Origin of the sequence: Massilia sp. Root133, from assembly GCF_001426525.1 — a bacterium.
Taxonomy (GTDB): domain Bacteria; phylum Pseudomonadota; class Gammaproteobacteria; order Burkholderiales; family Burkholderiaceae_D; genus Telluria; species Telluria orientalis.
Genome location: NZ_LMEW01000012.1, coordinates 172,497 through 229,346, shown reverse-complemented (window position 1 = coordinate 229,346; position 56,850 = coordinate 172,497). Strand labels below are relative to the sequence as shown.

Here is a 56,850-nt window from a genome sequence, read left to right as displayed (position 1 = left end):
CGCGGCTGCACGAGGCGCGGCAGGTCGGAGTGGTAGAACGCGACGGCCGGGATGCCGTAGCGCCGGCGCATGCGCAGCGCGGCCCAGGCGCAGTGGCCGGCATCGCCCGCCTCGACGACGTCGGGGTGGACCGATTCCAGCAGACGGGCCGGGCCTTCGACGGACAGCGGCATGCGGAAGCCGTGGAAACCCGGCAGGCCGGCCGACGGTATCTTGACGAGCGCGGGTACCGTGTCGTCACATGTCTCCACATTGGAGCTCATGATGGTGTGCCGGACGCGGCTGCGCCGTGCCAGCCAATGGGCCTTGGCATTCAGATAGGTGCTGACGCCGCCTCCTTCGGCCGCGTAGAACATCGTGATGTCGACGAGATGCATGCTTGGGGTCCGGTCAAAGTATCCCCACGATAGCAGCGTAGACGGTGCGCCGGGTTTGCGCACTGTCAAGCGAACACCGCCTGCTGCCGGGAGCCGACCTGGCCGCGCAGGCGCCGTCGGGCGCCGCTACGATGCCGTCACTGTTGCGTGACGGTGCAAGGGCTCCCCGTTGTGGGGAGGCCCATTATGCACTGCGCCTGTCGAGCATGGCGCGCGCGATGGTGCCCGCGTCCACGTACTCGAGCTCGCCCCCGACGGGAACGCCGCGCGCGAGGCGGCTGACCTTGAGTCCGCGCGCCTTCAGCATTTCGCTGATGTAATGGGCGGTCGCTTCGCCCTCGTTGGTGAAATTGGTGGCGAGTACGACTTCCTTCACGTCGCCATCGGCCGCGCGACTGATCAGTTTTTCCAGGTGCAGGTCCTTGGGACCGATGCCGTCCAGCGGCGACAGCCGGCCCATCAGCACGAAGTACAGGCCCTTGTACGTGAGGGTCTGCTCGATCATCATCTGGTCGGCCGGCGTCTCGACGATGCACAGGAGTGTCCGGTCGCGCTGCTCGTCGGCGCACAGGTCGCAGACCTCGGTCTCCGAGAACGTATTGCACATCGCGCAGTGATGCACCGCATCGACGGCCTGGTACAGCGCGCGCGACAGCATCGCGGCGCCTTCGCGGTCGTGCTGCAGCAGGTGGAAAGCCATGCGCTGCGCCGACTTCGGCCCGACGCCCGGCAGGCGGCGCAGTGCCTCGGTGAGGAAGTCGAGCGATTTGGACATAATTGACTCCTGGACCCCGGGGACTCCGAGCCTCCGCCGGTGCTTACTGTGCGCGCCAGGCGGACAGCGCCTCGGCGGTCATGGTGGGAATGAACTCGGTCACCGCATAGGTCGCGAGGCCCGCCTGCGCGAACGGATCGTCGCGCAACGCGGCGTCGAGCGCGGCGCGGTCGGCCGCATGGGCGACGAGAATGCCGCCGTCGCGCGGCTCCTTGCGGCCCGCCATCAGGAGCAATCCGCGCGCAGTGTGCTCCTGCAGCCAGGCGCGGTGCGCCGGCAGGTAGGCGTCGATGCGATCGAGCGGCGCCGTATAGTTCAACGTGACGATAAACATCAGAACGGCATCTTGAAGCCCGGCGGCAGCGGCAGGCCGGCGGTCAGGCCGCTCATCTTTTCCTGGGCGGTGGTTTCGGCCTTGCGCACGGCGTCGTTGAACGCGGCGGCCACCAGGTCTTCCAGCATGTCACGGTCGTCGCCCAGCAGCGACGGGTCGATCGACACGCGCTTGACGTCGTTCTTGCACGTCATGACGACCTTCACGAGGCCGGCACCCGACTGCCCTTCGACTTCGATCTGGGCCAGCTGGTCCTGCGCCTTCTTCATGTTGTCCTGCATGGCTTGCGCCTGCTTCATCAGGCCCGCGAGCTGGTTTTTCATCATGATGTGTTCTCCAAAAAAGTCGGATGGGTAAATCGTTTATACAGTTTATACCGGCGCGGGCACGAGCCCGGCTCAGGACGCGATCGGCCGCACGGAACCGGGCACGACGAACGCATCGAACGTGCGCACCATGTCCTGCACGAACGGATCGGCATCGACGGTGGCCTCGGCCTCGCGCTGCAGCCGCTCGCGCCGCGCCTTGGCTTCGGCGCTGGCCGTGTACCAGGTCGGCGCGATTTCGGTCTCGACGTTCACGCGCACGGCCGGGAAGCGTTCCTGCAGCGCCGCGCACAGTTTTTCGCTGTTGCCGCTGGCGCGCAGCGTGTCGACGGGGACGCGCAGGCGGAACGTCGCGGCGGCGCCATCGGCCACGCACTCGACCAGCTCGGTCTGGAAGGCGAGCTGCTGCGCCACGCCGCGCAGCGGCAGCGAGGCGGCCAGCGCGGGCCAGTTGCCGTCCCAGTCGATGGCCGGCACGGGCGTGACGACGTAGGCGTACGGCGGCGCGGACGGTGTCGCGACGCGGGCCGGGGTGGGCGGCGCCTGGACTGCCGGGGCGTCCATGGCCACGGCGCTGTCGTCGGAAAATTCGGTGACCCAGGCCGGCGGCTCGTCGTCGGCGACGGCCTGCTCGTCGGCTTGCCCCTGGGCGGCCTGGCGCATCATCGCCGGCTGCGGCTGGGCGGCGGCCTGGGGCTGCGTCCGCGCGGCAGCCGCGGCGGCGCCATTCGGCGCGCCCTGGTCCCACGGTGCCGGCGCGGCAGGAGGCGCGGCAGCGGGCGCCGGATCCGCGGCCGGTGCCGGACGGCGTGGCACGCCACCCATGCGGGAGCCGGCGCGCGCCGCTTCCAGCGCGGCATCGAGGGCTGCACGGGCCGACGTCATGGCGCGGCCGGCACCCTGTGCGGATGGCGCGGAAGCCGGTGCAGATGCGGGTGCCGCGGAAGCCGCCGGGCCGGCCGGACGCGCCGCGGCGGCCGGCGCAGCGGCGGCGGCGGCAGCGGGACGCGCCGGTGCCGCCTGCGGCATCGTGCGCGCCAGCGCGGCCGGCGCGGGCGATGCGGCCTGCTCCGCGCCCCCCTGTCCGGGGCGGAACGCCAGCATGCGCAGCAAGGTCATCGTGAAGCCCGCGTACTCGTCCGGCGCGAGGCCGATCTCGTTGCGGCCGATCACGGCGATCTGGTAATACAGCTGCACTTCCTGCGGATCGAATTGCGTGGCGAGACGCTGGATGTCGGCCAGTTCCGGCAGGTCGTCCGGCAGTGCGGCCGGCACGGTCTGCGCCAGCGCGATCCGGTGCAGCAGGGTGCCCAGGTCCTGCAGCGCGCCGTTGTACGACAGGCTGCGGCTGGCCATCTCGTCGGCGACGGCCATCAGGTCGGCGCCATCCTGGTTCGCGAGCGCATCGAGCAGGCGGACCAGATAAGACTGGTCGAGCGCGCCCAGCATGCCCTGCACGGCGTCGAGCGTGACGGCGCCGGCCGCATAGGCGATGGCCTGGTCGGTCAGCGACAGCGCGTCGCGCATCGACCCGTGCGCGCCCTGCGCGAGCAGGCGCAGCGCGGGCTGTTCGAACGTCACGCCTTCCTGGCCGAGGATGTTTTCCAGGTGGCCCACGATGTGGCCGGGCGGCATCTGCTTCAGGTTGAACTGCAGGCAGCGCGACAGCACGGTCACGGGAATCTTTTGCGGGTCGGTCGTCGCGAGAATGAATTTCACGTGCTCGGGCGGTTCTTCCAGCGTCTTCAGCATCGCGTTGAAGGCGTGGTTCGTGAGCATGTGCACCTCGTCGATCATATAGACCTTGAAGCGTGCATTGCTCGGCGCGTAGACCGCCTGCTCCAGCAGCTGGGCCATCTCGTCGACGCCGCGGTTCGACGCGGCGTCCATCTCGACGTAGTCGACGAAGCGGCCGGCGTCGATCGCGCGGCACGGTTCGCACTGGCCGCACGGTTCGGCCGTGATCGACCCGTTGCCGTCCGGCCCGACGCAGTTGAGCGACTTGGCCAGGATGCGCGACAGCGTGGTCTTGCCCACCCCGCGCGTGCCGGTGAACAGATAGGCGTGGTGCAGCCGTCCGGTACGCAAGGCATGGGTCAGCGCACGGACGACGTGCTCCTGGCCAACCAGCGTTTCAAAGTTCCGGGGACGGTATTTGCGGGCGAGGACTTGATAGGACATACCGCGATTTTACCGTAGACCGGGCGAGGCGCGGCAACATTAGACGCTCATCGGGAATTCCCCAGCACTGATATTTTTCTTTCAACAAGGCACTCTCGCCGCTCGATGCCGGCGGCGACAAGCGCCATGCCAGGCTCAAGCTCGACGAGGACATGCTGAAGGAAAACCCGCTGGTGGAGGTATCGATGCGCCCGCTGGAAGCGGAGATCGATGAATAAGGAAGGTAGTAGGCGAGCCTGATCTGCGGCACTTGCGGTGAACGGCTTTGGCTGCTTCGTTCCCGACCTGACCAGGTAAACCATGCCACAATGCGCAGGGGCCCGCCAGCTCGCATTATAACCGGTTACGGGCATACCGGCAAACCACCGCCGGGATGCGCCGCGCATACCTATATAGAGTGCCCCGCATCAAGCGGACGTCACAGCCCCAGCTGCTGCCAGATCCCATCCACGCGCGCCTTGACTTCCGGCGTCATGACGATGGGTGTGCCCCACTCCCGGTTCGTTTCGCCCGGCCATTTATTAGTGGCATCAATACCCATCTTGCTGCCCAGGCCGCTGATCGGCGACGCGAAGTCGAGGTAGTCGATCGGCGTATTGTCGACCATGACGGTGTCGCGGGTCGGGTCCACGCGGGTCGTGATGGCCCAGATCACTTCCTTCCAGTCGCGCACGTCGACGTCTTCGTCCACGACGACGATGAACTTCGTATACATGAACTGGCGCAGGAAGCTCCACACGCCGAACATCACGCGCTTGGCGTGGCCGGCGTACTGCTTCTTCATCTGCACGACGGCCATGCGGTAGCTGCAGCCTTCCGGCGGCAGGTAAAAATCCGTGATCTCGGTGAACTGTTTTTGCAGCAGCGGAACGAACACTTCGTTCAGCGCGACGCCCAGCACGGCCGGCTCGTCGGGCGGTTTGCCCGTGTAGGTCGAGTGATAGATCGGGTCGCGGCGCATCGTGATGCGGTCGATGGTGAACACCGGGAACCAGTCCTGCTCGTTGTAATAGCCGGTGTGGTCGCCATACGGTCCTTCCAGGGCGTGCTCGAAACCGGACGGGTGGTTCTCGTCCGGATAGATATGACCTTCCAGCACGATCTCGGCCGACGCCGGCACGCGCAGCTCGCTGCCGATCGCCTTCGTCAGGACGGTGCGCTGGCCGCGCAGCAGGCCGGCGAACTGGTATTCGGACAGCGTGTCCGGCACGGGCGTCACCGCGCCCAGGATCGTGGCCGGGTCGGCGCCCAGCGCCACCGCCACAGGATACGGCTTGCCCGGATTGGCGATGCAGTGTTCGCGGAAGTCGAGCGCGCCGCCGCGGTGCGCGAGCCAGCGCATGATGACCTTGTTCGGCCCCAGCACCTGCTGGCGGTAGATGCCCAGGTTCTGGCGCTTCTTGTTCGGCCCTTTCGTGATCACGAGGCCCCAGGTAATCAGGGGCGCGACGTCGCCCGGCCAGCAATGCTGGATCGGCAGGCGGGACAGGTCGACGTCGGCGCCTTCCCAGACGATTTCCTGGCACGGCGCGCCCTTCACTTCCTTCGGCGCCATGTCCCACACGGCCTTGACGAGCGAACCCAGGTCCATGATGTCCCGAAAACCCTTGGGCGGCTCGGGCTCCTTCAGGCGCGCCAGCACGTGGCCAATCTTGCGCAGCTCGCCGACGTCGTCCGCGCCCATGCCCAGCGCTACCCGCTGCGGCGTGCCGAACAGGTTGGCCAGCACGGGGATCGGATAGCGCTTGCCGGCGGCATCGACCGGGTTCTCGAACAGCAGCGCCGGCCCGCCGGCACGCAACGTCCGGTCGCACACCTCCGTCATTTCAAGATTCGGTGAAATAGGCGCGGATACGCGCTTGAAGTCGCCGTTTTCTTGCAACTTAGCAATAAAATCCCGCAGATCAGAATAGTTCATTGAATTTTTAATTCTTTTTTACATCTTTTGAGGTGTGCTAACAATCGTTGGCAAGTGGTTGATTTGCCAAAGAATTGATGAGCGCCTGTACGTTCTTTAGATCTAAAAGTAATAGAACGCGTGAGTGCTAGTATTGACTTGATATAAACGAGCTTCTACAATCCGCCGTATCAAGTGAGGCAGGCCCGTCCAAGACGTGATTCTAGCCGGTCTCATTCTTTCACGGGGTCGGGGCCCCAGCGACATTTTAGGAGTGTTTTCACTGGGCGTCTGCCCAACCAACCCCGAGACAGTTGTTAGCTACTGGGCGCCTCCACTGCAGCGCGGCCCAGCTGAAGCAAGCAATGACGGCGTTCCTCGACCGCTACAGGCGGCGACGGACGGTTTTCTGATGCACGGCATGAGTTCGTTCGAACGCTGCGCTTCCAGCGCGGTGACGGGATGGCTTTTTCCGCGACAAAGGAGAGACGATGATCCATCGCTTCATCGGCACGAGCGCAAGGCTCGTCCAACAGATGGCCAGCCAGCCAGTCACGTGGTCTTCCGTGATCAAAGCGGCACGCGGTGTTTTGACCACCGCACAACATACCTTGACCGTTTTCGGTCTTTCCGCAGTAGCAATGATTGCCCTGCTGTACAGCCGCCCCGATTTTGCAAAACGGGTGTCGGATTTCCTGAGCCCGCAACACGCCATGCCGGCGCAGGTTGCCACCGCCAATCCTGCGGTCCAGCTCGTCGCAGCGCGCGCGGACGCCGTCGAGATCGCGAACGACGACAAGGCGGCGAACCGCCCCACCCGTCAGCAGAAGTATGTGACGGACTGGCTGTCGCGCCGCTACCGCGTGGCCGGCGACGCCGCCAACATGCTCGTCACGACCGCGTACAGCACGGCGCACGAGATCAAGCTGGATCCCCTGCTGATCCTGGCCGTGATGGCCATCGAATCGGGCCTGAATCCGTTCGCGGAAAGCCCGATGGGCGCGCAGGGCCTGATGCAGGTGATGTCCAAGGTCCACAGCGACAAGTTCGAGGAAGTCGGCGGCTCGCAGGCTGCCCTGAATCCGGTTGCCAACATCCGTGTCGGCGCCCTGATCCTGAAGGATTACGTGAAGCGCACGGGCTCCGTCGAAGGCGCCCTCAAGAGCTACGTCGGCGCCGCGGCGGCCGACGACGACTCCGGCTACGGTTCCAAGGTCCTGACCGAATACAAGCGCCTGAAACAGGTCGCGAGCGGCAAGAACGTCCCGATCTACTTCCCGCCGGCACCGGCCGCGGCCCCGAGCACGACCCTGGCCCAGAAAGCGGCCAGCGCGCCGGCCAAGCCGGACACCGCGGCGGCCGATACGGCCCACGGCAGCACCCAGACCGGCGAGACCGTCGCCGGACTCTGAGTCCTCACCCTTACACTCCTTTCCTGGTCGAAAGCCACCGTCGGCGCAAGCTGCGGTGGCTTTCATTTTTTACCTGTACCGCTCCCTGACCGTCGCCCCTGCGGCGGCAGGGGCCCAGTTTGTTCGATCTGCCGAGTGAGCAACCGATTCGACTGCCGGTCACTTCGCCTTGGGTTCCCGCCTGCGCGGAACGACGTTCCGGCGCAGCCACATAAAAAAAGCCGCCCTGGTTTCCCAGGGCGGCTTTCTCACTATATATATGTAGCGGGGGCAACGAATCAGCGTCGTGCGTCCGCGTTCACCTCGTCCGGACGCAGCTTGCCGGCCAGGCGGTCGAGCACGCCGTTCACGTACTTGTGGCCGTCGATACCGCCGAACGACTTGGCCAGTTCCACGGCTTCGTTGATCACGACGCGGTACGGGATCTCGATCTGGTTCTTCAGCTCGTACGCGCCGAGCAGCAGTACGGCGTGCTCGATCGGCGACACTTCCGCGATCGGGCGGTCGACGGTCGGCGCGATCACTTCGCGCAGCTCGACCGACTGGGCGATCGCGCCGTTCAGCAGCTCCGTGAAGTATTCGCCGTCGGCCTTGTCGAAGCCGTGCGCGGTGCGGATGTTGGTGACGACCGTGGAGGCCGGTTCATTGTTCAGCAGCCATTGATACAGCCCCTGCAGTGCGAACTCGCGCGCGCGGTGGCGCGGCGTGCGGTTCTTGTTGGGATTGGCGTGCGATGTCTTGTCAGTCATGGTTGTACTCGATTTACTCTTCTTCGGCCTGCAGTTCTTCGAGGCCCAGCAGCAGATTGGCCATCTCGACCGCAACGCGTGCCGCATCGGTGCCCTTCTCGGCCATGCGGGCTTCCGCCTGCTCGTCGTTTTCCGTCGTCAGCACGGCGTTGGCGATCGGCATGCCGTAATCCAGGCCGATGCGGGTGATGCCGGCGCCCGACTCGTTCGACACGAGCTCGAAATGGTAGGTTTCACCGCGGATGACGGCGCCCAGCGCGATCAGCGAGTCGAATTGCTGCGTCTCGGCCATCTTTTGCAGGGCCAGCGGGATTTCCAGCGCGCCCGGCACGGTCACGTGCAGGATGTCCTCGTCGGCCACGCCCAGGTGCTTCAGTTCTGCCAGGCAGGCCGACAGCAGGCCATGGCCGACATCGGCATTGAAACGTGCCTGCACGATACCGATGCGCAGGCCTTCACCTGCCAGATTGCTTTCAAAAGTTCCTACCGTCATGGCTATGCCTCTTGTTCTTTCGTTGATTAATAGTTCAATGGTACCGCGTTATGCCGAGACGTCGCATCCGGGCTTGGCCAGGTAGCCGGTGACTTCGAGGTCGAAACCGGCCATCGACGGCATCTTGCGCGGGTTGGCCAGCAGCTTCATCTTGCGCACGCCGAGCTGGCGCAGGATCTGCGCGCCGATACCGTAGGTGCGCAGGTCCAGGTTGGCCGCGCGGCCGACCGGGCGCGTCGGCTTGTCCTGGAACTGGGCGAACAATTCGTCGGCCGTTTCGGCGCAGTCGAGCAGGACGATGACGCCCGCCGCCGCCTGCTTCACGGCCTGCATCGCGGCGGCGAGATTCCACGAGTGCGACGTCGAGGCGCTGTCCAGCAGGTCGAGGATCGACACCGGCTGGTGCACGCGCACGAGCGTCTCGCGGTCTTCCTGCGGGTCGCCGTGGACGAGCGCCAGGTGCGCCGAGCCGCTCGGCTTGTCGCGGAAGGCCACCAGCTTGAACTCGCCGTGCACGGTGGCCAGCGAACGCTCCGCCACGCGCTCGACGAGCGTCTCGTTCTGGCTGCGGTAATGGATCAGGTCGGCGATGGTGCCGATCTTGAGGTTGTGCTCCTGCGCGAATTCCAGCAGGTCCGGCAGGCGTGCCATCGTGCCGTCTTCCTTGATGATCTCGCAGATGACGGACGCCGGGGTCAGGCCCGCCATTTCCGTGAGGTCGCAGCCCGCCTCCGTATGGCCGGCGCGCATCAGCACGCCGCCCTTGACGGCACGCAGCGGGAAGATGTGGCCCGGCTGGACGAGGTCTTCCGGCTTCGCATCCTTCGCCACCGCCACCTGGATGGTGCGGGCGCGGTCCGCCGCGGAGATGCCCGTCGTGACACCTTCCGCCGCCTCGATCGAGACGGTGAAGTTGGTGCCGAACGACGTGCCGTTGCGGGTCGTCATCATCGGCAGTTCGAGGCGGTCGCAAATCTCCTCGGACAGGGTCAGGCAGACGAGGCCGCGCGCATGGCGGATCATGAAATTGATCGCCTCCGGCGTGACGTGCTCGGCGGCGAGCACCAGGTCGCCCTCGTTCTCGCGGTCTTCCTCGTCGACCAAAATGACCATGCGCCCGGCGCGCAGTTCGTCAACGATTTCCTGGGTGGTGGAGATGGGCATGTGGATTCCTCGAGAGTACGGACCGGCTGGTGCGGAAATCCGCTATTTTAAAGGATTTGCCAGTCCTCGGCCGTATCCCCGTCGGGGGCCGCGCACTCTAGAGTCCCGCTACCACTGTCGCGGCATTGTTTCGTTGCATAATGACAACGACCCGCTTTGTTCGGCCTGCATTACATCATGCTCATTTACAAGTGTGGCCTAAGTCGGGCAAGGTAGAATGATTTTTTTCCGTGCCGAGGACGTCGTCGCATGCTCATCCGTATCGCCCGCATCACTTTTCTCGTCGCCGCCCTGCTCGTGCAGGGCGTGGCGCCGGGCGCATCCCTCAAGCTCGACGATCCGCTGCCGGTCGGGGCCCAGGTCAAGGTCGGCAAGCTCGACAATGGCCTGACCTACTATATCCAGCGCAACCGCATGCCCGAGCACAAGCTGGAACTGCGCCTCGTCGTCAAGGCCGGCTCCATCCTCGAGGACGAGGACCAGCAGGGCCTGGCCCACTTCACCGAGCACATGGCCTTCAACGGCTCGCGCCATTTCAAGAAGCACGAGCTCGTCTCGTACCTGCAGTCGATCGGCGTGAAGTTCGGCGCCGACCTGAACGCCTACACCTCGTTCGACGAAACCGTCTACATCCTGCCCGTGCCGTCTGACCGCAAGGACGACCTCGACAAGGCCTTCCTCGTGCTGGAAGACTGGGCCCACGGCCTCACGCTGACGGACGCCGACATCGACAAGGAACGCGACATCGTCCTCGAGGAAGCCCGCCTCGGCAAGGGCGCCGGCGACCGCATGCAGAAGGTCTTGATGCCGAAGATCTACAACGGCTCGCGCTATGCCGACCGCCTGCCGATCGGCCAGGAAGACGTCATCCGCACGTTCAAGCCGGACACGCTGCGCCGCTTCTACAAGGACTGGTATCGCCCCGACCTGATGGCGGTCGTCGCCGTGGGCGACATCGATCCCGCCCAGGCCGAGAAATTGATCCGCCGTCATTTCGCCGGCCTGAAGAATCCCGCTCACGCGCGTCCGCGCGACTACGCGAAGATCCCGGCACGCACGGACAACGAGGCGCTCGTCGTCACCGACAAGGAAGCGGGCCCGGCGTCGATCCTGATCCGCTACCCGCTGCAACCGTTCCATGAGCGCGCCACCCTGCGCGGCTACCGCGAGCAACTGGTCGAAGCGCTGTTCGCGGGCATGCTGAACCAGCGCTTGCAGGAATTGTCGGCGCTGCCCTCCCCGCCGTTCATCGGCGCGAGCAGCGCCCTGTCGCGCCTGACGCCGCGCTACCGCTCGTACAACGCGATGGCCGCGCTGGGCATGAACGGCGCCACCGTCGCCATCGACGCGCTCGTGCAGGAAAACGAGCGGGCCCGCCGCTTCGGCTTCACGGCGAGCGAACTCGAGCGCATGAAGAAGACGATGATGCGCACCTACGAGCGCGCCTGGAACGAGCGCGACAAGACGGATTCCGCCGTCCACGCCGCCGAACTGATGCGTAACTTCCTCGAAGGCGAATCGATTCCCGGCATCGATGCGGAGTACCGCTACGTCAAGGAACTGGCACCCGGGATCACGCTCGCGGAGATCAATGCCTACGCCGCCAGGACCATCCCGGCCGACTCCGGCAAGCTCGTGATCTACACGGGGTCGACCAAGACGGAAGGCGACGCCCCGATTCCCACCGGCGCGCAATTGCTGGCGGCCGTCACGAACGCGGAGAAGCGCGACGTGAAGGCGCACGACGAAAAGGCCGTCGCCGCGCACCTGATGGACCAGCCGCCCGCGCCTGGCAAGATCGTCGAGGAAAGCCGCGATGGGAGCCTCGGCCTCACGCGGCTGACGCTGTCGAACGGCGTCAAGGTGATCCTCAAGCCGACGACGTTCCGCAACGACCAGGTCCTGATGAGCGCCGCGCGGTTCGGCGGCCAGAGCCTGTTCGACGACAAGGACATGTTCAACGCCCGCTACGCCGACACGATCGTCGCCGCGATGGGCCTGAAGGATTTCTCGCCGCTGGACATGCGCAAGATTCTGGCCGGCAAGGCCGCCTCCGTGAGCGCGGGCCTGGGCAACAACACCGACGTCGTCGCGGGCACGGCGGGCGCCACCGACGTCGAGACGATGCTGCAGATGGTGTGGCTGAAGTTCGCCGGCGTGCGCCGCGACGAAGACCTGTACAAATCGTTCATCGGCAAGCAGATGGAACTGGCGCGCAACCGCCTGTCGCAGCCGGGCGCCCTGTTCGGCGACACCGTGCTGGCCACGCTCTACAACAATAATCCGCGTGCCCCGCGCGCCCTGCGTCCCGAGGACATCGGCAAGATCGACCTCGACCGCGCGATCGCCATCTACCGCCAGCGCTTTTCCAGCGCCAAGGACCTGACGTTCATCTTCGTGGGCAGTTTCGACGTCGCCGCCATCAAGCCGCTGATCGCGACCTACCTCGGCAGCCTGCCCACGCCGGACATCCCGACCGCCTTCCGCGACCTCGGCATCCGTCCCGTGACGGGCGTCGTCAAGCGCGAAATCAAGAGCGGCTCGGAAGACCGCAGCAACGTGTCGCTGACGTTCACGGGCCCGAGCGAGGTGACGGAACTGGAAGAACTGCGCCTGTCCGCGCTGACGGAAGTGATGAACATCCGCATCATCGACATCCTGCGCGAAAAGCTGGGCCTGATCTATGGCGGCGGCATGGAAGCCTCGATGACGCGCATCCCGTACAGCCACTATACGATCGGCGTCCAGTTGCCGACGGGCCCGGACAACGTCGACAAGGTGCTGGAGGCAACGTTCGCGGAGATCGATCACATGCGCAAGGATGGTCCGACGCAGGAAGACCTGGACAAGGTCAAGACGAACTGGCTGCAGACCTACCGCAAGTCGCTGCAGGAAAACGCGTACTGGCTGGCCGCCCTGCAAACGTCGCTGACGGAAGGCACCGATCCGGGCACCATCCTCACGTTCGACAAGGACATCCAGAACCTCACCGTGGACGACGTCAAGCGGGCGGCGCAGCGCTACCTGAACAAGGAGAACTACGTGCAGGTGGTGCTGAATCCGGAGGCCAAGGCCGCCGCGGCCCAGGCGCGGAATGACACCGGGAAGAAACCCGGCGAATCCTGATCACTTCAAGTATTTGTTGAACCACGCGATCTCGCGCGCCCGCAGGTCGCGCTGGTTCTCCGGCTTGCGGAACGCGTGTCCTTCGCCTTCATACACGAGCAAGGTGGTCGGCACGCCCATCGCCTTCAGGCCGTGCCAGAACTCGAACGATTGCGCCGGCGGACACTCGACGTCGCGCTCGCCCACGTAGACGAAGGTCGGCGTGCGCGCCGCCTTGATCGATTCGATCGGCGACGCGGCGCGGTAGACGGCGGGATCGTCGTACATTGTCGCGCCGAAGTACGGCACCATCCACTGGTCGATGCCGTTCTGGCCGTAGTAGCTGATCCAGTTGGCGATGCCGGCGCCGGCCACCGCGGCCTTGAAGCGCTGGCTGTGCGTGACGCCCCACATCGTCATGAAGCCGCCGTAGGAATGCCCCATCAGCCCGAGGCGGCTACCGTCGATGGGCGCGCGCGCGATGACCGCGTCGACGCCGGCCAGGATGTCGCGCCAGTCGCCGCCGCCGAAGTCGCGCCGGTTCGCGCGCGTAAACGCCGCGCCCTGGCCATAGCTGCCGCGCGGGTTCGGCATGAAGACGAAATACCCTTCCTTCACGAGGTCGCGCGCGAGCGGGTTGCCGTTGTCGCCGGCCGCCACGTAGCGCGGCGACGCGGCCGCCGCCGGGCCGCCATGCACCTGCACGATCATCGGGTAGGTGCGGCCCGCCTCGACGCTGCGCGGGCCCAGCAGCCAGCCCTGCACGTTGAACCCGTCGTTGGTCCAGCCGATGCTGCGCGCGGCGACCTGCGGCAGGAACCCGTCGTTGTCGCGGGTGATGGGCACCAGTTCCGGCAGGCGTCCGGCGACGATGCGCGGCGCGTGCTCGAAGTCTTCCGTCACCGACGCGGCCACGCGGCCGTCCGCGCTGAACACGACCCGCCCGTCGCGTCCCGCCGAGACGCCCACGGGCGCCTGCCACAGCATGCGCGCGCTGCGTGCCCCGGGATCGATCGCGGCGATGCCGGCGTCGCTGCCGGCCAGCACGGACGCGAGCAACTCCTTGCCGCGCCACGTGATGCCGTTGAACGTGCCTTTGTAATCCGGCGTGACGTCGACCGGTTCCCCGCCTTCCAGCGGCACCGTGTACACGTCGCCGCCGACGGAGCCGAAGTCGCTCATCAGGCCACCGATGAACGCGACCGTGCGCCCGTCCGGCGACACGTGGGGCATGTTCATCTGCATCTTCGGCGCCGCGATGATGCGCAGGCGGCCGCTCGCCGCATCGACGTGGCCGAGCGTTGCGATCCACCAGTTGTTGTCGCCATTGCCCCGCGCGCTCGTGACGACGAAGCCCTTGCCGTCCGGCGTCCAGTCGTATTCGTAGATAAAGGTATCGCCTGGCGACACGAGGCGGTAGTCGCCGCCTGCCGCGGGCACGATCGCGATGCGCTGCTCGTCCTCTTCCTGCGCGAGACCGATCTCGCCGACCTGGCGCACTCCCGCCTCGACGGCACCCGTGAGCTTCTTCGCGCCGACCGTCGCGAGGAAGGCGACCTGGCGGCCGTCCGGCGACCAGCGCACCGTGCCGGCAACGCCCCCGATCGTGGCCAGCGGCGTCACGCGGCCGTCGCGCACCAGCACGACGCTGGCGGTGCCGGCCCTCGGATCGGCGACGATGGCGGCCAATGTCTTCTGGTCCGGCGACCACGCGAGGGACTCCAGGCGGCATGGCGCGCAATCGGATTTCTGCCACGTCGACGCGATGCGGCCGGTGGCCGTGTCGCGCACGACGATGCGCGGCCCCGTCTTCGGTTCACCCTCCACCGCTTCCACCGCCGCGATGCGCTCGCCGCTTGCCGTCATCGCGAGCGTGCGGTAGGTGCGCATGCCGGCAGGATCGGCATGTGCCAACGCGGCCGCCGCCAGCAGCACGGTCAATGCCGCGCCGCGCGCGACGGTCTTGCCATCGAGAGAAAGGTCCCGGGTCATGTCTCGTCCTTGTTATCGTTGCGATGCCAACGTAAAGACGGACAGGCCGGCTACGCTGGCACGAAGGCCAGCAGGCAGTCTACGCCATTCGCTCAGGCCTTGGCGGCGCTGAGCATGCGCTCCACGTAGCGCGCGATGAGGTCGATCTCGAGATTGACCTTCTTGCCGGCGCGCAGGTGCTTCAGCGTCGTGACGGCGATCGTGTGCGGGATCAGGTTGATCGAGAAGCGGCAGCACTGGCTGCCGGCGGCGTCGATGTCCTCGACGCTGTTGACGGTCAGCGACACGCCGTTCACGACGACGGAACCTTTATAGGCCAGGTACTTGCCCAGGTCGCGAGGCGCGTCGACGACGAGCTTCCACGACTCGCCCACCTGCTCGAAGCTGTGCACGTCGCCGAGGCCGTCGACATGGCCCGAGACGAGGTGGCCGCCCAGGCGCTCGGCCAGGGTCAGCGCCTTTTCCAGGTTCACTTCGCCCGGCTGGTCGAGGCCCACGGTGCGATTGAGGCTCTCGCGCGAGACGTCGACCGCGAAGGCGCTGTCCGTCTTTTCGACGACGGTCATGCAGGCGCCGTTGATGGCGATCGAGTCGCCCAGCGCGACGTCGGCCAGCGGCAAGCCGCCCGCGTCGATGTCCAGGCGCACGCCGGCATCCGCGCCGTCCGCCAGCGGGGTAACCGATTTGATGCTGCCGACGGCAGCGACGATTCCGGTGAACATGATCTCTTCCTTTGTTTTGACAGTATCGGTATTACGCGTGGCGCTTCGGATCCTCGTCCCGCTTGAAACGCGCCAGGATGCGCAGGTCCGGCCCGACCTGGGCCACGCCGTGGAAATGCAGCGGCAGCTTGTCGGCGAGGTGCGCGAGCGGCGGCAGCGCGAACATCCCCTGTCCCGGGCCGACGAGGCTGGGCGCGAGGTAGACGAGCAGCTCGTCCACGCAGCCCTCGCGCACGAGCGAGGCGTTCAGCTTGGAACCGGCCTCGACGTGCAGCTCGTTGATCTCGCGCCGCCCCAGCTCGCGCATCAGCGCGGGCAGGTCGACCTTGCCGGACGCATTCGGCAACATGAGGATCTCGTGTCCCAGCGCCTGCAGCGCCGCTTCCTTCTCCGCGTCCGGCACGGCGGCCACGATCCAGCACGGCTCGCCCTGCAGGATGCATGCGTCGAGGTCGATGTCGAGGCGGCTGTCGACGATCACGCGGCGCGGCTGCAGCGGCGTGTCGATGCCGCGCACCGTCAGCTGCGGGTTGTCGACCTTGATCGTGCCGATGCCGGTCAGGATCGCGCTCGCGCGCGCGCGCCACGCGTGGCCGTCCGCGCGCGCCTGGGGGCTCGTGATCCACTGGCTCTCGCCGTTGTCCAGCGCCGTGACGCCGTCCAGGCTGGCCGCCGTCTTCAGGCGCACCCACGGCCGCCCGTGGCGCATGCGCGTGAAAAAGCCGATGTTCAATTCATGGGCCGGTTCGGCCAGCAGGCCCGCGCTGACCTCGATCCCGGCCGCTTCCAGCTGCGCGAGGCCGCGGCCGGCGACGAGCGGATTCGGATCGACCATCGCCGCCACGACGCGGCCGACGCCCGCCTGGATCAGCGCGTTCGAGCACGGCGGCGTGCGGCCGTAATGGCTGCACGGCTCCAGCGTCACGTAGGCGGTGGCGCCGCGCACGTCGTTGCCGCGCGCCTGCGCATCGCGCAGCGCCTGGATCTCGGCATGGGCCTGGCCCGCGGCCTGCGTGTGGCCCGCGCCGATGACGGTGCCGTCGCGCACGATCACGCAGCCGATGCGCGGGTTGGGCGCGGTGATGTACATGCCCTTCGCCGCCCATTCCAGGGCCAGCGCCATGCCGTCGGTATCGCTCTGTATCTGCACTCTCGTTTCCGGTCTCGCTACGTTGTGTTGCCAGGTTCGCACTGGCGGCGTCCCGCCGCTTGAAGGTTCACGCTGGCGGCGACTCGCCGCCCAATTGTCATGGCGCCGGTGCGCCGTCGCAACCCGCATCGCGCGCCGGATCGCACACGCGCGCCCGGCCCAGCATGTTGATTTTAATACGGCGGATGTGCCCGCCATGAAACAGCGACACCGTTCCCCAGCGCGCCGCCGCGCTGTTACCGTCGGCGCAACTGCGTCCCGCGCCATTGTAGGCGATATAGTACGGCCGTGCGACATTCGTGAAAGCGAAGTCGATGGCAATGCCCGGCGCCAGCGGCACGTGCTCCGCGATCAGCTCGCCCTCCCCCGGCTGGCCGCCACCGTCGCGGTCTCGGTCGGGGTCACTGAGCACTTGCCAGCCCTGGCGCCAGTCGGCCCCGAGCGGATCGCGCGGCACCACCTTGACGTGCCGCCCGCGCGCGAGCGCCTGCGCCCGCGCGAGGTCGATGGCCGCGAACAGGTCGCCGGTGGCGGCCTTCAGCTGCTGCGTCCGCACGAGGTCGCGCAGGTCGGGCACGGCGATGGCCAGCACGATCGCGGACACGGCGAGGACGATGCACAGTTCGGGCAGCGTCACCCCGGCCGGCCGCCGGGCGCGCCTGGGAATGGATGTCACGGCCAACATCGCGCCTCCGGGTGTTCCGCGCCCTGGTGCCCGGTACTGTCGAGCGTCAGCGCGCCGCAATCGGGATCGCGGAAGCGCATGTCGACGCGGGCCGTGCCGGGACGGGCGCGGATCTCGACGCAGTCCCCGATCTCGCGGCCGGGACAGGCATGCGCGTCGAGCTCGTAGGCGCTGGCGGACGCGCTGGAGCCGGACCACCACGCGAAGCCGTCCGCGCCGGGCTCGCTCGCCGAGAACTCGACATACGTCTGATGCTGGAGGCGGTAGCGCTCCTGGCGCTGCATGGCGTCGACCAGCGCCACCTGGCCCTCGACGCGCCTGACGCGCACGGTGTAGCCGGCGTAGGACGGATACGCGAGCGCGCCGAGGATGCAGAGGATGGTCAGGACGATCATCAATTCGACGAGCGTGAATCCCGCGTCATGGCCGGGTACGGGCGTGCAGCTCGTCCCAGTTCGCGATCTCGCGCCAGCCGATACGGCCTGCCGGAAGCCGGCGTTCCGGCGGCCGATCGCCGTCGCCGCCGCAGCGTGCGTCCTCGTTGCCATTGTCATGTCCTTCATCATCGTCGTTTCCATGTCCGTGATCGCCTCCGGCGCCGCTCGCCGGCGGCGGCAGCCGGACCAGCGACTGCAATACGACCCGCGTCGACGTGCGCATCCCGAAGCCGATGGCCGTGACGCGATAAAAGCTGCCCTGTTGCGCCGCCGCCCCCGCCGGCGCGATCCTTTCGATGACGTAGGCCGGCAGCCGCGCGGTCAAGCCCCCACGGCCGACCGCCAGCACGGCGCCCGTGAACCGGCCATAGGGCACGAGCGCCGGGTTGCCGGCGTCCGCCAGGTCGAGCACCTGCCACGCGGGCGGCGACCGCTCGCGGCACAGCCCGACGTCATCCGCACCGCGGCCGCAGTCCTCCGCGAACGCGTCGCCGCCCACCGGACCGAAGTGCGCGGTGCGCTCCGCGGGCACGCCCGCCGCGCCGGCGACGTCGTGCTCGGCGTCGCGCAGGGCCGCCTCGGCCGCCGCCTGCGCCACGTCGCGGTCGCGCTCGTTGCGCGCGGACGCCAGCAGGACGAACGCCCCGCGCGCGACGGCCACGCCGATCACCATCGTCGCCAGCATCAAGGTCAGCGCGCAGACGAGGGCCAGTCCGCGTTCGCGTGCGAACGTCCTCATGATGGCGGCGCCGGCACCGCGGCCGTGAACGTGAACAGCCGCCGCTCGCGCCGGCGCAGGTCCGGCGTCATACGCGCTTCGTCGAGCGAGCTGCCGGGGTCGTCAAAGCCCGCCGCGGACGCATATCCGGCACCCAGCAGGTCGTAGCGCGCGCTACCGGGTTCGCCACGCGTGGGACGGCTGCCGTGCAGCAGCAGGCCCACGCGTACGCCGACGACGCGTTTCCAGTGCGTCCGCCGGTTGAACTCCGCCGGAGGCAGGGCGGCGAAGCCGGCATCGAGCGCGTCGATCCCCGTCGCGTTCACATAGAGGTTGGGCGTGCCGTCCGGCGGGTCGTCCGTATCGACGCCGTACAGCACCTGGAAGCCGTCCACGCCGCCGACCACCGCGTCCGCGCTCCAGTGCGCGGCGCCGCGGTATTTGCAGTGCAGCTCGGCCTCGCCTTCACGGTTGCGCGCCACGTAGAAGATGCTCCAGCCCTCCTCGCCCGCCGCGACCGGGAAGCCGGCGCAATCGACGGCGCTGGCGTCGCCGGGAAAGCGGACGGCCAGCACGTCGCTGCCGTTGATGGCGGCCGGCAGCGGATCGTCGATGGCGGCCGCGGCACGGGACAAGGTGCGTGCATCCAGTCCCGCGAGGCGTGCCGGGGCATTGTCCGCGGCGGGGTCGGCCAGCATGTCGGGATCGGCGGCGCCGGCCTGGCGTATGGCGCGGCCGATGAGGTCGATGGCGAAGCGTCCGCCGTCCTCCACGCCGCCCGACTCGGCCTGGGCCGCGTATGCGCCGTTCGCGAGCACGAGCAGGCGTCCGGCCATCAGCACGATGCCGAGGCCGATCGTCAGCGCCACCATCAGTTCGACCAGCGTCAGGCCACGCTGATGGATCCACGCGTTCATGGCGCCGCTCCCGCCAGCGGCATCATCAGCTTTGGGGCACCGGTCTCGCTGTCGCCTTGCGCGCGCCAGCCGAGCTTGACGACAACGGGCGCGCCGTCTTCCCCGTCGCAGGTCCAGGGCAGTACGCCGGCGGCATCGGGCCGGCCCGCATCGCGGCACACGCGGATGCGTCCCCCGGGGAAACCGGCCGCCACGGTCTCGGCCACTTCGAACACGTCGAAGCGCGCCAGGTCGTCCGCGTCGCAATCCGTGTCCGCATAGCACAGCGCCGGTGCGGCCGGCGCACCACCGGCGTTGGCGTCATAATCGAGGTGGAGATAGGGGTTGTCGGACTGCGCCAGCGCACCGGGATTGGTGCGCATGCGCTCGGCCAGCGAGCGCGCCAGGCGGGTGCCGTCGGACAGGCGGGCCGCGTCGCGCGCAGAGCGCACGGCCAGCGTCTGCAGCGCGGCCGCGCCGGCGATGCCGAGCGCGACGACGAACAGGGCGACGAGCACTTCGACCAGTGTAAAGCCCGCGCGCACGCTCAGTGGCGAACCCGACAGCGACCGCATCGACGACCTCCAGCATTGCGTTGAACAGAGCTGAAAAGGTAACAGTCGAGCTCCGGCAAGCCGTGTGACGACTCAAGCGTGAGGAGGGAACTAAAAACCGGGAAAAGTGACGCGCTTATTTGCGCGGCTGGCCCACTTCGGCGATGGCTTCCTGGAACTCGGCCAGGTCTTCGAAGTTCTTGTAGACGGAGGCGAAGCGGATGTAGGCGATCTTGTCGAGACGCTTGAGTTCCTGCATCACCAGCTCGCCGACATGGCCCGTGTCGACCTCGCGCCGGCCGCTGGTAAGAAGTTTTTCTTCGATGGAGGCGACGGCGCGGTCGATGGCTTCGGCCGCCACGGGACGCTTGCGCAGCGCGAGCATCAGGCTGCCGCGCAGCTTGGAGGATTCGTATTCGGTACGGCTGCCGTTCTTCTTGACGATGAACGGCATCGAGAGCTCGATCCGTTCGTACGTGGTGAACCGCTTGTCGCACGCGACGCAGCGGCGCCGGCGGCGGATGGCGTCACCTTCCTCGGATACGCGGGTATCGAGGACCTGGGTGTCTTCATGCTGACAGAACGGACATTTCATGGGGCTCGTAGAGGGCGCCGCAAGGGCGCCCTCCCTATCGCTTTACGCTTCGTAGACCGGGTACTTGTCGGTCAGTTGCTTGACTTCCGCCTTGACGCGCTCGATGGTCGCGGCGTCGTGCGGGTTGTCCAGCACGTCGGCGATCAGGTGGCCGACCTTGACGGCGTCTTCTTCCTTGAAGCCGCGGGTCGTGAAGGCCGGGCTGCCCAGGCGGATGCCCGACGTCACGAACGGCTTCTGCGGGTCGTTCGGGATGCCGTTCTTGTTGCAGGTCATGTGCGCCTGGCCCAGGATGGCTTCCGCTTCCTTGCCGGTCAGGCCTTTCGCACGCAGGTCGACGAGCATCACGTGCGACTCGGTACGGCCCGAGACGATGCGCAGGCCGCGCGAGATCAGCGTCTCGGCCAGTGCCTTGGCGTTCTTGACGACCTGCTGCTGGTAGGCCTTGAATTCCGGCGACAGCGCTTCCTTGAAGGCGACCGCTTTACCGGCGATCACGTGCATCAGCGGACCACCCTGGATGCCCGGGAAGATCGCGGAGTTGATGGCCTTCTCGTGCTCGGCCTTCATCAGGATGATGCCGCCGCGCGGGCCGCGCAGCGACTTGTGCGTCGTCGACGTGACGAAGTCGGCGTGCGGGACCGGGTTCGGGTATTCGCCGGCGGCGATCAGGCCGGCGTAGTGGGCCATGTCGACCATGAAGTAGGCGCCGACTTCCTTCGCCACGCGGGCGAAGCGCTCGAAGTCGATGCGCAGGGCGAAGGCGGAGGCGCCGGCGATGATCAGCTTCGGCTTGTGCTCGCGCGCCAGACGTTCCATCTGCTCGTAGTCGATGTCTTCCTGCTCGGTCAGGCCGTAGGAGATGACGTTGAACCACTTGCCCGACATGTTCAGCGCCATGCCGTGGGTCAGGTGGCCGCCTTCGGCCAGCGACATGCCCATGATGGTGTCGCCCGGCTTCAGCATCGCGAAGAACACGCCCTGGTTCGCCTGCGAACCCGAGTTCGGCTGGACGTTCGCGGCTTCGGCGCCGAACAGTTCCTTCACGCGGTCGATCGCCAGCTGCTCGGCGACGTCGACGTATTCGCAGCCGCCGTAGTAGCGCTTGCCCGGATAGCCTTCGGCGTACTTGTTGGTCAGTTGCGAGCCCTGGGCCTGCATCACGGCCGGCGACGTGTAGTTCTCGGATGCGATCAGCTCGATGTGGTCCTGCTGGCGCTTGTTTTCCTTCTGGATGGCATCAAACAGTTCCGGGTCAACCTTGGCGAGCGTGTGATCTTTTGCAAACATGAAAAAACTCCAATCGATAAGAGAACCAGGCAACGGTCAGCGCTGAACAGGCGGGAGCCGAAACACATGCGGGGCAGCCGCGATACCAACGCGTACCAGTCGGTGGCTGCCCAGGCGAACGGCAAGTTTGGAATCTCACGTTCCCCGGTGGGTGCCCACCTTCGCCACGCGCCGGCAGGCCGATCGCTCCTGATCGGACGGCAGCGCACGGTTTTCGCCAGTCACGTGAGATGTAAATGGAACCTCAGATTGTACGGGATTGTGCGGCTGCCAGGCAAGGAAACCGATGCCGACCTGTCAACCCGGCCTCGGGCGCTGCCCCGCGTGGTCATTTCAGCTACAATCTCACGGTTACAACCTGCCAGGCAAAAACCAAAATGATCGTTTTCATCACCGGCGCATCGGCCGGATTCGGCGCCGCCATGGCGCGCACTTTCGTCAAGAACGGCCACCAGGTAGTGCTGGCGGCGCGTCGCAAGGACCGTCTGGATGCGTTGGCCAAGGAACTGGGCGAATCCGCCCTGCCGATCGCGATGGACGTCACCGACAAGAATTCGATCGAGGAAGCGCTGTCGATGCTGCCGCAATCCTGGCGCCAGATCGACGTCCTGATCAACAATGCCGGCCTGGCCCTGAACACGAAGCCGGCGTACGAGGTGCCGCTGGAAGACTGGGAAACAATGATCGCCACGAACATCAAGGGCCTCGTCACGATGACGCACGCCCTGCTGCCCGCGATGGTCGAGCGCGGCAATGGCCTGGTCATCAACATCGGCTCCGTGGCCGGCCGCACCCCCTATCCGGGCGGGAACGTGTACGGCGCCACCAAGGCGTTCGTCGAGCAGTTCACGCTGAACCTGCGCGCCGACCTCGCCGGCACCGGCGTGCGCGCGACGAACATCGCGCCGGGCCTGTGCGGCGGTACCGAGTTCTCGAACGTGCGCCTGCGCGACGACGCGGCCGCGGCCAAGGTCTACGAAGGCACGCAGCCGCTGACAGCCGAAGACATCGCCGAGACCGCCTACTGGATCGCCTCCCTGCCGCCGCACGTCAACATCAACCAGATCGAGATGATGCCGACCTGCCAGGGCTACGGTCCGCTCAACATCAAGCGCAACCTGGGCTGAGGCGTCAAGCACAAAAATCGGCCGACCGGCGAACGAATTGTTTTCGCTTTGTAACAGCGGCGCCGGCCAAAATGAAAAAGTGCTACAGTTGCTGGCTTGGCATGAGCCTCTCACATTCTCACGCCGGCCACTCATACCCAAGTATATGTACCCTGGCGCACGTATAACGGGTATAAATGGCGTAAAATGTTTCCCATTTTCATTTATGGCAGCTGAAATGCCTTCAGTTTTCACCTGGACAGTTCGCGTCTATTACGAGGATACGGACGCCGGCGGCATCGTGTACTACGCCAATTACCTGAAGTTCTTCGAACGTGCGCGCACCGAATGGCTGCGTTCGCTCGGCATCGATCAGCAAACCCTGCGCGACGAGGACGGCGCGCTGTTCGTCGTGCGCAATGCCAGCGTCGACTACGTCGCGTCCGCGCGCCTGGACGATGAAGTGAAACTGACCCTGAACGTGGAAAAGCTCGGCCGCGCGTCCGTCGAGTTCGACCAGCAAGCCTGGCGCGGCGATACGCTGCTCGCCAGCGCCGATGTCCGGGTCGGCTGCATCGATGCCGTCACGATGCGTCCACGTTCCCTCCCCGACCTTGCCGCTGCTAAAATGCGTGCCGCCTGATCATCCATTTGACCAAATATATATCCAATGAACGCAGTCCAAGACCTCTCATTCATTGAACTGATCCGCCATGCCCACGTGCTGGTACAGTTGCTGATGGCCCTGCTGTTCGCGATTTCCCTGATGAGCTGGACATATATTTTCCGCAAGCTGTTCGCGATCCGCGCGGCACGCCGCCAGACGGAACAGTTCGAGCGCAGCTTCTGGGCCGGCGGCAACCTGCACACCCTGCACCAGAGCGCCAGCAGCCAGCGCGACCAGAGCGGTCCGCTGGCCCGCATCTTCGAAGCGGGCATGGGCGAGTTCATCAAGGGCAAGCAGGCGTCGCGCGACGCGCTCGACATGGGCGCGGTGCTGGACGGCGCCCGCCGTGCGATGCGCGCCGCGTTCCACCGCGAACTGGACCAGATGGACACGCACCTGAACTTCCTGGCGTCGGTCGGTTCGGTCTCGCCGTACATCGGCCTGCTCGGTACCGTGTGGGGCATCATGAACGCGTTCCGCGGCCTCGCGAACGTGCAGCAGGCCACGCTGGCCACGGTTGCACCGGGCATCGCCGAAGCGCTGATCGCGACCGCCATCGGCCTGTTCGCGGCCATTCCAGCCGTGGTCGCGTACAACCGCTTCACCCACGACATCGACCGCCTCGCGATCCGCTTCGAAAGCTTCGTCGAGGAATTCTCGAACATCCTGCAGCGCCAGTCGCGCTGATCGCCGTCACGAGGAACCGACATGGCCTTCAACAGCAGCCTGCGGGGCAGCCGTCGCAAGCTCAAGTCCGAGATCAACGTCGTGCCGTACATCGACGTGATGCTGGTGCTGCTCATCATCTTCATGGCGGTGCCGCCGACGCAGAACCCCAGCGAGATCAAGCTGCCCAGCGCCGAGCGCTCGACGCAGCCGCCGGACGACTACATCCAGATCGCGATCAAGGAGAATGCCCAGCTGCAGATCGGCATCACGGGCAAGAATCCGCAGCCGCTGGAAGACGTATCGAGCCGTTCGACGCTCGTCACGCGCCTGCGCGACCTGCACGCCGAGCATCCGGATTATCCGGTCTTGATAGCTGGCGACCGCGACAGCAAATACGATGACGTCATCCAGCTGATTTCGGAAGCCAAGAAGATGGGTATCAACCGCGTCGGCCTGGCCACGAAGTGAAGACGAACTGATGTCAGCAACGAAGCAGACCAACATCGGCAACGGCGCGCCTTACAGCGTGCCGCCTGAACCGAACCGCTGGCCGGCCATCGGCCTGGCGGTGGGCGTGCACGCCATGTTGCTGGCGTTCCTGTGGATCGGCGTGAGCTGGCAGAACAATGCGCCCGTCGCCGTCGAGGCGGAAATCTGGGACGTGACGACGCAGACCGCCGCGCCGCCGCCCGCGCCTGCCCCGGCGCCCGAGCCGGAACCCGAACCCGAGACCCCGCCGCCGCAACCCGCGCCGAAAGCCGTGGAGCCGCCGCCCGTCGTCGAAAAACCGCAGCCGAAGGCGCCGGACATCGCCCTCGAGCGCGAAAAGAAACGCAAGGAAGAATTGAAGCGCAAGCAGATCGAGGAAGAGCGCGAACGCAAGCTTGAGGAACAGAAGCGCGCGGAAGAAAAGAAAGCGAAGGCGCTCGCCGAGAAGAAGGAACGCGAACTCGAAGAGAAGAAAGCCAAGGCCGACGCGGAAAAGAAAGAAGCCGAGCAGAAGAAAAAAGAAGAAGCGGAAAAGAAAAAGAAAGAGGAAGCCGAGAAGAAGAAAAAGGCAGCCGCCGAACAGAAGAAACTGGAAGCCGCCCGCGCCGAGGAAATGCGCCGCATCACGGGCGCGGCCGGCAATCCGACCAGCACCGGCACGGCCGAGAAATCGACGGCGCCGCGCATCGACAAGGGCTATACCGCGGCCATCACGGCCAAGGTGAAGGGCAATACGTCGTATGCGGGCAGCCTCGACGAACCGGGCAATCCGACGGCGACGTTCCGCGTCGAGCAGTTACCGACCGGCGAGATCATTTCGGTCAGAAAGATCAAGAGCAGCGGTGTGCCGTCATTCGACGATGCCGTCGAAAAAGGCATCACCAAATCGTCCCCACTGCCCAAGAAGAAAGATGGTACGGTAGAGCGTTCCCTCGTGATCGAGTTCCATATGAAGGATCTGCAGTGATCGCGTTCCGACCTTAACCATTGCTGAGAGAAACATGAAGAAACTACATACCCTGCTGTTTTCGGCCACCCTCCTGATGGGCGTGGCTGCACATGCCCAGCTGAAAGTCGAAATCGCCGGCGTGGGCAGCAACCAGATCCCGGTCGCAGTCGCGGCATTCGCCGACGAATCGGTGGCCCCCGAACAGGTGTCCGCCATCATCCGCGCCGACCTCGAACGCAGCGGCGTGTTCAAGGTCATCGACGCGCGCCAGGCCATTTCCGACACCGCCAACATCGACCTGGCCGCCTTCAAGGCCAGCGGTGCCGACGCGCTCGTCGTGGGTTCCGTGCAGCGTCTCGCGGACGGCCGCTTCCAGGTGCGTTATAAACTGCTCGACACCGTCAAGCAGTCGCAGCTGTCGCAACTGTCCGATGCCGTCACGGCGCGCAATACGCGCCTGGAAGGCCACCGCATCGCCGACGACGTCTACGAAAAACTGACCGGCGTGCGCGGCATCTTCTCGACCCGCATCACGTACGTGAAGCAGGACCCGGCCGCGCGCGACTACAAGCTCGTCGTGGCCGACGCGGACGGCGAAGGCGAACAGGTCGCCGCGCACGGCCGCGAGCCGATCATCTCGCCGTCGTGGTCGCCGGACGGCACGAAGGTCGCGTACGTCTCGTTCGAACTGCGCAAGCCCGTGATCTACGTGCAGAACCTGGTGACGGGCCAGCGTACCGTGGTCGCCAACGAGAAGGGCAACAACTCCGCACCGGCCTGGTCGCCGGACGGCACGAAGCTGGCTCTCGCCCTGTCGAAGACCGGCAATACGCAAATCTGGATCGTGAACGCGGACGGCAGCGGCCTGCGCCGCGTATCGAATAGCAACGGCATCGACACCGAGCCGCAGTTCTCGCACGACGGCCAGTCGATTTACTTCACCAGCGACCGCAGCGGCGGTCCGCAAATTTACAAGATGAGCGTGAGCGGCGGGCAGGCAACCCGCGTCACGTTCAACGGCAACTACAATATCAGCCCTCGTGTATCCCCGGACGGCAAGACGCTGGCGTGGATTTCGCAACGCGATGGGGGTTTTTCCCTGTATGCGATGGACCTGGCTTCCGGTCAGGAACAACGCTTGGCCGATGGGGCCACCGAACCGAGTTTTTCGCCGAACGGCAAATACATCATGTATGCGACGAAGGGTGGCGGGCGTACCGCATTGGCCGTTGTGTCGGTCGACGGACGCGTCAAGCAGCGCCTGAGCACCCAAGCGGGAAACATTCGGGAGCCCAGCTGGGGCCCGTTTATGAAGTAAAAACTTTTGACCAGGAGAAAAACCATGCGTAATGTAAAAAGTGTAGCGTTCATCGTGGCTGCTGCCGCCCTGCTGTCGGCATGCTCGTCGACCAAGCTGCAGGAAGCCCCGAAAGTCGAAGAAAAGCCGGTCGCCCAGGCAACCCCGCCGGCTGAACCGGCACGTGAAATCAAGCCGGTCGAAACCGGCAGCGTCGATCCGCTGAACGACCCGAAAGGCGTTCTGGCGAACCGCAGCGTGTACTTCGACTTCGACAGCTACGTTGTCCGTGACGACGGCAAGCCGGTCGTCGAGAACCACTCGGCTTACCTGACCAAGAACCAGCAGCGCAAGGTCCTGATCCAGGGCAACACCGACGAGCGCGGCGGCACTGAATACAACCTGGCCCTGGGCCAGAAGCGCGCCGAAGCCGTGCGCAAGTCGATGGCTGCCCTGGGCGTGTCGGACAGCCAGATGGAAGCTGTTTCGCTGGGCAAGGAAAAGCCGAAGGCCACCGGCCACGACGAAGCTGCCTGGGCTGAAAACCGCCGCGCGGACATCGTCTACCAATAATCGGGACGCTGTCTTGCCTGCCTGAGAGCTGGCGCTCCCGGCAGATTTGACAGCGGGGCGGGATGCAGTGCAGACTGCATCCCGCCCCGTTTCCATTTGGATTCCCTGGGAGCGTCGACAAACCTGCTCGCGACGGTTTTTCGAGGCTCCCTTTAAGTTTAGAAAGAGTCATGATGATCAAACTGTCCCAGTTCCGCCTCGCCGCCGTCGCCCTCGCCCTGACCGCCTGGCTGCCCCTGCAGGCAAACGCCGGCCTGCTCGACGACGATGAAGCCCGCAAGGCGATACTCGACCTGCGCGCCAAGGTCGATGCACTGGCACGCGACATCAACGCCCGCGTCGACACGAAGGCCGACAAATCGATCGGCGTCGACATGCTGAACCAGCACGAACAGACCATGCAGGAAATCTCGCGCCTGCGCGGCCAGGTCGAAGTCCTCGCCAACGAGATCGCCAACGTCCAGAAGAACCAGAAAGACCTGTACGCCGATCTCGACGCCCGCGTCAAGAAACTCGAACCGCGCCAGGAAACGATCGACGGCCAGACCGCCGAAGTCCTGCCGTCCGAAAAGAAAACCTACGACGGCGCGATGGACCTGTTCAAATCGGGCGACTACAAGGCCGCCGCCGGCGCCCTGCAGGAGTTCGTGCGCCGCTTCCCCGACTCGGCCTATGCCGCCAATGCCCAATACTGGCTCGGCAACGCCTATTACGCGCAGCGCGACTACAAGAACGCGATCGCCGCCCAGGAAGCCGTCGTCGCCAACTACGGCACGAGCGCGAAGGCCCCGGACGCCATGCTCAACATCGCCTCCAGCTATACTGAGCTGAAGGACAAGAAAAATGCCAAGAAGGCCCTGCAGCAGCTCGTGTCGAAGTTCCCGGACTCGGCCGCCGCGCAAGCAGCCAAGGACCGGCTGGCGGCGCTGAAGTAAGCCGTTTGACACGACCGCAGTTTCCCCCTATAATCTTGCTTCTTTCGGGTCGTTAGCTCAGTTGGTAGAGCAGCGGACTTTTAATCCGTTGGTCGCTGGTTCGAGCCCAGCACGGCCTACCAGAATTCAGCAGTAGCAAAGCAAGGCGTTACGAGTGATCGTGACGCCTTTTTTGTTTCTGCGCTCCGCTCATGCTGTCATCGCACGCAGCGCCCCGATGTCGTCCGGATCGCGTTCCAGGCGCTCCGCCGCCGCACGGATCTTGCGGTAATAGACCCCGTTCCGCACGCCGCGATAATCCATGTACGCTTCCACGATCGGGTCTGCCCGCTTTTCGCGCCTGGCCCGGTCGATCAACGCCTGCAGATAGCGCGTCCCCATCTGAATATTGGTGGCCTCGTCGATGAACGCCGGACTCGCGTGAAACGCATCCGCCTCCGCATACAGCGCCGCCTCGGCGCAGCGCTGAGACGTTGGCTTGCACAGGTTATCGAGCCGGAACAGTTCGCGGTTCGCCACCTTCAGCAACTGCATCAAACCCCGCGCGCTGCTGCCCGCCGGCTGGGCGCAAGAGTCGAAGCGCGATTCCATGTAGATCTGGCAGACGATCAGCTCGTCCGGCACGCAGGAGCGGTTGTTCTCGTGCACGAGCCGGCGGATCTCGCGCAGGCGCGCGAGGGGTTCGGTGCACACCATCTGGTCGGCCATGTCGTCACCTGTCTCGTTACGTCATGCGCTTCATGGTCTTACCCGTACCGCATGCGTCGTTTGCGCTCGCTCAGGCGGGGTGATCGATTGAACTCAAGTATCCTTCAACCCTGACCGCGATAATTTCCGTTTGGAATGCTCCCGTTCCGCCACCAAGGAATCCGACCGCCATGCCTCCCCTCGACCTTTCCGATACCCTCGTGGTCGGCATCTCCGCCACCGCCCTGTTCGACCTGGCGGAAGCCGACGCCATCTACAAAGCCAGATCCATCAAGAATCCCCAGAGCGCACTGGAGGAATATCGCGCCTACATGCTGGAGCGCGAGAACGAACCGCTGCGCGACGGCACCGGCATGGCGCTCGTGCGCGCCCTGCTCGGCCTGAACCGCTATGCGCCGTTCGAGGCGAAGCCGCTCGTCGAAGTCGTCGTCATGTCGCGCAACAGCCCCGAGACCGGCGTGCGCGTGTTCAACAACATCCGGTCGCGCGGCCTGCCGATTTCGCGCCATGCGTTCACCGGCGGCGAGTCGGTCGTCGATTACCTGGACGCCTTCGCCGTCGACCTGTTCCTGACGACGAATGTCGAAGACGCCCAGCGCGTGATCGATGCGCAGGCCTGTGCCGCCGCGGTGTTGAAACCGCCGCCGCACGCGGCCGAGGCGCCGCCGGAAGACCAGGTGCGCATCGCCTTCGACGGCGATGCCGTGCTGTTCGACGACTCCAGTGAACTGGTCTACAAGACCGAGGGCCTCGACCGCTTCCACACGATCGAGGACGAGAAGCAGAACGAACCGATGCAGGACGGTCCGTATGCGATCCTGCTGCGCCGGCTCGCACGCCTGCAGGAACGGCTGCCGTTCGGCGCCGACGTGTCGCCCGTACGGATCGCGATCGTGACGGCGCGCAGCGCGCCGGCCGAGATGCGGGTCATCAATACCCTGCGCCACTGGGGCGTGTACGTGAACGAGATCTTCTTCCTCGGCGGCGTGCCGAAGTCGAAGGTCGTCAAGGCATTCCGCGCGCACCTGTTCTTCGACGACCAGGACCTGCACCTGGATCCGGCCGCGCGCCACGTCCCATCCGGACGCGTGCCCTACCGCTCGGACTCGCCGCTGTTCACGCCGTTGCCGCTCGACCTGATCGCGGAACCGCCGGTGCTGGTCGAAAAAGTCGAAGCCAGCTGACCGGGAGCCGCCGCTCCGCGCACCTCGAACCGGGCGGCAGCGACCGCCCGGCCATCCTCTCCCACAAGCTTCAGTTCATGCTCGCCCGCCAGCGGCGCCCATGTGGCGCCCCGATCGGCCGGGCCGGCATCCGTACCATCGAGTTCCCAGCGCAGGCCCGCGCCGCCGTAGGCACGCAAGCTCACGCGCTGCAGCGGTGCCGGGATGTCCGGATCGAGTGCGATGACACTGTCCGCGGCCGGATACACGATGCGCGGCGCGCGCTTCGCCGGCGGCAGCATCTCGACCAGCGCGACTTCCGTGCCGCGCACGAACCATTCGCTGCGCTCGGGCTCCACGGCCGGCGCGAAGCGGACCGTCTGGCGCACGACACCAGGCGGCGCGGCGGGCGGCCTGCTCGGGCGGTCGCGGTGCAGGTAGTCCATCACGTCGCGCCACGCGGGCGCCGCGCCGGCCACGCCGGACACGTCCCACATCGAGCGGCCGTCGAAATTCCCGACCCACACGCCGACCGTGTAGCGGTCCGAAAAGCCCACGCACCAGTTGTCGCGCATGTCCTTGCTGGTGCCCGTCTTGACGGCGCTCCAGAACCCGGTGGCGAGTTCGTTGGAGAGGCCGAACGTCGTGCTGCGGGCCGCGCGGTCGGACAGGATGTCGGCCACGATGAAGCTGGCGCGCGCATCCAGCACCCGCCGTTTGCCGTCCTGCACGCCGCCGTTCGCCAAGGTGCGATAGGCCTGCGCGAGTTCCAGCAGGCTGACGTCGCCCGAGCCCAGCGCCAGCGACCAGCCGTAGAACTCCGGCGCCTCGGTAAGACTCGTGATGCCGAGCGCGCGCAGGCGCTCGTGAAAGCGTTCGAGCCCGGTCAGCATCAGCGTGCGCACCGCCGGCACGTTCAGCGAGCCGGCAAGGCTCGTGCGCACCGACGCCGCATCGCGGTACTGGTGGTCGTAGTTCTGCGGCACGTACAGGCCGCCGACGGTCGGGATGTCGACGGGCGTGTCGTCCAGCAGCGACGCCGCCGTCAACTGCCCCCGTTCCAGCGCCAGCTCGTATAAAAACGGCTTCAGCGTGGACCCGGCCTGGCGCAGCGCCGTCACGCCATCCACTTCGCCGGCACCGCCGTTCGCGACATAAGCCAGCACGTCGCCGCTGGCGTTGTCGATGACGATCACGGCGCCGTCGCCGACGTTGCGTTCGGCCAGTTCGGCGAGGTGGCGGCGCAGCGTAGCGACGGCAAAGCGCTGCAAGCTTGCGTCGAGGGTGCTGCGCACCACGCTGCCCGAACTGGAGCCCACTGCGCCGCCGAGGCGGCGCACGAACTGCGGCGTCACACCCGTCGGCGCGGATGCCGGCGCGGATGCGGTGCGCGCGAACGCCGCGTCGACTTCCCACTCGATGGCCGCGCAATCCGTGCGCGGTTCGAGCTCACCCGCGAGCTCGCGTGCGAGCGCGCAGGCGCGCTTCGCGACCGTCCGCGGCGGCGCCGTCGGCGCGCGCAACAGGCTCGCGAGGATCGCGGCCTCGCCCGCGTCCAGCCCGGACGGCGCCTTGCCGAACAGGTTGCGCGCGGCGGCGCCGATGCCTTGCAGCTCGCCGCGATAGCTGGCCAGGTTCAGGTAGGCTTCCAGGATCTGGCGCTTGTTCCAGCCGGCTTCCAGTTCGCGCGCGGCGAGCGCCTGGTCCCATTTGCGCGCCCACGTGCGGCCCTTCGACCGCGGCGCCAGCTTCGGATCGAGCAGGCCCGCGAGCTGCATCGTGATCGTCGATGCGCCGCGCGTGCGCTGCTGGCCGAACAGGTTGTCCCATGCAGCCTTGCCGATGGCCTGGAAGTCGATGCCGCCGTGTTCCATGAAGCGCTGGTCCTCGGCCTGCAGCACGGCGCGGCCGAGCGTCGGCGAGATGTCGTCCAGCGCCACCCAGCCGAGCCGCCTGCCCGCCATGTCCACGCGCACCGTGGCGAGGATCTCGCCGTGGCGGTCGAGCAGGGTCGTGTCGGATGAGCGCCACGCCGCCTTCACTTCCTGCGGCGTCGGCACGGCGGCATGTACCGTCAACGCCACCAGCAGCAGAAGCCAGGCCAGGATCTTCATCACTGCACCGTCATCCCCGCGTTCGGCACTTCGCCGAACATCTCCGGCGCGTACATGGCTTCCACGCGCGTGGTCGGCAGCGCGAAGCGGCCCTCGTTGTTCAGCCGCACCGTGTACTCGACGGTGAAGCGGCCCTTCGGCACCCATTCGTAGTACGCGCGGTAGCCGGTGTGCAGGCGCTCCTCGAACGCCGGCCACGTCCAGCCGGTGCGGCGTTCGCCGGCCGTCGCGATCTGCGAATCGCGGCCCAGGCCCGATCCGAGCACGCTGGCACCGGCCGGGATCGGATCGTCGACGACGACCCACGTCATGTCCGACTGCGCATCGATGTCGAGATGGACGCGGTAGACGTCCCCGCGCGACCACGTGCCCTTGACCTTCTGCTCGACCGGCGTGACGGTGCGCGCGATGCGATAGCCGGACGACAGCGGGGCCTTCAACGGCACGGCCGCCAGGCTCTGGACCGTCGCCCATGGCTTGCCGCTGCCCAGCTGGCGCATGGTCAAGGTGCCGCGGCCCTGCGGCCAGGCCTGCAGCACGGTCGCGGGCACGGTCCCGGTCCAGCTGACGGGTTTTGCATCCGCGCCCGTGACGACGAGGTTCGCGCTGCCCGTCACCGGCTCGCGCTCGTAGGTCTCGGAGAAGCGCTCGAGCGCGACGGTGCCCCAGGCGTTGGCCGTCGTCGTGTCCCAGTGGCCGTGCTGCTGGCGGCCGAGGGCGCCGCGCGCGAGGCGGCCGGCGTCGACCTTCCACGCGGGATCGTCCAGCGTCGCCAGCAGCAGGCGGTTGGCGTTCACGTCGACGGACGTCATGAGCCACCACCAGCCATCCGCGCGCTCGGTCGAAAAGCCCATCGTCGTGCCTTGCAGGTTCAGGCGCGCGCGCAGGATCTGGCCGGCCTGCGCCAGGCGCTGGTCGCGCTGCGGCAGCGCCGGCGTGCGTTTCAGGATCAGATACCAGTCGATGACGGCGGACGTGGGCCACAAGTTCGGCTGGACCTCGATCGAATCCAGCATGGCCGGCTGCACCTCCGTGTCGCGCGACAGCGCTTCCAGCGCCGCCAGCTTGCGCACGGCCAGTTCGCCCGTCGCGCGGCCGTTGCCGCGCACGATCTTCCCTTCGACGAACGCGGCGAGGCCCGCCTCCATGCGGCCGCGCAGCTCGTCCGGGATCGCGTAGCCCGCTTCATGCGTCACCGACAGCACATAGGCCGTGAGCACGTCGCTGCCCTGGTCCATCGGTGCGAAATACTTCACCAGGCCATCGCCGTCCAGGTGCGACGGCAAGGTCGCGACGACCGTATCCCACATCGCCTTGTCCTGCAGCGCCACCGCACGCGATGTGCGCTGTTCGAAGCACGTGTACGGATAGGCCGTCATGTAGTCGCGCACGCCCGGCAGGTCGCTGCCGAGGCGCGCCTGCAGGGTCGTGCGGATGCCGCCGCGGCCCGGCAGCGCATCGGCCGGACGCTCGACGGGCATCGTCTTCGTGCCGTCGATCTGCACGAGCGTCGCCTGCAGGGTGCGCACCGGCACGGCGACGTTCACCTGTTGCGTGACGCGCATGCGGTCGCTCGCGCCCTCGCCTGCCGCCGCCACGTCCCACTGCAGCCTCGATGCCCCTGCCGGCACCGCGTAATCCCAGCCCGCTTCGCGCGATTCGCCCGGCGCGAGCACGATGTCCTGGCGCGGCAGCGCCTGCGCCTTGCCGCCATCCGCGGTCACGCCGGCGTCCAGGCGGATGGCCAGCTGCCGGTCGGACGCGTTGCGCAGCGTGAACCCGGCGCGCAGGCGGTCTCCTTCGCGCACCTGCGGCGGCAGGCCGGAGACGAGCATCAGGTCCTGCGACGTGCGGATGTCCGTGCCGCCCGCGCCGAACCGGCCCGCGCCGCTGCTCGCGACGGCTACGATGCGGAAGGACGTCAGCGAATCGTTCAACGGCACGTCGACCTTCGCCTCGCCGTTCGCATCGAGGACGACCTTGCCCTTCCACAGCAGCAGCGTCTCGAACAACTCGCGCCCGGCGCCGCGGCCGCCGCCCCCGCCGTGCGGGAACGCCTTGCGGCCGAAGTGGCGCTTGCCGACGACCTGCATCTGTGCCGTCGACGTCTCCACCTGCAGGCTGCGCTCGTGCATCATCGTCTCGAGCAAATTCCAGCTCGTGTTGGGCATCAGTTCGAGCAGGCCGGCATCGACGGCGGCCACGGCGACTTCCGTACCGGCCGCCGGCCGCGTGCCGTCCGGGTCGCGCACGCGGATCGTGACCTGCGCACGCTCGCGCACCTTGTACACGGGTTTATCGGCCGCGACGTCGACCTTCAGTTCGTGCCCCTTCCAGCCTACGCGGAGCGGCGCGATCCCGAGTTTATAAGCGGGCTTGCCCAGGTCGACGAGCGCCGTCGGCTGCACGCCCGCCACGCGCCCGCGCACGACGAGAGCCGACACGAACACGTTAGGCGCATAGCTCGCTTTTACGGGAATCGAAATCGTCTGGTCGCGGCCGGACAGGCGCCGCACGTACGTGTCGAGGATGCCCTCGCGCTCGACGGTCACGAGCACGGTCGCCCGGCGGAACGGGCTGCGCACCTGGAAGCGTGCCTGCTCGCCCGGTTCGTAGCGCTTCTGCGCCGGCAGCAGGTCGATGCGGTCGTGGTCCGCGTTCGCGAACCACTGTTCCTCATCGCCCGCCACGTACACCTCGCGATGGGTGGCCGCCACGCGTTGCTGCGGATCGGTCGCTCGAGCGCGCAGGATCAGGTCGCCGTCGACGGGCGCCTTCACGTCGCACAGGAGCAGGCCGCGCGCGTCCGTCGTGCCGCTGCACGCTTCGCTGATGCGCTTGATCTCGGCGCTGTGCTCATAGGCGTAAAAGCCGCCGACGAGACGGCGCCGGTGCGAATAGGTCGCCCGCTTGAGCAGGTCGACCGTCATCGGCACGTTCGCCACCGGCTTGCCGGCGACGTCCAGCACGACGGTCTGGAATTTCAGCGCATCGCGGCGCAGCAGCCAGCCATCGGGCTTGATGCCGACAACGTACGCGGATGGCCACAGCGGCACGCGCGTGGAGACCGTCAATGTTTCGCCGTTGGCGTCCTGGTACGACAACTCGGCCAGCAGGCTTTTCGGGCGCTCGATCGCCGGCAGCTTGTCGACGACGATGCGCGCCCCGCCCGCGCGGTCGAGCTGCAGGCTTTGCGTGCGCGCGACTTCCTGGCCGGGCGTGCCTTCCGATTCCGCCTCTTCCTCGCCCTCGCTACCCTGGTCGACGACGCCTTCGCGCACGTCGCCCGCCCCCAGCGCGAACTCGTCGTAGTCGGCGAACTGCACGCCGGTGTCCTGCACGACGCTGCGCAGTTTCACCGGCGCCAGGCCCGCGGGACCGCCCGACAGATAACTCACCTGCGCATCGAGCGTGACGGCCTGCGGCGCCACGGCGGGATGCTTCGGCCCCGCCAGTTGCGCCTTCATCGTCGGCACGCGGAATTGCTCGACACGGAAATCGCCCGCCACCTGGCCGCCGATCAGCACGTCGTACACGCCGAGCTTCGCTTCCGCCGGGATCGCCCACTCGCCCTCGGCGCTGCCGTTCGCATCCCAGCGCAGGGAAAACTCGACTTTCTCGCCGCTGCCCTGGTGGACGAGGAAGCCGCGCGCGGGCAACGCCGTCTTGTCCGTGCCGAGTTCCTGCGCGCGCCAGTCGCGGACTTCTTTCGGCGCCGGGTCCTTCGCGCGCACGAAGGCGAAACCCTGCTGCGTGCGGCGGCGCAGGTAGTGCTTCATGTGGACGGTCTCGCCGGCGCGCAGCAGGGTGCGGTCGAACACGGTGGCGACGATGCGGCTGTCCTCGTCGCGGCTGCCCGTGGGCAGGTTGAAGCGCCACGCCTCGATGCCCTGCTGCCAGTCGGACAGGGTGAACGTGAAGTCGTCGCCGCGCGCGGCCGTCACGACGTAGATGTCGCCCTCCTTGCAGCGGGCATGCGGCAGCGCCTGGCGGATGCGCGCGATGCCGGCGGCGTCCGTCGTGCCGGTCCACAGCAGCCGCGCGCCGCAATCGCGCACTTCGACGCGCGCGCCCGCGACGGGCTGCCCCTTGTCGAGCGACGTCACCCACACGAGCGACGATTGCGCGCCGAGCTTGAAATGCGCGGCCAGATTCGTGACGAGGGCCGCGCTGCGCACGTACGCGGTGCGTCTTTTCGGATCCAGCGCGGCGCCCAGGCGCGGGCTTTCCAGTTCGACCGCGTAGAAGCCGGGCTGGCGCAGCGGGATGCCGATCACTTCGAACGCGCGCCGGCCGAGCGGTTTCGGGAGCGTGAAGCGCTGCAGCGCGTCTGCCTTGGCGCCCTTGAAGATCGACACCTTCAGCTGGTCGCCTTCCGGCTGGCCGGGATTCAGGCCGCCGTGCGGCCCCGCGACCTTGCGCAGCCACGTGAGCACGTCGGCCGTGCGGCTGGCGTCGAGGCGCATGGCGATGCCGTTAGTCGTGTGCATGCGGCCGGCGAGCTGCGCCTCGACGTTGCGCACGGTGACGGGCAGCAGGCGGTCGCCGTTTGCCTCGATGATGCCGAACGGCGCCGCGAACTTGACGAGCGGCGGCTGCTCGCCCGTGCGCACGGCCAGCGGGAAGCGGCCCGCATTGACGAGGGACCGGCCCGCATCGTCGCGCAAGTCGGCCGGCAGGTGCAGGGTGAATCTTGCCTGTTCCGGGAACGGCCCGGGCACGCTGGCCTGGCCCACGAAGTCCGGCGTCCGTCCGCCTTCCTTGTCGATGCGCGCCGGCCAGCGCTTGCCGCCCGGTCCTTCCAGATACACCCTGGCCGCGTCGGCCGCGCGCACGGGCGCGCTGAAGTCCACGCGCATCGGCTGGAACGGAATGCATTGGGACCGCGCGTTGACTTTCTCGCAGTTGAAGCGGGCCGTGAAATCGGCGCGCGTCTTGAACGAGAGCGTCTGGTCTTCGGCCGTCGCGATGCCGTTCGGCGCAGCCACGCCGGCGCCCCAGACGAGGGCGACTTCCGCATTCGACGGCAACGTGCGACGGCATTGCAGCACGACGATGCGGGCCAGGCGGCCGGCCTTGTCGTCGGCGCGCAGTTGCGCGTCCGTGTACGGTCCGATGTCTTCCTTGCCGCGGTCCGCGACGACGACTTGCCGGACGAACCAGCGGTCGGTGCGCAACACCTGTTCGCGCTGCGCGCCCTGTACCAGGGTCACTCCGATCTTGTCGCTGGCGCCGTCCGCGCGGCACCACGCCTGTTTCAGGATGCTGTCGGCCGACGCGGGCGCGGACAGCGCGAGCACGAAGGCCTGTTTCTCGTCGATGCCGGACGCGCCTTCATGCGGCAGCGTTTCCAGCACGGCCGGACCGCCCGTGGCGACGGTGAATGCCTGTGCCCCCGCCAGCGGCTGTCCGGCCAGGTCGCGCACGCCGGCTTTCAGCGTGAAGCGGCAGCTCGTGGCGCCCGGCAGGTCGCGTTCGAAATCGTAGCTCCACGTCTGCGCATCGACCCAGCGGCCGCTGCCCGGCACGGCGCACGCGACGTCGAACGGGGTCTCGGCGCGCAAATCGCCGAACGCCACCATCGGCTGCGAGAACCGCGCGACAGCCTGGCGCACGCGCCGCACCTGCCCTTCGGGCGAAAAGCCGGACACGGTGGTCTGCGCCCACGCGCCCGACCAACAGCACAACAAGACGAAGCACAGCAGGCGGCGCAGGACGACCATGGGTTCTCCGGGAGATGGCGGACGGACGACGGCTGAGTGTTGCAAACTCGGCTTGCAGTGTCAACAACGTTTAACAATTAGCAACGCAATGTGGCGGTCATGCAAACCTGCATGATTGGATATAAAATGCGGCTCTTATATTTCCTGTACGCATATAAGATCATGAGTCTCCCCCTGATCCTGAACCTGGCCATCGCCCTGGCCGCCTGCGGCCTGCTGTATGTGATGCAGCAACGCCATCTGTCCTTCACGAAACGCGTGTTCACGGGCCTCGGCCTGGGCATCGTCCTCGGCGCGGCGTTCCAGGCGTTCTACGGCAACGGTTCACAGGTCATTGCACAGACGAATGCGTATCTCGACATCGTCGGCACCGGCTACGTCAAACTGCTGCAGATGATCATCATGCCACTGATCATGGTGTCGATCATCCAGGCCATCCTCAAGCTGCGCGACGCGTCGTCGCTCGGCAAGATCAGTGCGCTGACGATCGGCACGCTGATGGTCACGACGGCCATCGCGGCCACGATCGGCATCCTGATGGCCAAGCTGTACGGTCTGTCCGCCGTCGGCCTGACGTCGAGCGCGGCCGAAGTCGCGCGCGGCCATTATTTAGAGGGCAAACTGGCCACGGCGCAGGACGTGTCGCTGCCGACCATGATCCTGTCGTTCATTCCCGAGAATCCCTTCCTCGACATGACGGGCGCGCGCAAGACGTCGACGATCGCCGTCGTCCTGTTCTCGATCTTCCTGGGCGTGTCCGCGACGGGCATCGCCGCCAAGAAGCCGGACGTGTTCGAGAAATTCAGCGAATTCGTGCACGTGGCCCACGTGATCGTGATGCGCATGGTGACGCTCGTGCTGCGCCTCACCCCGTTCGGCGTGTTCGCCCTCATCACGCAGGTGCTGGCGAGCTCCAGCGTGCAGGACATCCTCAAGCTGATCGGCTTCGTGGCCGCATCGTACAGCGCCCTGATCCTCATGTTCGGCGTGCACCTGCTGATCATCGCGGCCGTGGGCCTGAACCCGGGCCGCTACGTGAAAAAGATCTTCCCCGTGCTCGCCTTCGCGTTCACGTCGCGCACGTCGGCCGGCTCGATCCCGATGAGCGTGCAGACGCAGACCGCGCGTCTCGGCACGCCGGAAGGCATCGCCAACTTCGCCGCGTCGTTCGGCTCGATGATGGGCCAGAACGGCTGCGCCGGCATCTATCCGGCGATGCTCGCCGTCATGATCGCGCCCACCGTCGGCATCGATCCGTTCACGAGCAGCTTCCTGCTGCCCCTGATCGGCATCGTCACCATCGGCTCCGTCGGCGTGGCCGGCGTGGGCGGCGGCGCCACGTTCGCCGCGCTGATCGTGCTGTCGGCGCTGAACCTGCCCGTGGCGCTGGCGGGCCTCCTGATTTCCATCGAGCCACTGATCGACATGGGCCGTACCGCGCTCAACGTCAGCGGGTCCATCACGGCCGGCACGTTCGCCAGCCGCGTGCTCGGCCAGACCGACATGGCCGTGTTCGACAGCGACGCCGAGGTCAACCTCGACAGCGAGGAGCAAGTAGCGTAAAGGTGATGTAAAACCTTTCTCCTGTTCACGTAAGAGCCCGCCTACACGTCGTTTTGGCACACGTTTTCGTCCGGAATCGTGCGCGGAAATCCCGCCGAATCCGTCTATGATCGCGTCATGTCAAAATCACAAACGGTCGGATGATGGATCAGAAGTGGCCACAGGAAATCTGGCTCGTCAGGCACGGGCAAAGCGCGGGTAATGTCGCGCGCGATGCCGCCGAAGCCGCGGCTGGCCTGCTCATCGACATCGCCGAGCGCGACGTCGACGTGCCCCTGTCGGAGCTGGGCGTGCGCCAGTCGCAGGCCCTGTCGAGCTGGTTCGCGGCGCTGCCGCCCGACGGCCAGCCGAACGTCGTGCTGCATTCGCCCTACGTGCGCGCGGCCGAGACCGCCAATATCCTGATGCAGCGCCTGAACCGCGACGAGTTGCTCGCCGTCCACGCCGACGAGCGCCTGCGCGAAAAGGAGTTCGGCATCCTCGACCGCCTGACGGTGCGCGGTATCGCCGAGAAATATCCCGAGCTGCATGAGCAACGCCACCACGTCGGCAAGTTCTATTTCCGCCCGCCCGGCGGCGAGAGCTGGTGCGACGTCATCCTGCGCCTGCGCAGCGTCCTCGACACGATGACGCGCGAGTACCCGCGCGAACGCGTGCTGATCGTCGCGCACCAGGTCATCGTCAACTGCTTCCGCTACCTGATCGAGCGGATGGACGAGGCGACGATCCTCGAGCAGGACCGCGCCGGCGACGTGCCGAACTGCTCCGTCACGTCCTACGCGTTCGATCCCACGCTGGGCAAGCGCGGCAAGCTGGCCGTCCGCCTGGTCAATTTCGTCGCCCCGCTCGAAGCCACCGGCACGCCGGTCACGGTCGCCAAAGACCAGCCCACCGCCGCCAAGGCCTGAGGTCCCTCCATGACGCTGCAAACCCATGCCCGCCCGCGCGACGTCGATACGAGCCTGCTGCGCAGCTGGCCGCTGCCCGTGCCCTCGAACGACGCCGACAAGGAAGACCGCGGCCACGTGCTCGTCCTCGGCGGCTCGCGCGAGATGCCCGGCCCCGTGATCCTGGCCGCGACGGCGGCCTTGCGCGCCGGCGCCGGCAAGCTGACCATTGCCACCGGCCGCAGCGTGGCCCAATTGGTAGCGCTCGCTATTCCTGAATCGCGCGTGCTGGGACTGGCGGAAAACGATGCCGGCGGCTTCACGGTCGAAGCCGTGGCCGCGCTCGATCCGCTGGCCGACAAGATCAGCGCTGTCCTCATCGGCCCCGGCATGCGGGACGAGGCCGCGACGGCCCGCCTCGTGCACGCGCTGCTGCCGCGTCTGGACGGCACCGCCACGAACGTGTTGCTCGACGCCGAGGCGATGGGCGCGGTTTTGCATCCGCCCGGGGGAGGCACGCCGAACCGCGCGCCCTTCCGCTTCAAGGTGCCGGTCCTGTTGACGCCGCATGCGGGCGAAATGGCCCACCTGACGGGCATCGCGAAAGACGAGATCGGCGCGGCGCCGGACCGCCATGCCATCGACGCGGCCCGGCACTGGAACGCCGTCGTCGCGCTCAAGGGCGCGCGCACCGTGATCGCGGCGCCGGGCGGCGAGCGGTGGCAGCACGAAGGCGGCAACGTCGGGCTCGCCACGTCCGGTTCGGGCGACGTGCTGGCCGGCATCATCGCGGGGCTCGCGGCGCGCGGCGCCACGCTCGCGCAGGCCGCCGCCTGGGGCGTCGCGCTGCACGCGCGCGCGGGCGAGCGCCTCGCCGAACGCTTCGGCAGACTGGGTTACCTGGCGCGGGAATTGTGCGACGTCATTCCCGCCCTGCTCGAACAGGCCGCCGGCGACAGCGCCGACGGGGTGTCACGACCATCCGGCAGCTTCGCCGGGGGACAAAGGGCTGAACGATGATGGTTCGGCTCTTATCTAACCCGCACGTGTCGACGTTGCAGGCGGCACGGCGGAACAAGGGGAACTTCGGTTTCCCAAAGCAGAAGGCATGCAATCCGACGAACCGGCCGGCGCGGTGCCGGTCAAATCCAGACAGTCGGATTCGTACGCCACCGGGGCCGCGTATTGCGTCGGTTCCCTGATGGTTCACGCTTGGACCGCATGGTCCATCGGGAACCCTAAGCCCCGCCTCGCTTCCAGTGCTCACCGGGAGACGGCGGTAAACGATAGACGTGAACGAGGAGTAAAACAAATGAAAGCTCTTAACAACGCATCGAAAATTCTGTTTGCTGCAGCCCTGATGGCCAGCCTGGCCGCTTGCAAGAAGAATGACACCACCAGCACGACCGGTACCGGCGACACGTCGGCCACCGCGCCGAGCAGCAGCTCCGGCACCAGCGGCACGACCGGCGCCACCGGCACGGGCACGACGGGTGACACGACCGGCACCGGCGCAACCGGCACCACCGGCACCATGGGCGGCGCCACCGGCGCGACGGGCACCACCGGCGACACCGGCACGGGCGCAACGGGCACCGGCACCACGGGCACCGGCGCGACCGGAACGACCGGCGGCAGCGGCTCGTCGGGCACGTCGGGTACGTCGGGCACGACCGGCAGCGACACGTCGGGCACCGGCACCTCGGGCACCGGTACCTCGGGCCGCTGATCGCCGTGGCGCATCGGCCAAGGGTCGGGAACGGCCCTTGGCACCGGCATGCACTGGGCGCGGCGGATGCGGCCCTAGTGCATGCCGTTTCCTAGAGTGCCTCGGAATGAAAAAAGGGCCTGCGCTTGCAGGCCCTTCTCATTGCATGCCGGCCGCAGCCGGCACCACACCGTCAAGCCGTCGCCGGGCGGCCGCGGCCGGTAGCGAAGCGGCCGGCCTTCACGATCAGGCGGAAGACCAGGCGCACGAGCACCAGCGTGAGGATCGCTTCGACGAAAGTCATCACGAACGCCGGCAGCGCCGTGAAGCGGGCCGCGCGGCGGTGGAACTTGGCCACCATGCGGTCGCGGGCGATCTCGATGCTGTCGTAGAAGGTCGGGACGACCAGCAGGGTCAGCACCGTCGACGTGATCGTGCCGCCGATGATCGCGATGGCCAGCGGCTGGTAGAACTCGCCCGAGTCGCCCAGGGCCAGCGCCACCGGCAGCATGCCGGCGATCAGCGCGAACGTCGTCATCAGGATCGGACGCAGGCGGGCGCGGCCGGCGGCCATCAGCGCGTCTTCGCGGTCCATGCCTTCCGCCTCGCGGGTGCGGGCGGCGTCCAGCAGCAGGATCGCGTTCTTCGCCACGAGACCCATCAGCATGATGATGCCGATGAAGCTCATCAGGTTCAGCGTGCCCTTCGTGAGCAGCAGCGCGACGACCACGCCGATCAGCGACAGCGGCAGCGACAGCATCACGGCGAGCGGCGCCGTGAACGACCCGAACTGCATCACCAGGATCAGGTACATGAGGCCGATACCCGAGACCAGTGCGATCGTCATCTGCGTGAACACTTCCTGCTGGTCCTTGCTCTGGCCACCCAGCGACAGGCCATAGCCCGGCGGGAAGTCCATCGATTTCGCCAGCTTGAGGGCGTCGTCCATGACTTCGCCGTTCGAGCGGCCCTGGGCATTGGCCGACACACGCACGACGCGCTTGCCGTCCTTGTGCTCGATCGCGGACGGGCCCTTGCCCATCGTGATCTTGGCGATTTGGTCCAGCGGCACCATCATGTTGCTGCCGGTGACGGCGATCGGCAGGCGCTCGATGTTTTCCAGGCCCACGCGGTCTTCCGGCGCGAGGCGCACGGCCACGTCGCGGGTCTCGCCCGTCGGGTCGACCCAGTCGCCGACCTCGATGCCGGCGAACGCGACGCGCAGCGCGGTGGCGGCGTCGCCGACCGAGATGCCCATCATGTTCGAGAGGCCGCGGTCCAGCTCGATCTGCAGCTCGTCCTTCGGATCCTGCTGGGACAGCGTGACGTCCACGGCGCCCGGTACCTGACGAAGTTTTTCCATGTAGGCATTGGTCAGGTCCATCAGCTTGCGCGAATCCGTGCCGGTGAACTCGATCTGCACGGGCTTGCCGTTGCCGTTCAGGTCGTCCGTGACCGTGTACTCGGCACCGACGAGGCGGGCGATCTTCTCGCGCAGTTCCACCGCGATGTCGGACGCGCTGCGCTTGCGTTCGCGGCGCTTGCCGATGTCGACGTAGATGCGGCCGCCGCCCGAATTGATCGAGGCGTTCGTGTCCTTCGTCTCCGGCATCGTGCGCGCCAGCGCGGCCGCTTCTTCCATCTTCATGCGGGCATAGCCCACCGACGCCGACGCCGGCGTACGCACTTCGATCAGCAGCTGGCCGCTGTCCTGCTTCGGCAGGAACGACGTGCCGCCGAACTTGCCCTGCAGGCCCAGCGCCGCGACGAGGCTGACGACGGCGATGATGGCCATCCAGCGGCGGTGGTGCAGCGCCCAGGCGATCACGTGGCCGTAGCGGTTGGCCTGGTGGTCGAACCAGACGTTGAAGCGCGCGAGATATTTCTCGATGCCCTTCTTCGGCGCATGGTGGTGGCCCGGCGGGTCGCCCCAGTAGGCGGACAGCATCGGGTCGAGCGTGAACGAGATGAACAGCGACACGATCACGGAGCAGGCGACGGTGAGCGCGAACGGACGGAACCATTCGCCCGAGATGCCCGGCATGAAGGCGACGGGGATGAACACGGCCATGATCGAGAACGTCGTCGACGCGACGGCCATGCCGATCTCCGCGGTACCCTCGAGGGCCGCCGTGCGGCGGTCGGAACCGTTTTCCATGTGGCGGACAATGTTTTCCCGCACGACGATCGCGTCGTCGATCAGCACGCCGATCGCGAGCGACAGGCCCAGCAGCGTCATGAAGTTCAGGGTGAAGCCGCACAGCCACACGGCGATGAACGCGGCCAGCACCGAGGTCGGCAGCGACAGCGCGGTGATCAGCGTGGAACGCCACGAGTTCAGGAAGGCGTACACGACGAAGATCGTCAGCACGGCGCCGAACACGAGCGATTCGATGACGTTGTTCAGGCTGTCCTGGGCGTCCTCGCCGCCGTCGTACGAAATGTCCAGCTTGGTGCCCGCCGGCAGTTCCTTGCGGATCTGTTCGATTTCCGCACGGACCTTCTTGGCGATGGCGACGGTCGACGCTTCACGCGAGCGGATGATCTGGATACCGACGTTGGGTTTGCCGCTGCGCATCGACACGCTGTCGATGTCGGCGAAGCCGTCCTTGATGTCGGCCACCTGGTTCAGGCGCACGACGGTGTCGCCGTTGCGCTTGACGACCACCTGCGAGAAATCTTCCGGACGCTCGATGCGGCCGACGAGGCGGATACCCTTCTCGTCCAGCTCGCTACGCACCTTGCCGACCGGCGCGTTCGTGTTCTGGCGCGATAGCGCGTTCGTCACGTCGCTGACGGAGACGTTGTACTCGCGCAGTTTTTCCGAATGGATCAGCACGGACAGCTCACGGCGCAGCGAGCCGTTCACCTGCACGTTGGCCACGCCGTCGATCGCGCGGAAGCGGTCGGCCAGCTGGTCTTCGGCCAGGCGCGAGATCTCGGCATGGCTCTGCGAGCTCGACGACAGCGCCAGGTTCATGATCGGCTGGGCGGACGGGTCGACGCGGCGCAGCACCGGCTCGCGCATCTCGATCGGCAGCTTGTAGCGGACGGACGCGATGGCGTTGCGGACGTCGTCCGAGGCCTCGATCAGGTTGCGCTTGAAGTCGAAGCGCAGCACGATCGTCGCGCTGCCCTCATTGGCGTACGCGTTCACCTCGGTCACGCCGGTGATGGCGAGCATCTGCTTCTCGAGGCGTTCGATGAGTTCGCGTTCGGACGTTTCCGGCGACGCGCCCGGATACGGGATCGTCACGACGATGATCGGAATCTCGACGTCCGGGTTCTGGTTCACGCGCAAGTGATTGAGCGCGAGCAGGCCCATGCACATCATGCCGATGATCAGCACGAGTGTCGCAATGGGCTTCTTGACACTGAAATTGGACAGGAACATGGTGGTTAATCCCGCTTATTTACCCTGGGGTGCGCTGTTGGTGGCGCTGTTGGCGGTACCTGCGGCGCTGGCGACGCGCGCAGCGGCCGCCATTTCCACCTTCTGCCCATCCTTCAGGGTCGAGCCCGGGTGGCGCAGCACGCTGTCGCCGGACGCCAGGCCGTTCTTGATTTCGAAATTGCCGGTGCGCGGATCGCGCGAACCCACCGTCAGGTCGATCTTCGCCAGCTGGCCGCCCTTCACTTTCCAGGCATACGTCTTGTCGCCGGCCTTGACCATCGCGGATTCCGGCAAGGTGATCGCATCGGACAGCTCGGCGTCGATGCGGCCCTCGGCATACAGGCCGGCCACGCGCGGACGCGCTTCGTTACTGAAGCCGACGAGCACCTCGACCTGGCGGGTGATGTCGTTCGCGGACGGGTCGATGCGCTTGACGATGCCGGTGAACTTTTGCTCGCCGTAACCGTTGACGCGGAAGAACACCGGCTGGCCGACCTTGACGGCGGCGATCTTGTCGGCCGACACGCGGCCTTCGAAGCGCATGCTCGTCGGATCGATCACCTTCAGCAATTCCTTGCCGATGGCGGCCGTGTCGCCGGGGGAGACTTTACGGTCGGAGACGATGCCGTCGAACGGCGCGCGCACGACGGTGCGGGTCACCTGCTGCTGGGCCGCGACGAGGCGCGCCCTGGCGGCCGACAGCTCGCTCTGGGCGCTGTTGCGGCGCACTTCGGCGTCGTCCAGCGCCTGGGCGGACGTCATGCCGGACGCGCGCAGCGTCTTCAGGCGCTCGAGGGCGCGGTTGGACTGGTCCAGGGCCTGGGAGGCGGCGCGCTGGGCTTCCTGGGCGGACATCAGGCTGTCGCGGATCGACGTCTCGTCCAGCTTGACGAGCACGTCACCCTTCTTGACCGGGTCGCCGTTCTCTTTCAGGACCTGCAGCACGATGGCGGACACTTCCGCGCGCAGGTCGGCCTTGCGTTCCGGCTGGACCGAGCCCGTGATCACCGGGCCGTTCGCGAGCGCACTGCTCTGCACGGTCAGGACATCCTCCGGGGCAACGAGCAGCTGGACGGCCTTGCCATCCTTCTGCTTGGCATCCGCCTGCGCGTTGGCGGCGTCGGGCTTTGCAGGGTCCTTGTCATGTTTGCCGCACGCACTGAGTGCGGAAGCAATAGCAAGGAAGATTATAGTTTTGCGCAGCATTTCTTGGTTCCCCCGAGGATGGACTCGTTACCTGTAAAAATAAGAATATAAAAGGCCAGCGCGCAGTATCGAATAGGCGGTCTTGACCGTCAATTGACGTTTCGGCAAAGCGCGGTTTTGGTGGGATGAACTGCAGATAGGCGGGATGAAATGCGTTTGGCCGAGCATGAAATGCGCGAAAGAAGGGACAACGCGCGGACAGGCGGACGTCCGGGTGGACGGTGGGAAGCTAACGGTGCACTACCTTGGGCTCTCGCCAAGGGGGGCGCCTAGCCCGGGAGCGACGGTATTTTGTTACGCGGCCATAAGACCGTCGTCCCTGCGCAGGCAGGGACCCAATTTCATCGCACGAAGAGGTGATACACGAGATTCCCCATCAGGATCCCGGTGACGATACCGCCGCCGATCTCGACGAGCGTATGCCCCATCCGCTCGCGCAGGGTCGTGTGGCCGGCCTGTCCCGCGGCCAGGCGGTTGATGGCGGCGGCCTGGCGGCCGACGTGCTGGCGCAGGCTGTTGGCGTCGATCATCACGATGAAGCACAGGGTGACGGCCACGCCGAACGCCGGGTGGCCGATGCCCTCGCGCAGGGCGATCAAGGTCGCCATGCTGGTGACGGTGGCGCTATGGTTGCTGGGAAAGCCGCCGTTGCCGACCAGGTTGAACGCCCAGCGCCCCTGGCGCGCACTGTTGATGAGGAATTTGATCGGGCCGACCACGAGCCAGGTCAGCACCGGGGTGACCAGATAAGAGACATCCATGTGAAATCCATTCAAGGGGAAACGGGAGGCATGACGCCGGGCGGCATTATGGCAGATGCAATGTCACGTGAGCAATTCACGCGGTGGCGATCGATGCGCCCGCCAATGTGGGAAACGGGGTAATATGCGCCGTGTGGTCATTCAGACAATGCGTATATAAGAACTGGAGAGGTACATGCAACATTTCAGGTTGTCGTTCGTCGTCACCGCCGTCCTGCTGGCGCTGGCCGGCTGGTGGGGCTTTTCCCATGGTGGCAGCGCCGGCCTCCTGCAAGCGCTGTGGATCGCGGCCGTGCTGGGCGTGCTCGAGATCTCGCTGTCGTTCGACAACGCGGTCGTCAACGCGTCCGTCCTGCGCAACTGGAACGCGTTCTGGCAAAAGCTGTTCCTCACGGTCGGCATCGTCGTCGCCGTGTTCGGCATGCGCTTGCTGTTTCCCCTCCTCATCGTGTCGGTGGCGACGGGCCTGGGCCTGATCGACGTCTGGCACATGGCCGTCAACAACCCGGACGAGTACGCCCGCAACCTGACGTCGCGCCACGCCGAAGTGGCCGCGTTCGGCGGTGCGTTCCTGTTGCTGGTCTTCCTCAACTTCCTGTTCGATGAGGAAAAGGAACTCCACTGGCTGGGCTGGATCGAAGAAAAGGTCGGCAAGTACGGTTCGGAAGGCTTCGCCATCCTGGTCACCCTGCTCGCCGTGTTCGGCTGCATGAGCCTCGTGCCGCAGGAGCGCAAGCTGTCCACGCTCATCGCGGGCGTCGTCGGCGTGCTCGTGTACGTGGGCGTGAACTGGTTTTCCGGACTGCTGGAGGAAGAAGAATCCGACCCGGCCGTGGGCAAGCTGATCTCGCAGGGCAGCATCGGCGGCTTTTTATATCTGGAAGTGCTGGACGCGTCGTTCAGCTTCGACGGCGTGATCGGCGCATTTGCCATCACGAACGACGTCGTCGTGATCATGCTCGGCCTGGCCATCGGCGCCATGTTCGTGCGGTCGCTAACCGTGTTCCTCGTGCACAAGGGCACGCTGGAAGAATTCGTCTTTCTCGAGCACGGCGCCCACTACGCGATCGGCATCCTGGCCCTGATCATGTTCGCCAGCGTCGAGTACGAGATTCCCGAATGGTTCACCGGCCTGTCCGGCGTGGCCTTCATCCTGGTATCGCTGTGGTCGTCGATCCGCTACAAGAAGCGCGAGCAACTCGAGTCGGCGACCTGAAACCCGTAACCATTAATAGAAAGGAAGCAAGATGGCGATCAGTTTGCAAAAAGGCGGCAACGTCAACCTGTCCAAGGAAGATCCGAACCTGAAAAAGGTCATCATCGGCCTCGGCTGGGACCCGCGCGCGACCGACGGCGCCACCTTCGACCTCGACGGCAGCGCCTTCCTGCTGCGCGGCGACGGCAAGGTGCGCGGCGATGCCGACTTCATCTTCTACAACAACCTGCAGTCCAGCGACGGCGCCGTCAAGCACACGGGCGACAACCGCACCGGCCAGGGCGAAGGCGACGACGAGCGCATCGTGGTCGACCTCACGCGCGTGCCGCCGGAGGTGGAAAAGATCGCGTTCGCCGTCACCATCCACGAAGCGGACCAGCGGCGCCAGAGCTTTGGCCAGGTCGCCCGCGCCTTCATCCGCTGCCTGAATGCGGACGGCGAGCGCGAGATCGCCCGCTACGACCTGTCGGAAGACAGCTCGACGGAGACGGCGATGATCTTCGGCGAGCTGTACCGCTATGGCAACGAGTGGAAATTCCGCGCCGTGGGCCAGGGCTACAACGGCGGTCTCGGGCCCCTCGCCCGTTCGTTCGGGGTACAGGTCTAAGACTGGCCTGATTGACAATCCGGGCGCCCATGTCAGAATGGGCGCGCTTCGTCACGTCCCGTCACCTTACCTTACACCGACCATGCCCAAGACCCTGCCGCGCCGCGCCACCGCCATCCTCGCCTCCGTCGTCATCGCCGCCGTGGCGCTGTTCGCCCTGTACACGTGGATCGTGCTGAGCTGGTCGTACTCGGAAGGCGAACGGGCCGGCTACCTGCAGAAACTGTCGCGCAAGGGCTGGTTGTGCAAGACGTGGGAAGGCGAGATCCTGCTGTCCAGCATGCCGGGCGCCATTCCCGAGCGCTTCAACTTCACCGTGCGCGACGAGAACGTCGTGCGCCAGTTGCAGGCCGCGATGGGGCAGCGCGTGCAGCTCACCTATTCGCAGCACGTCGGCGTCCCGAGCACCTGCTTCGGCGAGACCGAATATTTCGTCGACAAGGCCGTCGTCGGCGGGTCGAATCCGGTGGCGCCCAACAATATGTGACGCGCTGTTGCGTCGCTTTTGTTAAAGAAATGTTATACGCAAACATTTCTATTGCCGGCCACAAGCCCGCTGTCCTACACTCTCCTGAGCGAGCAATACAACAGGAGACATCATGCAACAAAACCCGATCCGTAAAATCGTCATCGTGGGGGGCGGCACGGCCGGCTGGATGGCCGCGGCGCCGCTGGCCCAGCGCATGGGCCAGCGCTGCGAGATCGTACTGGTGGAATCGCCGGACATCGGCACGATCGGGGTGGGCGAAGCGACCTTGCCGACGATCCGCTTCTATAATGCGGCCCTCCAGCTGGACCACGCCGACTTCATCAAGAAGACGCAGGCCAGCTTCAAGCTCGGCATCGAATTCAAGGACTGGGGCCACGTCGGCAACCGCTTCTTCCACGGTTTCGGCGACTTCGGTCCGCCCCTGAACGGCATCCAGCCGCACCATTACTGGCTGCGCCTCGCGCGCACGTTCGACCACATGCCGGCGCTGGAAAATTGGTCGATGGCGTCGATCATGGCGCGCGAGAACAAATTCACGATGCCGAACGACGCGCAGCCGGGCGTCACGGACGCTTATTCGTTCGGCTACCATTTCGACGCCGGCCTGTACGCCGCCTTCCTGCGCGATTACGCGATGGCGCGCGGCGCCAGGCGCGTCGAAGGCACGATCACCAGCGTCGACCAGCATCCGGAAACGGGCTTCGTCACGGCCGTGCGCCTGGCGGATGGCCGCACGCTCGACGGCGACCTGTTCATCGACTGCTCGGGCTTCCGCGGCCTGCTGATCGAAGGCGCACTGAAGGCCGGCTACGACGACTGGAGCGAGCACCTGCCGTGCAACAGCGCCCTCGCCGTCCCGTGCGCGCGCGTCGAACCGCTGACGCCCTACACCCGTTCGACGGCCAAAGGGGCGGGCTGGCTGTGGCGCATCCCGCTGCAGCACCGCACCGGCAACGGCCACGTGTACTGCAACGCGTTCACGACCGACGAAAAGGCGCGCCAGGACCTGCTCGACGGCCTCGACGGGGCCGCGCTGGACGAGCCGCGCCAGCTGCGCTTCGTCACCGGCAAGCGCAAGAAATCGTGGGTCAAGAACGTCGTGGCGATCGGGCTGTCGGCCGGCTTCGTCGAACCGCTGGAATCGACCAGCATCAGCCTGATCGAAACGGCCATCGGCACCCTGATCGAACAGTTCCCGGACCGCGATTTCCGGCCCGAGCTGGCGGACGAATTCAACCGGATCATCGGCAGCCGCTACGAGTCGATCCGCGACTTCATCGTCATGCACTACAAGCTGACGAAGCGCGACGACACGGAATTCTGGCGCTATTGCGCAAACATGACCATCCCCGCTTCGCTCGCGCACCAGATCGAACTGTTCCGCGAGACGGGCCGCGTCGCGATCCTCGACCGCGACAGTTTTCTCCTTCCCTCATTCGTCGCGATGCTGGTCGGCCTCGGGGTCGAGCCGAAGCGCTACGATCCGTTCGTGGACGATGTCGACATGCGCCAGCTGCACGGGCACTTTGCGGGACTGCGCGACCTGATCGTGCAGGCGGTGGCGAAGATGCCGGGGCATGGGGCGTATCTGGAGAAGAACGCGAAGGCCGGCTAGTACCGCCATTCCCGCGTACGCGGGAATCCATACTTAGGATCCGAAGACGCTCTACCAAATACGCTGCAGGGCCTTCGACTTACCGAATTCTGTAACTCAGCATGGGTTCCCGCTTTCGCGGGAACGACGCATTCGGGTTACTCGTGATCGCGGTCGGCCCGCTGCTTGGCCACCGCATCCGCGAGCCGCATCGCCGCCTGCACTTTCGACGGCTGCTGCGCGAACCGCCCCAGCACCTCGCGCGCGAGGTCTTCCGATTCTGCGCGCTGCTTGGCTTCGGCCTGGCGCGCCTCGATCTGTTCGCGCAGCGCGGCCAGTTCCGCCACCTGCTCTTCCTGGCGCACGGATTCCAGCTCCACGAGGCGCTTCTTCGCCTCCGCCATTTCCTGCGTAGCGAGCGCCGTCTTGCGCTGCATTTCCGCCGCCAGCTGGGCGTTCGCGAGCAGCGCGCGCTGGGCGTCGCGCTTGTCGATCGCGGCCTGCACCGCCGCCTGCTCGGCCGCCTCGCGCATCTTCGCCAGCTGCGCGCGCTCCGCTTCGGCGGCGGCGCGGGCTTCCGCCGCGGCCACCGCGGCGCGCTCGGACGCCATGCGGGCCGCCGCCGCTTCGTTGGCGCGCACGTCGGCGGCCGTCTGCTGCTGTTGCGACGACAGCTTCTGCTCCAGCAGCAGCAAGGCGTCGTGCGCGGCATCGGCGGCCGCGCGTTCGGCCGCCAGCAATTCTTCCGTCAGCTGCTGCTGGCGGCGTTCGTGCGCAGCGCGGTCGGCCTGCGCCTGCGCCAGTTCGGCCGCACGGGCGGCCTGTTCGCGCTGGGCGTCGGCGATCGCCTGCTCGTGGTCGGCCTGGCGCGCCGCCTGTTCCGTGATCGCGCGCTGGGCCTCGATGGCTGCCTGGCGCTCGGCGGCGGCGCGCTGCTCGTGCCCGGCCTGCGCGGCCAGCAGCGCCGCGTGGTCCTGTTCGGCGGCCACGCGGCGCGCGTCGAATTCGGCCTGCTGGCCCGCCAACGCATCGCGCTGGGCCTGCAGCCGGGTCGCGTGCTCCTGTTCGGCTGCGGCGAAGCGCGCTTCCGTTTCGGCGCGCAGCGCGGCGATCTCGCGCTGCTGGGCTTCGAGCCGTTCGGCCAGTTGCATCGTGTGCTCCTGTTCCGCGGCGGCGCGGGCTTCGGCGGCGGCGGGCAGCGCGCGTTCGGCCTCGATGCGGGCCTGCTGGCGCGCCAGCGCCTCCTGCTCCGCTTGCACGCGCGCCTGTTCGGCCTGTGCCAGCGCCTGCGCCTGCGCGGCGCGTTCCTCCGCCAGCCGCGCCGCTTCGCGTTCGTGTCCGACCCGCTCCGCCTCGGCCGCGAGTGCCGACTCCGCCGCCGCGTTCTGCGCGGCGCGTGCGGCGGCTGCCGCTTCGGTCAAGGCAGCGCGCTCCTCGGCCAGCTGGCGCTCGCGCTGCTGGGTGTCCAGGTCGCGCTGCGCGGCTTCCTGCGCGACGCGGTCGGCTTCCATCCGCAGGTGCGCCTGTTCGGTGGCTGCGCGCTCGGCGTCCAGGCGGGCCTGGCTCTGCTGGGACTCTTCCTCTTCCGCAGCGGCGCGGGCCAGGGCCACGTCGCGCAGCTTGCGGTCCGCTTCGATGCGGGCTTCCGTCGCGGCCAGGATGCGGGCTTCGGCTTCGCGCCGCGCGGCGGCGGCGTCGGCCGCCATCTGTTCCAGGCGTTCGCGGTGGATGGCCGCGTCGCGCAATTCCTTTTCCGTCTGCAGGCGCATGCGCAGCGATTGCGCGGCCGTCCGCTCCGATTCCACCTGGGCCTGCGCGATGGCTTCCCGTTCCTGTTCGATGTGCGCGAGGGCGCGGGCTTCCTCGAGCGCGCGTGCCTCCGCGGACGCGCGGGCGAACGCGGACGCGAGCGCCACCTGGTCCGCCCGTTCGCGCTGCTGCGCCAGTTCCAGTGCCTCGGCTTCGGCCTGCGCCAGTTTCTCGGCCGTCTGGCGCGCGGCCCGTTCGGCCCGTTCGCGTTCGCGCGCGAGGATCGCCACGCGGGCGTCGGCGCTGGCGCTGTGGTGCACTTCCTCGCGCGCGGCATGCACGGCCGCCACGCGCTCGGCCGCCTGCAGGCGCGCCTGCTCGGCGTGAATGGCAAGATCGTCGGCGTCGCGCTGGGCGCGGGCGGCGATCTCGGTGTCGATGCGCGCCTGCTCCGCCGCGCGCTTGCGGGCGTCATCCTCGGCGCGGGTACGGGCTTCGGCGGCGATGCGGATCTGCGTGTCGGATTCAACGCGGGCGCGCAGCCCGGCCGTCTCCTGGCGGATCGCTTCCAGGCGCTCGGCGGCGGCCTTGGCGGCGGCACGCAGGGTGTCGATGCGGTCGCGGTTCGCCTCGATCGCCTCTTCCGACGCCTGCGCGTTCGCGAGGGCGGCGGCGGCCGCTTCGGCGTCGATCGCGGCGCGCTCCTCGGCCAGGCTGCGCGCACGCGCTTCCGCGTGGGCGCGGTTCTCGGCCGCCACCGCCGCCTTCGCTTCCGCCTCCACGCGCGCGATGCCTTCCTTGATCGCGCGCTGCTCCAGATGCTCGCGCTGCGGCTCGACCTGCGGCGCCGCGTGGTCTTGCGCGGCGGGCATCAGGTCGATCGTGAAGTCGGCGTCGTCTTTCTGTGCGGATGGATCGGTGCGGTCGGCGTCGGTCATGGATGGCTCGTCAGTTCACATATGGGACCCGGAGGGGGTCCGCACTTAATTATGCGGCATGGTTCCGTGTCGTGTCACGCCGAGCTGAATCGTAAACCTCCGTCAATTCCAGCGTTAGACCGGGAACAACGGCGGCTCGTCCATCAACGCCACCTGCTCGCGCAATTCGAGGATGCGGTCTTGCCAGTAGCGCTGGGTATTAAACCAGGGAAATGCCGCAGGAAACGCCGGATCGTCCCAGCGCATCGCCAGCCACGCCGAATAATGGATGAGCCGCAGCGTGCGCAGCGCTTCGACGAGGTACAGCTGGCGCGGATCGAATTCGCAGAAGTCTTCATAGCCGGCCAGCACGTCGGCCAGCTGGCCCACCATCTCGTTGCGCTCGCCCGACAGCAGCATCCACAGGTCCTGCACGGCCGGGCCCATGCGGCTGTCGTCGAAGTCGACGAAGTGCGGACCGTCGCCCGTCCACAGCACGTTGCCCGCGTGGCAGTCGCCGTGCAGGCGCAGCAGGGACAGCGCCCCGGCCCGGTCGTAACAGCGCGCGACGCCGTCCAGGGCCTGGTCCAGCACGCTCGTATAAGCGGTCAGCAATTCGGGCGGGATGAAACCGTGGCCGATCAGCCAGGCGCGCGGCTCCCTGCCGAACGTGTCGAGGTCGAGCCGGGGCCGCTCCGTGAACGGCTTCACGGCGCCCACCGCGTGGATGCGGCCGATGAAGCGGCCGATCCATTCCAGCGTGGCCGGGTCGGACAGCTCCGGCGCGCGGCCGCCGCGGCTGGGGAAGACGGCGAAGCGGAAGCCGCCGTGCTCGTGCAAGGTGCGGCCGTCGAGGACGCTGGCCGGCACGACCGGGATTTCCTGGTCGGCCAGCTCCTGCACGAACGCGTGCTCTTCGAGGATGGCGGCATCGCTCCAGCGTCCTGGCCGATAAAACTTCACGACGACGGGCGGGCCTTCTTCGCGGCCCACGCGGTACACACGGTTTTCGTAGCTGTTCAGCGCAAGCAGGCGGCCGTCGCCGCGCAGGCCGACGCTGTCGACGGCATCCAGCACCAGCGCCGGATCGAGACGCGAGAAGGGATGGCCGGAGGTGTTGTCAGAGGGATTATCCATCCCGCCATTGTAAGGTTTTCGCCGGCCCGGAGGCGGAAGCGTTACACTGGCGCCTTCAACGCAAGGGAAACAGAAACAATGCAACTCGACCAGCCCCTCTCCGAAAAAGAATTCGACGACCTCGACAACTTCCTCCTGTCCGATCGCTGCTCCGACGACGCGATGACGATGGACACGCTGCACGGCTACCTGACCGCGATCGCGATCGGTCCGGAAACCATCATGCCGGCCGAATGGCTGCCGCGCGTGTGGGGCGAGGAAGGCGCCGTGCCCAAATGGAAGAACCCGAAGGAAGAAGAACGCATCGTCAACCTGATCATGCGCTTCATGAACGAGGTGCTCGTCACCTTCGAGGTCGCGCCGAAGGAGTTCGAGCCGCTGTACGTCGAGCACGACATCGGCGGCGAGACGCTGATCGACGCCGAGGCGTGGTGCTGGGGCTTCTGGGAAGGCATGGAACTGCGTCCCGGCTCATGGGAAGAGATCTGGGACTCGGAAGCGGGCCCGCTGATGCGTCCGATCTACCTGCTGGGCGCCGACGAAATCGACGAAAGCGAGCTGGCCGAGGTGGAAGATCCGAAGAAGGCGCACAAGCTGGCGCTGGAGATCGAGGCCAACCTGCCGGGCATCCACCGCTTCTGGCTGCCGCGCCGCAAGGCCGCCGTCGATACGGTGCGCCGCGACGAACCCAAGGTGGGCCGCAACGACGACTGCCCATGCGGCAGCGGCAAGAAATACAAAAAATGCTGTGGGGCCAATGACTAAAACCGGGGTCAGAGCCCGGTTTTAGGTAATGGCTCAACGGTAACTCAAGCTGCTTCGGCGAGGCGGCTTTCGAACAGCGCCGCCAGCAAGTCCGACTGGCTCACGATGCCCAGGAACACCGCCCGCTCGTCCACCACGGGAATGTGGTGCAGCCCGCCGTTGCTCATCAGCGGCACGAGCGTGGCGATCGGTTCATCCTTGGAAACGACGGCAACCTTCGTCGACATCAACTCCCCCACCGTCCCCGCGCGCTCCGGCCGCACGCCCAGCACGTGGGCGAACAGGCCGCGCAGGCGTTCGCCCACCGTCTGGTAATCGTCCAGGCCCGCATGGTGCAGGAAATCACCCTGGCCGATGATGCCGGCCACGCGGTGCGACGCATCCAGCACCGGCAGCGCGTGCAGGTTATGGTGGCGCAGCAGGCGCCAGGCTTCGGCGAGCGGCATGTTCGGCGTGGCCGTCACGACGTCCTTCGACATGATCGCGCCGCAGTTCACGGTACCGAAGCGGCGCGCGTAGGCACGTTGCTCCGTCTGCAGCAGGATGTCTTCCAGGTCGTCGCGGCTGACGTCCAGCACCTGGCCGTAGCGGGCCAGTACGGCATCGAGATC

At 66.8% G+C, this 56,850-nt stretch carries 48 protein-coding genes, 1 tRNA gene, 1 other RNA gene and 1 riboswitch (2 of these 51 running past the window's edge); of the genes, 21 read left to right on the top strand and 29 right to left on the bottom strand.

Annotated elements, in window-relative coordinates; translation table 11 throughout:
- The 7 genes from ASD28_RS11700 to ubiD all read right to left on the bottom strand — a co-directional run.
- Nucleotides 1-377, bottom strand: the start of a protein-coding gene (locus tag ASD28_RS11700) for a glycosyltransferase family 1 protein (RefSeq protein WP_056127361.1). Its footprint begins 787 nt before the window's first position; only the first 377 of its 1,164 coding nucleotides appear in the window; the start codon lies at nt 375-377; its stop codon lies beyond the left edge, outside the window.
- Nucleotides 378-561: 184 nt separating this feature from the next.
- A complete protein-coding gene (gene recR, locus ASD28_RS11695; RefSeq protein WP_056127357.1) occupies nt 562-1,152 on the bottom strand; it encodes a recombination mediator RecR in 591 nt (196 codons plus the stop codon).
- Nucleotides 1,153-1,195: 43 nt separating this feature from the next.
- Nucleotides 1,196-1,486: a YciI family protein gene (locus ASD28_RS11690; RefSeq protein WP_056127354.1), complete on the bottom strand. Its 291-nt coding sequence runs from the start codon at nt 1,484-1,486 to the stop codon at nt 1,196-1,198.
- The gene (locus tag ASD28_RS11685) at nt 1,486-1,812 is read right to left on the bottom strand and encodes a YbaB/EbfC family nucleoid-associated protein (RefSeq protein WP_056127352.1); all 327 of its coding nucleotides are present in this window, start codon (nt 1,810-1,812) and stop codon (nt 1,486-1,488) included. The genes ASD28_RS11690 and ASD28_RS11685 overlap by 1 nt, the downstream gene beginning before the upstream one ends.
- Before the next feature lie 72 nt (nt 1,813-1,884).
- Entirely contained in the window at nt 1,885-3,993 is a 2,109-nt protein-coding gene (locus tag ASD28_RS11680; RefSeq protein ID WP_056127349.1) for a DNA polymerase III subunit gamma/tau, read from the bottom strand.
- 226 nt (nt 3,994-4,219) lie between these two features.
- Nucleotides 4,220-4,318: signal recognition particle sRNA small type (ffs, locus tag ASD28_RS31000), an RNA gene on the bottom strand.
- A gap of 93 nt (nt 4,319-4,411) precedes the next feature.
- Nucleotides 4,412-5,911 carry a 4-hydroxy-3-polyprenylbenzoate decarboxylase gene (gene ubiD, locus ASD28_RS11670; RefSeq protein ID WP_082577439.1) on the bottom strand — a complete coding sequence of 500 codons (1,500 nt, stop codon included), beginning with the start codon at nt 5,909-5,911 and terminating at the stop codon, nt 4,412-4,414.
- Between the two features lie 620 nt (nt 5,912-6,531).
- Between ubiD and ASD28_RS11665 the strand changes: the two genes are divergently transcribed.
- A complete protein-coding gene (locus ASD28_RS11665) occupies nt 6,532-7,302 on the top strand; it encodes a lytic transglycosylase domain-containing protein (protein ID WP_229412183.1) in 771 nt (256 codons plus the stop codon).
- 278 nt (nt 7,303-7,580) lie between these two features.
- Here ASD28_RS11665 and nusB read toward each other — a convergent pair whose 3' ends face one another.
- Genes nusB through ribBA form a run of 3 tightly spaced genes read right to left on the bottom strand, consistent with a single transcriptional unit; the run spans nt 7,581 to nt 9,708 of the window.
- The gene (gene nusB / locus ASD28_RS11660) at nt 7,581-8,051 is read right to left on the bottom strand and encodes a transcription antitermination factor NusB (RefSeq protein ID WP_056127339.1); all 471 of its coding nucleotides are present in this window, start codon (nt 8,049-8,051) and stop codon (nt 7,581-7,583) included.
- Between the two features lie 13 nt (nt 8,052-8,064).
- Nucleotides 8,065-8,544 carry a 6,7-dimethyl-8-ribityllumazine synthase gene (gene ribH, locus ASD28_RS11655; RefSeq protein WP_056127338.1) on the bottom strand — a complete coding sequence of 160 codons (480 nt, stop codon included), beginning with the start codon at nt 8,542-8,544 and terminating at the stop codon, nt 8,065-8,067.
- Between the two features lie 48 nt (nt 8,545-8,592).
- Entirely contained in the window at nt 8,593-9,708 is a 1,116-nt protein-coding gene (gene ribBA / locus ASD28_RS11650; RefSeq protein ID WP_056127335.1) for a bifunctional 3,4-dihydroxy-2-butanone-4-phosphate synthase/GTP cyclohydrolase II, read from the bottom strand.
- Nucleotides 9,709-9,957: 249 nt separating this feature from the next.
- On the opposite strand from ribBA, the gene ASD28_RS11645 reads away from it, so the two are divergent.
- On the top strand, nt 9,958-12,834 hold the full coding sequence (locus tag ASD28_RS11645) for a pitrilysin family protein (RefSeq protein ID WP_056127332.1): 2,877 nt from the start codon (nt 9,958-9,960) through the stop codon (nt 12,832-12,834).
- On the opposite strand, the gene ASD28_RS11640 is transcribed toward ASD28_RS11645, so the two are convergent.
- From ASD28_RS11640 to glyA, 10 genes are all read right to left on the bottom strand, one after another.
- Nucleotides 12,835-14,805, bottom strand: a complete 1,971-nt coding sequence (locus ASD28_RS11640; RefSeq protein ID WP_056127330.1) for a S9 family peptidase — start codon at nt 14,803-14,805, stop codon at nt 12,835-12,837.
- Between the two features lie 92 nt (nt 14,806-14,897).
- Nucleotides 14,898-15,527, bottom strand: a complete 630-nt coding sequence (locus ASD28_RS11635; RefSeq protein WP_056127327.1) for a riboflavin synthase — start codon at nt 15,525-15,527, stop codon at nt 14,898-14,900.
- Between the two features lie 31 nt (nt 15,528-15,558).
- Nucleotides 15,559-16,677: a bifunctional diaminohydroxyphosphoribosylaminopyrimidine deaminase/5-amino-6-(5-phosphoribosylamino)uracil reductase RibD gene (gene ribD / locus ASD28_RS11630; protein WP_371831776.1), complete on the bottom strand. Its 1,119-nt coding sequence runs from the start codon at nt 16,675-16,677 to the stop codon at nt 15,559-15,561.
- Between the two features lie 97 nt (nt 16,678-16,774).
- Nucleotides 16,775-17,362, bottom strand: a complete 588-nt coding sequence (locus ASD28_RS11625; protein WP_056127321.1) for a GspH/FimT family pseudopilin — start codon at nt 17,360-17,362, stop codon at nt 16,775-16,777.
- Entirely contained in the window at nt 17,350-17,874 is a 525-nt protein-coding gene (locus tag ASD28_RS11620) for a type IV pilin protein (RefSeq protein WP_267873817.1), read from the bottom strand. The genes ASD28_RS11625 and ASD28_RS11620 overlap by 13 nt, the downstream gene beginning before the upstream one ends.
- Nucleotides 17,783-18,538, bottom strand: a complete 756-nt coding sequence (locus ASD28_RS11615) for a PilX N-terminal domain-containing pilus assembly protein (RefSeq protein ID WP_056127316.1) — start codon at nt 18,536-18,538, stop codon at nt 17,783-17,785. Before ASD28_RS11615 ends, ASD28_RS11620 begins: the two co-directional genes overlap by 92 nt.
- Nucleotides 18,535-19,434 (bottom strand): PilW family protein, encoded by a 900-nt coding sequence (locus ASD28_RS11610; RefSeq protein WP_056127314.1) that lies wholly within the window; start codon nt 19,432-19,434, stop codon nt 18,535-18,537. Before ASD28_RS11610 ends, ASD28_RS11615 begins: the two co-directional genes overlap by 4 nt.
- The gene (gene pilV, locus ASD28_RS11605) at nt 19,431-19,988 is read right to left on the bottom strand and encodes a type IV pilus modification protein PilV (protein WP_056127311.1); all 558 of its coding nucleotides are present in this window, start codon (nt 19,986-19,988) and stop codon (nt 19,431-19,433) included. Before pilV ends, ASD28_RS11610 begins: the two co-directional genes overlap by 4 nt.
- Before the next feature lie 115 nt (nt 19,989-20,103).
- Nucleotides 20,104-20,562: a transcriptional regulator NrdR gene (nrdR, locus tag ASD28_RS11600; protein ID WP_056127307.1), complete on the bottom strand. Its 459-nt coding sequence runs from the start codon at nt 20,560-20,562 to the stop codon at nt 20,104-20,106.
- 42 nt (nt 20,563-20,604) lie between these two features.
- Complete coding sequence (gene glyA / locus ASD28_RS11595; protein ID WP_056127306.1) at nt 20,605-21,852, bottom strand: serine hydroxymethyltransferase; 1,248 nt, start codon at nt 21,850-21,852, stop codon at nt 20,605-20,607.
- A gap of 101 nt (nt 21,853-21,953) precedes the next feature.
- Nucleotides 21,954-22,087, bottom strand: a riboswitch (ZMP/ZTP riboswitch).
- Between the two features lie 142 nt (nt 22,088-22,229).
- Here glyA and ASD28_RS11590 point away from each other — a divergent pair.
- From ASD28_RS11590 to ASD28_RS11550, 9 genes are all read left to right on the top strand, one after another.
- Complete coding sequence (locus ASD28_RS11590) at nt 22,230-22,979, top strand: SDR family NAD(P)-dependent oxidoreductase (protein ID WP_056127303.1); 750 nt, start codon at nt 22,230-22,232, stop codon at nt 22,977-22,979.
- Nucleotides 22,980-23,196: 217 nt separating this feature from the next.
- Nucleotides 23,197-23,601, top strand: coding sequence for a tol-pal system-associated acyl-CoA thioesterase (ybgC, locus tag ASD28_RS11585; RefSeq protein WP_056127300.1), 405 nt, complete (start codon nt 23,197-23,199; stop codon nt 23,599-23,601).
- 27 nt (nt 23,602-23,628) lie between these two features.
- A complete protein-coding gene (gene tolQ, locus ASD28_RS11580) occupies nt 23,629-24,312 on the top strand; it encodes a protein TolQ (RefSeq protein ID WP_036237603.1) in 684 nt (227 codons plus the stop codon).
- Nucleotides 24,313-24,333: 21 nt separating this feature from the next.
- A complete protein-coding gene (locus ASD28_RS11575; RefSeq protein WP_056127297.1) occupies nt 24,334-24,762 on the top strand; it encodes a biopolymer transporter ExbD in 429 nt (142 codons plus the stop codon).
- A 10-nt stretch (nt 24,763-24,772) separates the two neighbouring features.
- The gene (gene tolA / locus ASD28_RS11570; RefSeq protein WP_056127294.1) at nt 24,773-25,750 is read left to right on the top strand and encodes a cell envelope integrity protein TolA; all 978 of its coding nucleotides are present in this window, start codon (nt 24,773-24,775) and stop codon (nt 25,748-25,750) included.
- Nucleotides 25,751-25,784: 34 nt separating this feature from the next.
- Complete coding sequence (gene tolB / locus ASD28_RS11565; RefSeq protein ID WP_056127291.1) at nt 25,785-27,050, top strand: Tol-Pal system beta propeller repeat protein TolB; 1,266 nt, start codon at nt 25,785-25,787, stop codon at nt 27,048-27,050.
- 24 nt (nt 27,051-27,074) lie between these two features.
- A complete protein-coding gene (gene pal, locus ASD28_RS11560; protein ID WP_056127287.1) occupies nt 27,075-27,602 on the top strand; it encodes a peptidoglycan-associated lipoprotein Pal in 528 nt (175 codons plus the stop codon).
- 173 nt (nt 27,603-27,775) lie between these two features.
- Nucleotides 27,776-28,537, top strand: a complete 762-nt coding sequence (gene ybgF, locus ASD28_RS11555) for a tol-pal system protein YbgF (RefSeq protein WP_056128372.1) — start codon at nt 27,776-27,778, stop codon at nt 28,535-28,537.
- Nucleotides 28,538-28,583: 46 nt separating this feature from the next.
- Nucleotides 28,584-28,659 (top strand) — tRNA-Lys (locus ASD28_RS11550).
- Nucleotides 28,660-28,726: 67 nt separating this feature from the next.
- Here ASD28_RS11550 and ASD28_RS11545 read toward each other — a convergent pair.
- A complete protein-coding gene (locus ASD28_RS11545; RefSeq protein ID WP_056127284.1) occupies nt 28,727-29,245 on the bottom strand; it encodes a lytic transglycosylase domain-containing protein in 519 nt (172 codons plus the stop codon).
- 170 nt (nt 29,246-29,415) lie between these two features.
- Between ASD28_RS11545 and ASD28_RS11540 the strand changes: the two genes are divergently transcribed.
- A complete protein-coding gene (locus tag ASD28_RS11540; protein ID WP_056127281.1) occupies nt 29,416-30,429 on the top strand; it encodes a 5'-nucleotidase in 1,014 nt (337 codons plus the stop codon).
- Here ASD28_RS11540 and pbpC read toward each other — a convergent pair.
- Together pbpC and ASD28_RS11530 are read right to left on the bottom strand one after the other, a co-directional pair.
- Complete coding sequence (gene pbpC, locus ASD28_RS11535; protein WP_082577441.1) at nt 30,339-32,522, bottom strand: penicillin-binding protein 1C; 2,184 nt, start codon at nt 32,520-32,522, stop codon at nt 30,339-30,341. The two genes, ASD28_RS11540 and pbpC, sit on opposite strands and share 91 nt — an antisense overlap.
- On the bottom strand, nt 32,522-38,245 hold the full coding sequence (locus ASD28_RS11530) for an alpha-2-macroglobulin (RefSeq protein ID WP_056127278.1): 5,724 nt from the start codon (nt 38,243-38,245) through the stop codon (nt 32,522-32,524). The genes pbpC and ASD28_RS11530 overlap by 1 nt, the downstream gene beginning before the upstream one ends.
- Before the next feature lie 162 nt (nt 38,246-38,407).
- On the opposite strand from ASD28_RS11530, the gene ASD28_RS11525 reads away from it, so the two are divergent.
- The 4 genes from ASD28_RS11525 to ASD28_RS11510 all read left to right on the top strand — a co-directional run bounded on the left by ASD28_RS11525 (nt 38,408) and on the right by ASD28_RS11510 (nt 42,424).
- Nucleotides 38,408-39,808, top strand: coding sequence for an L-cystine transporter (locus tag ASD28_RS11525; protein ID WP_056128369.1), 1,401 nt, complete (start codon nt 38,408-38,410; stop codon nt 39,806-39,808).
- A 143-nt stretch (nt 39,809-39,951) separates the two neighbouring features.
- Nucleotides 39,952-40,716 (top strand): histidine phosphatase family protein, encoded by a 765-nt coding sequence (locus ASD28_RS11520; protein WP_056128366.1) that lies wholly within the window; start codon nt 39,952-39,954, stop codon nt 40,714-40,716.
- 9 nt (nt 40,717-40,725) lie between these two features.
- Nucleotides 40,726-41,715, top strand: coding sequence for an NAD(P)H-hydrate dehydratase (locus ASD28_RS11515; RefSeq protein ID WP_056127274.1), 990 nt, complete (start codon nt 40,726-40,728; stop codon nt 41,713-41,715).
- Between the two features lie 292 nt (nt 41,716-42,007).
- The gene (locus ASD28_RS11510) at nt 42,008-42,424 is read left to right on the top strand and encodes a hypothetical protein (RefSeq protein ID WP_056127271.1); all 417 of its coding nucleotides are present in this window, start codon (nt 42,008-42,010) and stop codon (nt 42,422-42,424) included.
- A 172-nt stretch (nt 42,425-42,596) separates the two neighbouring features.
- Here ASD28_RS11510 and ASD28_RS11505 read toward each other — a convergent pair whose 3' ends face one another.
- The 3 genes from ASD28_RS11505 to ASD28_RS11495 all read right to left on the bottom strand — a co-directional run bounded on the left by ASD28_RS11505 (nt 42,597) and on the right by ASD28_RS11495 (nt 47,764).
- A complete protein-coding gene (locus ASD28_RS11505; protein WP_056127269.1) occupies nt 42,597-45,797 on the bottom strand; it encodes an efflux RND transporter permease subunit in 3,201 nt (1,066 codons plus the stop codon).
- A 15-nt stretch (nt 45,798-45,812) separates the two neighbouring features.
- A complete protein-coding gene (locus tag ASD28_RS11500; RefSeq protein ID WP_056127266.1) occupies nt 45,813-47,003 on the bottom strand; it encodes an efflux RND transporter periplasmic adaptor subunit in 1,191 nt (396 codons plus the stop codon).
- A gap of 341 nt (nt 47,004-47,344) precedes the next feature.
- Nucleotides 47,345-47,764 carry a divergent PAP2 family protein gene (locus ASD28_RS11495; RefSeq protein ID WP_056127263.1) on the bottom strand — a complete coding sequence of 140 codons (420 nt, stop codon included), beginning with the start codon at nt 47,762-47,764 and terminating at the stop codon, nt 47,345-47,347.
- A gap of 175 nt (nt 47,765-47,939) precedes the next feature.
- Between ASD28_RS11495 and ASD28_RS11490 the strand changes: the two genes are divergently transcribed.
- From ASD28_RS11490 to ASD28_RS11475, 4 genes are all read left to right on the top strand, one after another.
- Nucleotides 47,940-48,980: a DUF475 domain-containing protein gene (locus ASD28_RS11490; RefSeq protein ID WP_056127258.1), complete on the top strand. Its 1,041-nt coding sequence runs from the start codon at nt 47,940-47,942 to the stop codon at nt 48,978-48,980.
- 31 nt (nt 48,981-49,011) lie between these two features.
- Complete coding sequence (locus ASD28_RS11485) at nt 49,012-49,587, top strand: TerD family protein (protein WP_056127255.1); 576 nt, start codon at nt 49,012-49,014, stop codon at nt 49,585-49,587.
- Between the two features lie 82 nt (nt 49,588-49,669).
- On the top strand, nt 49,670-50,074 hold the full coding sequence (locus ASD28_RS11480) for a hypothetical protein (RefSeq protein ID WP_056127253.1): 405 nt from the start codon (nt 49,670-49,672) through the stop codon (nt 50,072-50,074).
- Between the two features lie 112 nt (nt 50,075-50,186).
- Nucleotides 50,187-51,692 carry a tryptophan halogenase family protein gene (locus ASD28_RS11475; RefSeq protein WP_056127250.1) on the top strand — a complete coding sequence of 502 codons (1,506 nt, stop codon included), beginning with the start codon at nt 50,187-50,189 and terminating at the stop codon, nt 51,690-51,692.
- Nucleotides 51,693-51,829: 137 nt separating this feature from the next.
- On the opposite strand, the gene ASD28_RS11470 is transcribed toward ASD28_RS11475, so the two are convergent.
- Both ASD28_RS11470 and ASD28_RS11465 read right to left on the bottom strand, forming a co-directional pair.
- Nucleotides 51,830-54,358, bottom strand: coding sequence for a hypothetical protein (locus tag ASD28_RS11470; protein ID WP_229412388.1), 2,529 nt, complete (start codon nt 54,356-54,358; stop codon nt 51,830-51,832).
- Nucleotides 54,359-54,472: 114 nt separating this feature from the next.
- Complete coding sequence (locus ASD28_RS11465) at nt 54,473-55,474, bottom strand: serine/threonine protein kinase (protein ID WP_056127246.1); 1,002 nt, start codon at nt 55,472-55,474, stop codon at nt 54,473-54,475.
- A gap of 78 nt (nt 55,475-55,552) precedes the next feature.
- On the opposite strand from ASD28_RS11465, the gene ASD28_RS11460 reads away from it, so the two are divergent.
- Entirely contained in the window at nt 55,553-56,239 is a 687-nt protein-coding gene (locus ASD28_RS11460; protein ID WP_056127244.1) for a UPF0149 family protein, read from the top strand.
- A gap of 44 nt (nt 56,240-56,283) precedes the next feature.
- Here the strand turns inward: ASD28_RS11460 and ASD28_RS11455 are convergent, their stop codons facing one another.
- Nucleotides 56,284-56,850, bottom strand: the 3' portion of a protein-coding gene (locus ASD28_RS11455) for an HPP family protein (RefSeq protein WP_307167972.1). It continues 549 nt past the right edge of the window; 567 of the gene's 1,116 nt are visible here — the last part of the coding sequence; its start codon lies beyond the right edge, outside the window; the stop codon is at nt 56,284-56,286.

Bases quoted from the DNA above. Each gene is read 5' to 3' on its own strand.
- recR (WP_056127357.1), bottom strand. From the start codon at position 1,152: ATGTCCAAATCGCTCGACTTCCTCACCGAGGCACTGCGCCGCCTGCCG.
- ASD28_RS11690 (WP_056127354.1), bottom strand. From the start codon at position 1,486: ATGTTTATCGTCACGTTGAACTATACGGCGCCGCTCGATCGCATCGAC.
- ASD28_RS11685 (WP_056127352.1), bottom strand. From the start codon at position 1,812: ATGATGAAAAACCAGCTCGCGGGCCTGATGAAGCAGGCGCAAGCCATG.
- ASD28_RS11680 (WP_056127349.1), bottom strand. From the start codon at position 3,993: ATGTCCTATCAAGTCCTCGCCCGCAAATACCGTCCCCGGAACTTTGAA.
- ubiD (WP_082577439.1), bottom strand. From the start codon at position 5,911: ATGAACTATTCTGATCTGCGGGATTTTATTGCTAAGTTGCAAGAAAAC.
- ASD28_RS11665 (WP_229412183.1), top strand. From the start codon at position 6,532: ATGATTGCCCTGCTGTACAGCCGCCCCGATTTTGCAAAACGGGTGTCG.
- nusB (WP_056127339.1), bottom strand. From the start codon at position 8,051: ATGACTGACAAGACATCGCACGCCAATCCCAACAAGAACCGCACGCCG.
- ribH (WP_056127338.1), bottom strand. From the start codon at position 8,544: ATGACGGTAGGAACTTTTGAAAGCAATCTGGCAGGTGAAGGCCTGCGC.
- ribBA (WP_056127335.1), bottom strand. From the start codon at position 9,708: ATGCCCATCTCCACCACCCAGGAAATCGTTGACGAACTGCGCGCCGGG.
- ASD28_RS11645 (WP_056127332.1), top strand. From the start codon at position 9,958: ATGCTCATCCGTATCGCCCGCATCACTTTTCTCGTCGCCGCCCTGCTC.
- ASD28_RS11640 (WP_056127330.1), bottom strand. From the start codon at position 14,805: ATGACCCGGGACCTTTCTCTCGATGGCAAGACCGTCGCGCGCGGCGCG.
- ASD28_RS11635 (WP_056127327.1), bottom strand. From the start codon at position 15,527: ATGTTCACCGGAATCGTCGCTGCCGTCGGCAGCATCAAATCGGTTACC.
- ASD28_RS11625 (WP_056127321.1), bottom strand. From the start codon at position 17,362: ATGTTGGCCGTGACATCCATTCCCAGGCGCGCCCGGCGGCCGGCCGGG.
- ASD28_RS11615 (WP_056127316.1), bottom strand. From the start codon at position 18,538: ATGAGGACGTTCGCACGCGAACGCGGACTGGCCCTCGTCTGCGCGCTG.
- ASD28_RS11610 (WP_056127314.1), bottom strand. From the start codon at position 19,434: ATGAACGCGTGGATCCATCAGCGTGGCCTGACGCTGGTCGAACTGATG.
- pilV (WP_056127311.1), bottom strand. From the start codon at position 19,988: ATGCGGTCGCTGTCGGGTTCGCCACTGAGCGTGCGCGCGGGCTTTACA.
- nrdR (WP_056127307.1), bottom strand. From the start codon at position 20,562: ATGAAATGTCCGTTCTGTCAGCATGAAGACACCCAGGTCCTCGATACC.
- glyA (WP_056127306.1), bottom strand. From the start codon at position 21,852: ATGTTTGCAAAAGATCACACGCTCGCCAAGGTTGACCCGGAACTGTTT.
- ASD28_RS11590 (WP_056127303.1), top strand. From the start codon at position 22,230: ATGATCGTTTTCATCACCGGCGCATCGGCCGGATTCGGCGCCGCCATG.
- ybgC (WP_056127300.1), top strand. From the start codon at position 23,197: ATGCCTTCAGTTTTCACCTGGACAGTTCGCGTCTATTACGAGGATACG.
- tolQ (WP_036237603.1), top strand. From the start codon at position 23,629: ATGAACGCAGTCCAAGACCTCTCATTCATTGAACTGATCCGCCATGCC.
- ASD28_RS11575 (WP_056127297.1), top strand. From the start codon at position 24,334: ATGGCCTTCAACAGCAGCCTGCGGGGCAGCCGTCGCAAGCTCAAGTCC.
- tolA (WP_056127294.1), top strand. From the start codon at position 24,773: ATGTCAGCAACGAAGCAGACCAACATCGGCAACGGCGCGCCTTACAGC.
- tolB (WP_056127291.1), top strand. From the start codon at position 25,785: ATGAAGAAACTACATACCCTGCTGTTTTCGGCCACCCTCCTGATGGGC.
- pal (WP_056127287.1), top strand. From the start codon at position 27,075: ATGCGTAATGTAAAAAGTGTAGCGTTCATCGTGGCTGCTGCCGCCCTG.
- ybgF (WP_056128372.1), top strand. From the start codon at position 27,776: ATGATCAAACTGTCCCAGTTCCGCCTCGCCGCCGTCGCCCTCGCCCTG.
- ASD28_RS11545 (WP_056127284.1), bottom strand. From the start codon at position 29,245: ATGGCCGACCAGATGGTGTGCACCGAACCCCTCGCGCGCCTGCGCGAG.
- ASD28_RS11540 (WP_056127281.1), top strand. From the start codon at position 29,416: ATGCCTCCCCTCGACCTTTCCGATACCCTCGTGGTCGGCATCTCCGCC.
- pbpC (WP_082577441.1), bottom strand. From the start codon at position 32,522: ATGAAGATCCTGGCCTGGCTTCTGCTGCTGGTGGCGTTGACGGTACAT.
- ASD28_RS11530 (WP_056127278.1), bottom strand. From the start codon at position 38,245: ATGGTCGTCCTGCGCCGCCTGCTGTGCTTCGTCTTGTTGTGCTGTTGG.
- ASD28_RS11525 (WP_056128369.1), top strand. From the start codon at position 38,408: ATGAGTCTCCCCCTGATCCTGAACCTGGCCATCGCCCTGGCCGCCTGC.
- ASD28_RS11520 (WP_056128366.1), top strand. From the start codon at position 39,952: ATGGATCAGAAGTGGCCACAGGAAATCTGGCTCGTCAGGCACGGGCAA.
- ASD28_RS11515 (WP_056127274.1), top strand. From the start codon at position 40,726: ATGACGCTGCAAACCCATGCCCGCCCGCGCGACGTCGATACGAGCCTG.
- ASD28_RS11510 (WP_056127271.1), top strand. From the start codon at position 42,008: ATGAAAGCTCTTAACAACGCATCGAAAATTCTGTTTGCTGCAGCCCTG.
- ASD28_RS11505 (WP_056127269.1), bottom strand. From the start codon at position 45,797: ATGTTCCTGTCCAATTTCAGTGTCAAGAAGCCCATTGCGACACTCGTG.
- ASD28_RS11500 (WP_056127266.1), bottom strand. From the start codon at position 47,003: ATGCTGCGCAAAACTATAATCTTCCTTGCTATTGCTTCCGCACTCAGT.
- ASD28_RS11495 (WP_056127263.1), bottom strand. From the start codon at position 47,764: ATGGATGTCTCTTATCTGGTCACCCCGGTGCTGACCTGGCTCGTGGTC.
- ASD28_RS11490 (WP_056127258.1), top strand. From the start codon at position 47,940: ATGCAACATTTCAGGTTGTCGTTCGTCGTCACCGCCGTCCTGCTGGCG.
- ASD28_RS11485 (WP_056127255.1), top strand. From the start codon at position 49,012: ATGGCGATCAGTTTGCAAAAAGGCGGCAACGTCAACCTGTCCAAGGAA.
- ASD28_RS11480 (WP_056127253.1), top strand. From the start codon at position 49,670: ATGCCCAAGACCCTGCCGCGCCGCGCCACCGCCATCCTCGCCTCCGTC.
- ASD28_RS11475 (WP_056127250.1), top strand. From the start codon at position 50,187: ATGCAACAAAACCCGATCCGTAAAATCGTCATCGTGGGGGGCGGCACG.
- ASD28_RS11470 (WP_229412388.1), bottom strand. From the start codon at position 54,358: ATGACCGACGCCGACCGCACCGATCCATCCGCACAGAAAGACGACGCC.
- ASD28_RS11465 (WP_056127246.1), bottom strand. From the start codon at position 55,474: ATGGATAATCCCTCTGACAACACCTCCGGCCATCCCTTCTCGCGTCTC.
- ASD28_RS11460 (WP_056127244.1), top strand. From the start codon at position 55,553: ATGCAACTCGACCAGCCCCTCTCCGAAAAAGAATTCGACGACCTCGAC.